The organism is Kribbella sp. NPDC051718, from assembly GCF_040681515.1.
Taxonomy (GTDB): Bacteria; Actinomycetota; Actinomycetes; order Propionibacteriales; family Kribbellaceae; genus Kribbella.
This window is the reverse complement of sequence record NZ_JBFAYZ010000004.1, coordinates 451,099-507,926: the sequence shown is the minus strand read 5'-3', so window position 1 is coordinate 507,926 and position 56,828 is coordinate 451,099. Positions and strand designations below refer to the sequence as shown.

Here is a 56,828-nt window from a genome sequence, read left to right as displayed (position 1 = left end):
GCGGTGCTCACGCTGATCGTGCGGTACTTGTTCGACTTGTCACCGGGCTGGCCGAAGACGGCGACCACGCCCTTGCTGCCCAGACCGCTGGTCGTGTAGCTGGCGACCAGCCGGATCTGCGGGGTGTTGCAGGCGCTGAGCCAGCCGGTGATCGTGTTGTACGCCTTGCCGGCTGCCGCCTCGTCGTTGGAGACCTCGACGTACTGGACCGCGGTCTCCTTGGTCGACGGGTTCTTGAAGCTGCGGATCCAGGTCCGGATCCCGGCCGGGTCGGCGAACCGCTGCGACTGGCAGACGAAGGCCTTGTCCGGGGCGTTGCTGCCGTCGTCGGTGCTCGCGACGGCCCAGGCGCCCGAGGCGGGCGCGAACTGCTTGGCCGCAGTACCGTCGAGCAGCGCCTTGGTGGCGTCGCCGAGCAGACCTGAGTCGCCGCCACCCGAGCTGTCGTCCTTGCTGCCGCTCTTGGCGTCGCCGGGGGAGTCGCTGCCACCGAAGGCGTTCACTGCCGCGATACCGCCGCCGCCGATGACGAGCAGCGCGGCCGCTCCGGCACCGATCAACTGGTTCCGTCGGCGCGTCTGCTGACGGCGTGCCTCCCGGGCGGCGGCACGACTGCCGCCCCGCGAGGCGCGGTGGGAACCGGTCACTAGTTCTTGACCTCCAGACTGATTCCACCCGACGGTACCTGGTGGTCCGTCGTCATCCACCCCGAGTCCAAGCAAATAACAGAGAGCGAGCAGTGCCGAAGTCTTCCATATCCGGCGTGTCAGAACGAGCGGCGTCCAGGCAGCGAGTGACGATGGTGGTAGATGACCGACATGCTGAGCCGTCCGGGCGCCCGTGACGGCGGATCTCACCAGGCGCCCGGGCCCGCCCAGCCCGACGCCACCGCACCGACCAAGCCGGTGATCGTCTCGGCGGTGATCGGAGCAGGTGCTTGCCTGCTCACCGGACTACTGGCCTGCGCTGCCGTCGCAGTGGTCGGCTGGCTGGCCGCGGCCTTCGGTGGAGCGGCAGGTGCGGTCAGGGCCGGTGCCACTGTGTGGTTGGTCGCTCACAAGTCCGGTGCGACTCTCGGTGACGCACGACTCAGCGTTGCTCCGCTAGGGCTGACGCTGTTCCTCGCCTGGTGCCTGTACCGCGGTGGGCGCTTCACTGCCAGGGTCAGCGGGGCAGACGAGACCAAGGACCTCGCGCTGGCATCCGGAGTGCTCGCTGTCACCTACGGGCTGGGTGCGCTCATCATCGCGCTCCTTACCTCCGACGGCACGGTGAAGGTGTCCCCGGCGACAGCGTTCCTCGGTGCCGCCACACTGGCGATCATCGCGGGCACTGCCGGGATACTGGTCGAGTCCGGAGCCGCCAGCGACATAGTCGACGCCACGCCACAGGGCCTGCGCGATGTGATCCCTGCCGCCGCGGCCGCAGTACTGACGATCGTGGCCGTCGCCAGCCTCCTGTACGCCGTACTGCTGGCAGTCCATTTCTCCCGCGTCACCTCGATGCTGGAGTTGCTCGACGCCGGTGTGGTCGGCTCCGTGGTGCTCTTCGCCATCTGCTTGATGCTGCTGCCCAACGTGATCCTGTACGTCGTGGCGTTCCTCGCAGGCCCCGGCTTCCAACTCGGAGTCGGTACCACGATTGCCCCGACTGGGGTGGACGTCGGCAACCTGCCCGCGCTGCCGTTGCTGGCCGCAGTACCGGCTGACGGCGCTACCCCGACGTACCTGCTCGTACTGACGGCTCTGGTGCCGCTACTGGCTGGAGTGATGGCCGGGTTCGTGGTCGCTCGTCGTGGGATGGCAGCGGAGGACTCGGACGTGCTGGGCTGGGATGCGTTCGCTCTGCGCGGCGCGATCGCTGCCCTGCTGGCCGGGATCGCGCTGATGATGCTGATGCTGCTGTCGGGTGGCGCTGCCGGACCGGGCCGGATGTCGCAGGTAGGCGTCTCAGGCGCGATCCCAGCGGCCGGGGTGCTCATCGCAGGGATGGCGATCGGAGCGGCGATCACCGCTGCGGTGGTCACGGCCAGGCGTCCGCAGCCGACCGAGTAGCTCCACCGGATTCTCGTCCGGGCGGGCTCGGACGATATGGTTTGCCGAGTGACAGATCCGGTTGCGCCAACGCCTGAGCCCGCACGCCTCGTCGTGCTCATCTCGGGCTCCGGCTCGAACCTGCAGGCCCTGCTGGACGCCTCCGCGGATCCGGCGTACGGCGCCCAGGTGGTCGCCGTCGGCGCGGACCGGGACGGGATCGCCGGGCTCGAGCGGGCCGAGGCGGCCGGCGTGCCGACCTTCGTGCACAAGGTCAAGGACTACGCCGAGCGGGCCGACTGGGACCGCGCGCTGACGGCTTCCGTCGCCCAGTACAAGCCGGACCTGGTCGTCTCGGCCGGGTTCCTCAAGCTGGTCGGCGACGACTTCCTGGCCGGCTTCGGGGATCGCTACATCAACACCCACAACGCGCTGCTGCCCGCCTTCCCCGGCATCCACGGACCGCGCGACGCGCTCGCGTACGGCGTCAAGGTGGCCGGCGCGACGCTGTTCTTCGTCGACGGCGGGGTGGACACCGGGCCGATCATCAGCCAGGTCGTCGTACCGGTTCTCGATGACGACACCGAAGAAACCCTGACCGAGCGGATCAAGGACGACGAGCGCCGCCAGCTGGTGGAGTGGGTCGGCAAGCTGGTCCGCAACGGCTGGACCATCACCGGACGAAAGGTTCGACTGAAGTGAGCACCGACCGCAGGCCGATCCGCCGGGCGCTGATCAGCGTCTATGACAAGACCGGTCTGGAGGAGCTCGCGAAGGCCTTGTCCGACGCCGGGGTCCAGATCGTGTCGACCGGCTCCACCGCCTCGAAGATCGCGGCGGCCGGCGTACCGGTCACCAAGGTCGAGGACCTGACCGGCTTCCCCGAGTGCCTGGACGGGCGGGTCAAGACGCTGCACCCGAAGGTGCACGCCGGGCTGCTCGCCGACGTCCGCAAACCCGACCACGTCGAGCAGCTGGCCGAGATGCGGGTCGAGCCGTTCGACCTGCTGGTCAGCAACCTGTACCCGTTCAGCGAGACGGTCGCGTCCGGCGCCTCGGTCGACGAGTGCGTCGAGCAGATCGACATCGGCGGGCCGTCGATGGTCCGCGGCGCGGCCAAGAACCACGCGAACGTCGCCGTCGTGACGTCCCCGGAGCAGTACGCCGACGTCTACACCGTGCTGGACGAGGGCGGCTTCTCGCTGGACGAGCGCAAGAAGCTCGCCGCGGCGGCCTTCGCGCATACCGCGGAGTACGACGTGGCCGTCGCCTCCTGGATGGGCAACGTGCTCACCGACAGCAGCGAGGGCTCGGGCTTCCCGGCCTGGATCGGCGCGGCCTGGGACAAGAAGGCCGTCCTGCGCTACGGCGAGAACCCGCACCAGCCGGCCGCGCTCTACACCAACGGCCGGACGGGTCTGGCCTCCGCCGAGCAGCTGCACGGCAAGGAGATGTCGTACAACAACTACGTCGACGCGGACGCGGCCCGGCGGACGGCGTACGACTTCAGCGAGCCGGCCGTCGCGATCATCAAGCACGCGAACCCGTGTGGCATCGCGGTCGGCAAGGACATCGCCGAGGCGCACCGGCGCGCGCACGAGTGCGACCCGGTCTCGGCGTACGGCGGCGTGATCGCCACCAACCGCCCGGTCACGGTCGAGCTGGCCAAGCAGGTCGCGGAGATCTTCACCGAGGTGCTGGTCGCCCCGGCCTTCGAGGACGGCGCGGTCGAGATCCTGCAGGCCAAGAAGAACATCCGGCTGCTGGTCTGCCCGCCGATGAGCTTCGACCAGCCGGTCGAGCTGCGGGCGGTCAGCGGCGGTCTGCTGATGCAGGCGCGGGACGCGTTCCAGGCCGAGGGCGACAGCCCGGCGAAGTGGACGCTGGCAGCCGGCGAGGCCGTCTCCGACGAGGTGCTGGCCGACCTCGAGTTCGCCTGGAAGGCCTGCCGCGCGGTCAAGTCCAACGCGATCCTGCTCGCCTCCGACGGCGCCTCGGTCGGCGTCGGGATGGGCCAGGTCAACCGGGTCGACTCCTGCAAGCTGGCCGTCTCCCGGGCCGGTGAGCGCGCGGCCGGTTCGGTCGCCGCCTCCGACGCGTTCTTCCCGTTCCCGGACGGCCTCGAGGTGCTGCTGGAGGCCGGCGTGAAGGCCGTCGTCCAGCCCGGTGGCTCGATCCGTGACGACCTCGCCATCGAGGCCGCGAACAAGGCCGGCGTCACCATGTACTTCACCGGCACCCGGCACTTCTTCCACTGAGCCGAAATTGCTTTCGTAGAGACATTGCCTAAATAACTCGGCCCGACCTAGGGTGAGGCAACTGTCCCTCCACCCGCCCGTTGGGGAGAAGCATGTCGGTGAAACGTCGGAGTCTCGCGCTGCTCGTGGCAGCCGCGGTCGTGGTCCCTGTGGGCCTGACCGCGGTGCCAGCCGAGGCCCACACTCAGAAGCGCGTTGTCGGTTACTACACCCAGTGGAGCGGTTACGACCGCAACTTCCTGGTCAGTGACCTGGTCAAGAACGGTACGGCCGCCAAACTCACCCACCTCAACTACGCGTTCGGCTTCCTGGACCCGGCCGGCAACTGCGTCAGCAGTGACGCGTGGGCCGACTATCAGCGGCCGTTCACCGCCGAGCAGAGCGTCGACGGCACGGCGGACGTTGCCGGCCAGCCGCTGTCCGGCAACCTGAACCAGCTCAAGCAGCTGAAGAAGAAGTTCCCGAAGCTCCGGATCAGCATCTCGATCGGCGGCTGGACCGGGTCGAAGTACTTCTCGGACGCCGCGCTCACCCCGGCCAGCCGGGCCGCGAGCGTGAAGTCCTGCCTGGACATGTGGCTGAAGGGCAACCTGCCCGGCGCCCCGGCCGGGGCCGCGAAGGGCATCTTCGACGGCGTCGACCTGGACTGGGAATGGCCTGCCAGCGAGGGCAACCCGGGCAACATCGTCCGGCCCGAGGACAAGCAGAACTTCACCGCGCTGGTGCACGAGTACCGCAAGCAGCTCGACCGCGCCTCGTGGCCGTTCAGCGGCCGGTACAACCTGTCCGCGTTCCTGCCGGCCAACCCGGCGATGATCGACCGCGGCTTCGAGGTCCCGAAGATCTTCAAGGACCTCACCTTCGGTACGACCCAGGGCTACGACTACCACGGCACGTGGGAGCCGCTGACCAACCAGCAGTCCGCGATCGACGGCCCGAAGGGCGATCCGACCACGCCGGAGTTCAGCTCGCAGGTCACCATCGACTCGTACCTGACCCGCGGGGCGCGCCGGAACAAGCTCGTGATGGGCGTGCCGTTCTACTCGCACGGCTGGACCGGCGTCACCAACCAGAACAACGGCCTCTTCCAGCCCGCGACCGGCCCGGCGCCGTCGCGGTTCGAGGCCGGCACCGAGGACTACCGCGACCTCAAGGCGAAGCTGGCCGGCTTCACCATCCACCGGGACTCCAAGGCCGGGTTCGCCTGGCTGTTCGACGGTACGACGTTCTGGACCTGGGACGACCCGATCGAGATGAAGCGCAAGGCGCGCTACATCTCCGACCGCAACCTCGGCGGCGCGATGATCTGGTCCCTCGACGGCGACACCTCGAGCGGTGAACTGATCACCGCTCTGCACCGCAACCTTCGCTGACTTGAACGAGGACCGGCCCGACGCTCTCTCGAGCGCCGGGCCGGTCCTCTGTTGGTCCAGGTCAGTTGGATTCGTGCAGGTCGGTGCCGAGGCCGTGGACGGCGGGAATGGAGCCGAGCTTGCCGGCCTGGAAGTCCTCGAAGGCCTGGATGACCTCTTCGCGGGTGTTCATCACGAACGGGCCGGCCATCGCGATCGGCTCGCGGATCGGGCGGCCGCCGAGGATCAGTACGTCCAGGTTCGGCTCCGCGGACGGCTGCGAGAGCGCTGCGGCGGTACGGATCGTGTCGCCGGGGCCGAAGAGCGCGAGCTGGCCCTTGCGGATAGGGCGGTGCTCGGCGCCGACCGTGCCTTGGCCGGCCAGTACGTAGACGAGTGCGTTGTAGTCCGGCTGCCACGGGAGCACCATCTCGGCGCCCGGGCTGACTGTCGCGTGCACCAGTGTGATCGGGGTGTTGGTCGAGCCCGGGCCCTCGTGCCCGTCGACCGAGCCGGCGATCACGCGGATCAGCGCGCCACCGTCGGCGGTCGACAGCAGCGCCGAGTCGCCACCACGGATGTCCTGGTACTTCGGTGCCGCCCACTTCTGCGCCCGGGGCAGGTTCACCCAAAGCTGGATCCCGTGGAAGAGCCCGCCGCTCAGCACCAGGTGCTCCGGCGGCGTCTCGATGTGCAGCAGCCCACTACCGGCCGTCATCCACTGGGTGTCCCCGTTGGAGATGACGCCACCACCACCCTGCGAGTCCTGGTGCTCCATGATCCCGTCGAGCATGTACGTGACGGTCTCGAACCCCCGGTGCGGGTGCCACGGCGTGCCCTTCGGCTCACCCGGCGCGTACTCCACCTCACCCATCTGGTCCATGTGGATGAACGGATCCAAATCCTTCATATCCACACCAGCGAAGGCCCGCCGCACCGGAAACCCCTCACCCTCATACCCACTGGGCGCCGAGGTCACGGACCGCACCTTCCGCTCATTGGCCACCGCCGGATCCGGCTGGTGAACGCGCGGCAGGACGGTGATGTCGCTGACGGTGACGGCAGGCATGTCGCTCTCCTAGGTCGAGGTAGTTAAAGAATAAACTATCCACCTCAACCCCCACAACCCCCACCGCATTCCAGGCGCAACGAAGTGGCGACCTCGAACACCAAGTGGCGACCTTGAACAGGTAATAACGTGTTCAAGGTCGCCGTTTGGTGTTCAAGGTCGCCAGTCCTGGGCTGGGCTGGGCTAGTCGACGGCGACGAGTTCCTTGTCGGCCGGCTTGGTGGTGGGGTGGAGGGACTCGCCTTCTATGTCGACCTTGGGGGTGATTCGGTCGAGCCAGCGGGGGAAGGACCAGGCTCGGTCGCCTAGCAGGGAGAGGACTGCGGGGACGATGGACATCCGGACCACGAAGGCGTCGATGAGGACGCCGATGGTGAGGCCGAAGCCGATGGTTTTGATGATCGGGTCCTCGACCAGGATGAAGCCGGCGAAGACGGCGGCCATGATGAGGGCGGCGGCGGTGACTACCCGGGCGCCGTGGCCTACACCTTGGATGGTTGCCTCGGTGGCGTGTTTGCCGTGCACGAACTCCTCGCGGACCCGGGACACGATGAAGACCTCGTAGTCCATCGCCAGGCCGAACAGGATGCCCATCATGATGATCGGCAGGAAGCTGACCAGTGGTCCGGGGGAGTCGACGCCGAGCAATGACGCGCCCCAGCCCTTCTGGAACACCCCGACGGTGATGCCGAAGGTCGCGCCGATCGTCAGCAGGAAGCCGAGCGTCGCCTTCAGCGGCACCAGGATCGACCGGAACGCCAGCAGCAACAGCAGGAACGACAGCCCGATCACGACGAGCAGGTAGACCGGCAGCGCGTTGGTCAGCTTGTTGGAGACGTCCACCCCGACCGCGGTGTTACCAGTGACCGACACCGTCGTACCACCGGCCTCCAGCGGATGGATCGCGGTCCGGAGATCCTTCACCAGGTCGGCCGTCTGCTCCGACGCCGGCCCGCTCTTCGGGATCACCGTGACCAGCCGCGTCGAGCCGTCCTTGCTGCCCGGCCCAGGCTGTACTGCGATCACGTCGGCCAACCCCTTGGCCTTCCCCATCACCTGGTCGACCGCAGCAGCCGACGTCGCCGCGCTGTCGCTCTTCACCACAACCACCAGCGGCCCGTTCGAGCCCGGCCCGAAGGCCGCCGCCGCCAAGTCATACGCGACCCGCTGGTTCGTACCAGCCGCAGCCGATGCCCCATCCGGCAGCGCCAACCGCATGTCCTGCGTCGGAATCGCCAGTACCCCGAGCCCAATGATGCCCACGGCAACAATCGGGATCCGGAACCGGGTCACCAGCCGCGCCCACCGGAAGCCGAAGCCCTCGACCACCGGAGCGACCGCAACCTTGCGAGTCTTCCGCGGCAGCACCCGCCGACCCATGAAGCCGAGCAAAGCCGGCCCCAGAGTCAAAGCAACCAGTACTGCGGTAAGCACCGTCGCAGCAGCAGCCAACCCCATGGCCGTCAGGAACGGAACCCCCACAACACTCAACCCAGCAAGGGCAATCACCACAGTCGCCCCGGCGAACATCACCGCCGACCCAGCCGTCGCGGTAGCCCTGCCGACGGACTCCTCGATCTCCATCCCCGCCGCCAGCTGCGACCGATGCCGCGAGCTGATGAACAACGCGTAGTCGATCCCGACCGCCAGCCCCAGCATCAACGCCAGGATCGGCGCCGTCGACGAGACGTCCACGAACGAGGTGACGATGAACAACCCCGCCATCCCGGCCAGTACGCCGAGCAGCGCCGTCAGCAACGTCATCCCGGCCGCGACCAGCGAGCCGAACGTGATGACCAGGACCAGCGCCGCGACCGCGACCCCAATCGCCTCGGTCGAGCCGATCGCCGGCGGTCCACCGACGATCTGCCCACCCGGTACGACCTCCAGGTCACCCGAGCTGAGCGACTTCAGGTTGTCGTAGGCCTCGGTGCTCTCCTTGGACAGCTGATCGGCGGCCTTGTCGAACTGGACGCTGATCAAAGCCGTCGTACCGTCCGGGCTGATCGCCTTGCTGGTGAACGGATCGATCGCCGCGATCACCTCAGGCACCTGGGCGGCCTTCGCGACCGTCGCGCCGACCGCCGCCTTCACGGCCGGGTCGGTCAGCTTCTTGCCGTCGGGCGCCTTGACGACCACCGAGGACGAGGCGCCGCTGGCGGCCGGCAGGTCCTTCTGCAGCGCGTCCAGCGCCCGCTGCGACTCGGTCCCGGGGATCGAGAAGGCGTTCGTCGTCCCGCCGCCGAGCGTCAGCGCGCCGACGCCGAGCAGGATCAGGACGAAGGTCCAGATCGCCGCGACGAGCCGCCGCCGCTGGTAGGAGAACCGGCCGAGCCGGTACAGGAGATTGGCCATCAGAATGCGTCCGTTTCGCTGGAGCGTGGTGGGCAGGGGATGGAACCGGGGCGGCGGCCCCGGCACGTGGTGGTCAGGCCGGTGGCCGGAGGAGCCGGCGCAGCGCGGTGTCGCAGAGTTCGTGCAGTTCGGCATCGGTGCGTTCGCCGGGATGGCGGCACTCGCCGAGCAGCCCGTTGATGGCGAACTTCGCGATGTCCAGCTCGAGCTGGTTGCCGGTGCCACCGGCGAGCAATCCGGTCAGTCGGAGCCCCTCGGCGACCAGCTCACTGAATTCGGGCATCTCGCCGAGCGACCCGAAGAGGTCCTGCAGCACGCTGATCAGTCCGCGGAACTCGACCGCCAGCTCCACGAACCGGCCGATAGCCAGCTCCTGCGCCTCGGCGGCCGGCAGTGCCGACGCCTCCGCGACCAGCTTGCTCAGCGCCGTGTGAGACGGCTCGAGTACCGCGACGAGGACGCCCGTCTTGTCGCTGAAGTGGTAGAGCACGGTCGCCTTGGAGCAGCCGGCCGCGGTGGCGATGTCCTGCAGGGAGGTGGCGTTGTAGCCCTTCTCCTGGAACAGGGCCATCGCCTGCTGCAGGATCTCGCGCCGGGTGCGCTCGCGGACCGGGGTGTTCGTTGCCATGCCTCCCATAGTTCCTGACCGCTCGGCCAGTTTTCAACCGATCGGTCAGGATTGTGCTCCAGTTCACGCCGAGAGCGGCAGGCCTGGCAGACTCCGGTGTTGTGACGGCGGAGATTCTGGACGGAAAAGCGACTGCGGCGGCGATCAAGAGCGAGCTGGCGGTCCGGGTGGCCAAACTCGCCGAGCAGGGCGTGGTGCCCGGGCTCGGCACGATCCTGGTCGGCGACGACCCGGGCAGCCGGGCGTACGTGGCCGGCAAGCACCGCGACTGCGCGGCGGTCGGGATCTCCTCGATCCAGGTCGAGCTGCCGGACACCGCGACCCAGGACGAGATCGCGGCGAAGGTGGTCGAGCTCAACGAGAACCCGGAGTGCACCGGCTTCATCGTCCAGCTCCCGCTGCCCAAGCACGTCGACACCAACGAGATCCTCGGCCTGATCGACCCGGCCAAGGACGCCGACGGCCTGCACCCGATGAGCCTCGGCAAGCTCGTCCTCGGCCAGGACGGCCCGCTGCCGTGCACCCCCAAGGGCTGCGTCGAGATCCTCCGTCGGTACGACGTACCGATCGCCGGCGCCCATGTGGTCGTCGTCGGCCGCGGCGTCACGGCCGGCCGGCCGATGGGCCTGCTGTTCACCCGGCGCTCCGAGAACGCGACCGTGACCCAGTGCCACACCGGCACGAAGGACCTGGCCGGCGTCGTACGGACGGCCGACATCGTCATCGCCGCCGCGGGCTCGGCCGGGCTGATCACCGCCGACATGGTCAAGCCGGGCGCCGTCCTGCTGGACGTCGGCACCAGCCGCAACGCCGAGGGCAAGATCGTCGGCGACATCGACGACGCCGCCCGCGAGGTGGCCAGCTGGATCGCGCCGATGCCGGGCGGGATCGGCCCGATGACCCGGGCGATGCTGCTCACCAACGTCGTCGAGGCGGCGGAGGCCGCCCAGACGGCGAGTGCACAGGCAGCCAGCGCCGGGTGATGGCAGCGCAGGCTGAGCGGCGCTCCGAGTGGCCGCTGGTGATGTCCGGACTGGTCGCCATGACCGGTCTGGTCGTCCTCACCTTCTACAACTGGCGCAACGGCGTGCTGATCTTCGCCGGCGGCGTGCTGTTCGCCGCGCTGCTCCGGCTCAGCCTGAGTGACGGCGCGGCCGGGCTGCTCCGGGTCCGCGGCCGGATGTTCGACATCTTCCTGCTGGTCGGCGTCGGCGCCGCGATCGCCATCCTCGGTCTGATCGTCCCCAACTGACGATCTGAGGCATTGGTCTGGCCGATATTGACCCGATCGGGTCAATGTCGGCCGGCCGAGCAACGTTGCATGGGGGGATAGACGTCTCACCCAATGTGTCGTCCTGCACCCGCACTGTGAGGTCACAGGGCGGCACCTGTTGAGGACAACCAATTGGGAGGGACTCATCGTGAGATCGAGATCCAGATCGCGGCGACTCGGGCTGACCGCAGTCGCCTCGCTGGCCGTGCTGAGCTTGGGCGTCACCGCCATCGGGCAAGCACAAGCGAGCACGCCGGAACCGTCCGGTACGACGAAGTCGAAAGCAACAGGCAAGGTGGCCGCACCCGACCGGGTCGTCACCCTGCTCACGGGTGACAAGGTCACGCTGCAAGGCGGCGACCCGGCCAAGGCGTCCATCCAGCCGGGACCTGGGCGGCGTGGCGTGACGTTCCGGGCCACCCGGCAGAAGGACCGGCTGCTGGTGATTCCGTCCGACGTCAGCGCGGCGGTGACGTCGGGCCGGCTCGACAGCCGCCTGTTCGACGTCGCCGGGCTGATCAAGGCCGGGTACGACGACAAGTCGAGCAAGGTGATCCCGCTCGTCGTCACCTATCAGGGCAAGGCGAAACGGTCCGCTCCCGCCGGTGCGACCGTCAGCCGGAACCTGCCGGTGATCAACGGTGCCGCGCTCAAGGTGGACAAGCAGAACGCCGCCGCCTTCCTGAACAGCGCGCAAGAGCGTTCGGCCAGTGGGATCGACAAGATCTGGCTGGACGGCAAACGGCACATCTCGCTGGACCAATCCGTTCCGCAGATCGGCGCCCCCGAGGCCTGGAAGGCCGGCTACACCGGCAAGGGCGTCTCGGTCGCGGTGCTCGACACCGGGATCGACGCGACCCACCCGGACCTGGCCACTCAGGTGGCGGGCGCGAAGAACTTCACCGACGGCCCGGCCGGTGACGACGTCGGCCACGGCACCCACGTCGCCTCGACGATCGCCGGTACCGCGGCCGCGTCGGCCGGCAAGTACAAGGGCGTCGCTCCGGACGCGAAGCTGTACGACGGCAAGGTGTGCCAGCTGGACGGCTGCCCCGACTCCGCGATCCTGGCCGGGATGGAGTGGGCCGCGAACGAGGTGAAGGCGAAGGTCGTCAACATCAGCCTCGGCGGTCAGGACACCCCGGAACTCGACCCGATCGAGGAGGCCGTCAACCGGCTGACCGCGCAGACCGGCACGCTGTTCGTCGTCGCGGCCGGCAACAGCGGCCCGGGCGCCGGATCGATCGAGTCGCCGGGCAGCGCGGACGCCGCGCTCACCGTCGGAGCAGTCGACAAGCAGGACCAGCTCGCGTTCTTCTCCAGCCGCGGACCGCGGACCGGCGACGGCGCGCTCAAGCCGGACGTGACCGCGCCCGGCGTCGACATCGTCGCGGCCAGGGCCAAGGACGGCGTGATCGGCGAACCGGTCGGCGACAAGTACCTGCGGCTGTCCGGTACGTCGATGGCGACCCCGCACACCGTCGGGGCGGCCGCGATCCTGGCCCAGCAGCATCCGACCTGGAAGGCGACCGAGCTCAAGGGCGCGCTGATGGCGTCGGCCAAGGTCGCCGCCGGCCAGTCCGCGTTCGAGCAGGGCGCCGGGCGGATCGACGTGGCGAAGGCGATCAAGCAGTCCGTCATCGCCGAGCCGGGCAGCGTCTCGTTCGGTACGGCGCAGTGGCCGCACACCGATGACACCCCGGTGACCAAGACGATCACCTATCGCAACCTGGGCGACCAGGCCGTGACGCTGGCGCTGTCCGCTTCGCTGGCCGACTCCACCGGCGCCCCGGCTCCTGCCGGCGCACTCAAGCTGAGCGCGTCCTCGGTGACCGTGCCTGCCGGTGGTACCGCGACCGTCCAGGCGACCTCGAACACCAACAACAGCGGGCCGGACGGCCTGTACTCCGGCCGGGTCACCGCGACCTCGGCCGGTGCTTCCGTGGTTTCCCCGGTCGGCGTGAACAAGGAGGTCGAGAGCTACACGCTGACGCTCAACCAGGTCGGTCTCGACGGCAAGCCGACCGCTGACGGCGGCGCGCTGGTCTTCGGCGTCACGACGCCCTGGTTCGACTTCTACGGCGACCCGAGCGGTACGTCGAAGGTCAGGCTGCCCAAGGGCGACTACCTGCTGCAGGGTGACCAGACGGTCCAGCGGCCGGACTCGGACGTCTACGACAGCTACACGGTCGTCCAGCCGCTGCTGAAGTTGACCAGCGACAAGACGGTCGTGTTCGACGCCCGCACGACCAAGCCGGTCGTCACCACGGTTCCGAACAAGGACGCCAAGGTGTTCCTGGCCGACGTCGGCTACGACCGGGCAGGTACCGACGAGACGGGCAGCCTGAGCTCGAGCATCCTGGCCTTCGACTTCGACGGACTGCACACCGCCAACCTGGGCGGGCCGGCCCCGGCCGGTCAGATGGCCTCGCACGTCGTCTCCGACTGGGGGCAGCTGACCGCCGATGGCAGGTTCGCCAACTCGCCGTACCTGTACGGGCTGGTGAACACCAAGCCGGACGTGTTCTTCGACGGGTTCGTGCGCACGGTCCGGGCCAAGGACCTGGCGACGGTGACGCAGTCGATCAACGCCACCGCCGATCGCCAGGCCGAGCGAACGGTCTACGCCCATGCGCCCGGTCTGGGTGGCTCCTGGACGCCGATCGTGCCCTACGACCTGCCGGCCAAGACGAAGCTGTACGTCGATCCCGCGCCGGCCGGCTGGGAGACCGAGGTGTCGGAGATCATGCCGAGCACCGATCCGCAGGACCCGTTCCCGATCACGGTGACCCGGCTGACCTCGCCGATCCACTCGTACAAGGCGGGTAAGTCGTACCGGGAGCGCTTCAACGCTGCGGTCTTCGCGCCGACGCCGTTCTACACGACGCGGACGGGCAACGAGCTGGAGCTGGGGATCTTCTCGAGCACGGACGCCGACGGCAACGTCGGGGTGACCGCCGCGGACAGTCAGGGCAGCAAGCTCTACCGGAACGGGCAACTCGCCGGTGAGTCCGACTGGTTCGGCGATCTCGTGGTCGGCGACCTGCCGGCGGGCAAGGCGGCGTACAAGTACGTCACCTCGCTGGACCGGTCGTCGCTGCTGAAGCAGTCGAGCAAGACCGAGCTGATCTTCACCTTCAACTCGGCCGGGTCCGACAAGCCGCAGGCGATCCCGCTGCGGACGGTGGGCTACATGCCCGCGGTCGACAGCAAGAACACGGTGAAGCGGTCGACGGTCTCCGTGCTGCCGGTTCACCTGACGGCACAGCCCGGAAGTACCAAGCTGCCGGCCGTGAAGAAGCTGGAGCTGAAGGTCTCCGGCGATGACGGCAAGACCTGGAAGTCGGCCGCGGTGGTGCGGACCCGCTCCGGATACCAAGCGATCTTCGTCACGCCCAAGGGTGGCGCGGTGTCGCTGAAGGCCCACCTGGTCGACGCCGCCGGCAACACGACGGACCAGACCACGATCGGGGCCTACCAGTTCCGGTGAAAAACACTACCCAGTGAACTGAGCTGATCACTGCGAGAGACCCCCGGACGCCGCCGGGGGTCTCTTCGTTGTCGGCTGGGCGAACTTTGCATGTTCTTGCAGCCGCAAGGAGCAACTTCCAGCCGGTCGTGCCCCATCTACAAGGCAGAATAACCAACCGGTCTGGACCGTAAGACCGCATAGGGTTGGCGCGGCGCAGGCGACGAAGACGACGGGAACTGAGGCTCAGTGGCAACGGCAGAACACGTCGTGATGATGGTGGCGAACGGCATCGACAACGACAGCAGGGTCCTGAAGGAAGCGATGGCGATCTCCCGTACCGGGGTACGGGTCACGTTGCTGGGGGTTTCTCCGGACGGCGTCTTGTCGATGAAGTGCCTGGACGGCAACACGGTGATGGCCCGGCTGCCGAGCGCCTTCCCGCTCCGCGACGACCGCCGGCGCCGCCGGGCCCGGCGACGCGCTCGCCGGTTGCCCTTGCTGGGTTACAAGTCCGCCGTCGACGCCGCGGCCCGGGAAGCCCGGATCGCGGCGCGGCTGGCCGATCTGAAGGCTGAGTCGGGCGACGCGGTCGGCGCCAAGCGCGCCGGTTCCGCGAGTCCGGTCGGCTTCCGGCTGGGCGTTCTGTCCCGGGTGGTCCGGCAGCGCTGGCTGGGTGCCGCGTCGGTCGGCGTCCGCCTTCGGCGGGACTTCATGCTGAGGCAGAACAACGTGTTCGCGAAGAGCTGGGCCTGGTACGACGGCCGGGTGGCCAAGATGGAACGCCCGGTCTCCTGGCGCGAGGTCGTGCCCGAGGCCTGGGACTACGAGCAGATCTTCGGCCAGGTCCTCGACGAGCTGGCCCCGGACGTGCTGCACGCCCACGACATGCACCTGGTCGGCGTGGCCGCTCGCGCCAAGGCCCGGGCGAAGCTGCGCGGCCGCGACCTCAAGGTCGTCTACGACGCGCACGAGTACGTGCCCGGCCTCGCGCAGTACGGGCACCGCACGCCGCGGTGGATCGCGGCGTGGGCCGATCACGAGACGAAGTACCTCGGCGCGGCCGACCGGGTGATCACGGTCAGCTCCGCGATCGCCCAGCGGCTGAAGGAGGAGAACAACCTCGATCACCTGCCGCAGATCATTCTCAACACCCCGGACATTCCCAGGGAAATCGAGCTGTCGCAGGACATCCGGACCGTGACCGGGCTGCCCGCCGAGACTCCGTTGCTGGTCTACAGCGGTGGCATCACGCCGGTACGAGGGGTCGAGACCGCCGTCAGGGCGATGCCGAACATGCCTGACGTGCACCTCGCTGTGGTGGCCGTGCCGTCGCCGGATCAGCCGGCGGTCGCGGTACTGCGCAAGCTCGCCATCAGGCTCGGTGTCGAGGACCGGATGCACTACCTGTCCCCGGTCGCGCCGCACGAGGTGACCGCGTTCCTCTCGACCGCGGACGCCGGCATCATCCCGATGCTGCGGGCGCCGAACCACGAGATGGCGATGCCGAACAAGCTGTTCGAGTACAGCCTGGGCGGTCTGCCGGTGCTGGTCAGCGACATGGCCAGCATGAAGGGGTTCGTGGCCGAGTTCGGGATCGGCGAGTCCTTCGAGGCCGGCAACCCCGAAGACCTGGCGGAGAAGGCGAAACTGCTGCTCAGCCACACCAACAAATACCGCGAGCGGCTGGCCTCGCCGACGTTCAAGCAGGAAGCCGCGTGGAGTGGCCAGGCCGACAAGCTGCGGGTCCTGTACGGCGAGTTGCTCGGCCGCGAGTTGGCCGTCGAGCCGCCGCCCGCGCCGGGCCGGTCCCGGGTGCTGATCGGGCCGACGAACACGGATGGCCAGGCGTGGGCCTGGGCGCGCGCAGTCGAGCGTCACCTGCCAGGCATCGAGGGCGAGTCGCTGCAGGTGGGCGGCGTGGCCGACGAGTTCGGCGTCGACCGGGTCGCGGGCTCGGCGGAGTACAAGAAGAGCGTCGGCTGGCGGATCGAGCATGCCGACCAGATGCTGGAGAACGGGGTCAGCCACGTCCTGTTCGAGTCCGGCCATGCGCTGCTCGGTCAGACCGCGCTGCAGTGGTTCACCAAGGATCTGGAGTTCCTCGAGTCCTCCGGGATCGCGCACGGCGTCGTCTTCCACTCGGCGGATGTCCGTGACCGCCGGTGGGAGGTCACCCGGGAGCGGCTGGCGGAGTACGAGGGGCCGCGGTTCGTGACGGCGCCCGACCTGGTGGACTCGGTCGAGTACAGCGTCTGGCTGCCGGTCGTCATCGACGCCGTCGACCCGGCGTCGAGCACGCCGGTGCTGGAGCGGGAGACTCCGGTCGTCCTGCACCTCGGGATGGTCGATCCGGTGCTCACCGACCTGCACGACCTCGGGCTGATCGAATACCAGACGATCGAGGACCGGACACGCGCCGAGCTGCTGGCGCTGGCGCGGACCGCGGACATCGTGGTGGAGGACCTGAGGTTCGGCTCGTACGGCGTACTGGCGGCCGAGGCGATGGCTGCCGGGCGGGTGGTGGTCGGGCGGATCTCGCAGCGGGTGCGGGACCGGCTGCCGATGGAGGTACCGATCGTGCAGGCGGATCCGGGCGAGCTGCGCACGGTGGTCGAACGGCTGATCGGGGATCGGGAAGCGGCGCAGAAGACAGCCGCTGCCGGGCCGATCTACATCGGCGAGGTGCACGACGGCCGCCGGTCGGCCGAGGCGCTGGCGACCTTCCTCGGCAAGGCCTGAAGGACAGCGAAAAGCCCCCGGACGCTCGTCCGGGGGCTTCTGCGTTGCGGGTGGTCAGCCGATCAGGCCGAGCGCCTTGACCGCGTCGCGCTCCTCACCGAGCTCCTTGGTGCTGGCGTCGATCTTGCCGCGGGAGAAGTCGTTGATCTCCAGGCCCTGAACGATCTCCCAGTTGCCGTCCTTGGCGGTCACCGGGAACGACGAGATGATGCCCTCGGGCACACCGTACGAGCCGTCGGAGACGACCGCCATCGACAGCCAGGAGCCCTCCTCGGAGCCCTTGACCCAGTCACGCACGTGGTCGATCGTCGCGGCCGCGGCGGAGGCGGCGCTGGACGAACCGCGGGCCTCGATGATCGCGGCGCCGCGCTTCTGCGTGGTCGGCAGGAAGTCGTTCTCGATCCAGTCCTGGTCGTTGATCACCTCGACCGCGCTCTTGCCACCCACCTCGGCGTGGAAGATGTCCGGGTACTGCGTCGAGGAGTGGTTACCCCAGATCGTCAGCTTCTTGATGTCGGTGACCGGGGCGCCGGTCTTCTTGGCGATCTGGGCGATCGCGCGGTTGTGGTCGAGCCGGGTCAGGGCGGAGAACCGCTCGGCCGGGATGTCCGGCGCGTTGGACTTGGCGATCAGCGCGTTGGTGTTGGCAGGGTTGCCGGTGACGGTGATCCGGATGTCGTCGGCGGCGTGCTCGTTCAGCGCCTTGCCCTGGACGGTGAAGATCGCGCCGTTGGCCTCCAGCAGGTCGCCGCGCTCCATCCCCTTGGTGCGGGGACGGGCACCGACCAGCAGGGCCAGGTTCGCGCCGTCGAAGATCTTGTTGGCGTCGTCGCCGATCTCGACCCCGGCCAGCGTCGGGAACGCGCTGTCGTCGAGCTCCATCACCACCCCTTCGAGCGCCTTCAGCGCCGGGGTCACCTCCAGCAGCCGCAGCTCGACCGGCGTGTCCGGCCCGAGCAGCGCCCCGCTCGCGATCCGGAACAGCAAGCTGTATCCGATCTGACCGGCGCCGCCGGTGATGGCGACCTTCACTGGGGTTCTGCTCACGACACGCTCCTCAAAGGATTAAGACGGACTTCCTTCGGACGCTAGCAAGTCCGGCGCCGACAGGCGACGGTGGGTCAGGTGATCCACACCACCCGTACACCTTCAGGACTCCGTACCGCCTTCTGATGAACCGAAGGTGTGCTCAGTCCCTGACTTGTTAGGAGAAAGTTCGATGATTTCGGTGCCCCGCCGGTTCGTCGCCGTCGCCGCCTCGGCTGTTGCCGTCGGCGCGTCGGTTCTCGTTCCCCAGCTGTCCGGCTCGACCCCGCAGACTGCCGGCCAGGAGCAGACCACGCTCGCTCCGGCCGCCCGGCTCGCGGAGGCCAAGAAGCACGACGACTTCGTCATCGTCGGCCACCGGGGCGCCTCCGGCTACCGGCCCGAGCACACGCTGGCGTCGTACGAGCTGGCCGCCCGGATGGGCGCCGACTACATCGAGCCCGACCTGGTAACGACCAAGGACCACGTCCTGGTCACCCGGCACGAGCCGGAGATCGGCGGGACCACGGACGTCGCATCGCACCCGGAGTTCGCCGACCGGAAGAAGACCAAGCTGCTCGACGGCGTGGCGACGACCGGCTGGTTCACCGAGGACTTCACCCTCAAGGAGCTGACGACGCTCCGCGCCAAGGAGCGGATCCCGGCGATCCGGCAGCACAACACGGTCTTCGACGGGCGGTACCAGATCCCGACCTTCCAGGAGGTCATCGACCTGACCAAGCGGCTGTCCCGCGAGCTCGGCCGGCCGATCGGGATCTACCCCGAGACCAAGCACCCCACGTACTTCCGCCAGCAGGGTCTCCCGCTGGAGCCGGAGCTGATCAGGACGCTCAACCGCAACAACCTGAACCGCTCGGACGCCAAGGTCTTCGTCCAGTCCTTCGAGGTGGGCAACCTGAAGGCGCTGGACAAGGAGCTCCGGGTGCCGCTGGTCCAGCTGACCAGCTCGGTCGGCGCGCCGTACGACTTCGTGGTCAGCGGTGACAAGCGGACGTACGCGGACATCGTGTCGGCCAAGGGGCTGCGCGAGGTCGCCACCTACGCCGACGGCGTCGGCCCGTCGAAGGACCAGATCATCCCGCTCGACGCCGCCGGCAAGCTCGGCACGCCGACCGACCTGGTCCGCGACGCGCACCGGGCCGGCCTGGTCGTGCACCCGTACACCTTCCGGGTCGAGAACAACTTCCTGCCGGCCGACTTCGACAGCGACGCCGTGCAGTCCGACTCCGGCAACCTGTTCGGCGAGATCGCGGCGTACCGCAAGGTCGGCATCGACGGCCTGTTCTCCGACAACGCCGACATCGCGGTCGCGGCCGAGGCGGAGTCCCGCTAGTAGCTGCTGGTTAGATGACCGGGTGGAACGAAAGGTAGGCACGGGGACTGCGACGGTCGAGGCGGAGCCGGACGGTACTTTCCTGCTCCGCGTCGACGGGTCGTTGCAGTCCCAGGTCGACCTGGCCGATCCGTCGAACCTCGCGTTCGAGTACGTCCGGCGGATCGGCGATGTGCTCGACCTGGTCGCTGCCCGCAAGCAGCCGATCTCCGTCGTGCACATCGGTGGCGCCGGGCTGACGCTCGCCCGGTACGTCGCCGTCACCCGGCCGCGGTCCCGGCAGATCGTGCTGGAGCCCGACGAGGACCTCACCGAGTTCGTCCGGGAGACGCTCCCGCTGCCGAAGCGGTCCGGGATCAAGGTCCGCGGCGTCACCGGCCGGGCCGGCATCACCGAGCTGTACGAGGACTCGACCGACGTGGTGATCGTGGACGCCTTCGTCCGCGAGGCCGTCCCGGCGAATCTGGTCACCGCCGAGTTCGTCGCTTTGTGTGCCCGGGTCCTGCGCCCGGGTGGTGTGCTGGTGTTCAACCTGATCGACGGCACCGCCGGGCTGGGGTTCGTCCGCCGGGTGGCGGCGACGCTGCTGGCCGGGCTCGGCGACGGTGTGGTGCTGGCCGAGCGCAAGGTCCTGCGGGGCAAGGGCTTCGGGAACGTCGTGCTGGTGGGGTCGCCCCAGCCGGTACCGGAGCTGACGCCGGTCGGGCGGCGGGCGCAACCGCCGTACGAGGTGCTGCCGCTGGCTGAGCTCGCGGGAAAGGCGGCGCCGTTGACGGACGCTGAAGGATTTGCGTCGCCAGCGGCTCCGGCCGGCACGTTCGGCCGCTGAACTGGACAAAACGCTGTCAGCCTGTTGAAAAGCCTGCTGGGGAAGGGCCGGGTGGCAGGTAGCTTAGGCGGGTGTCTGCTGCCAGGGTTGCCGAGCTGAGGTACTACCCCGTGAAGGGTCTCGCCGGGGTGTCCGTCGAGCGCGCCGACGTGCTCGCTACAGGGTTACGGCACGACCGCAACTTCATGCTGGTCGACCCGGCCGACGGCAGTTTCCTGAGTCAGCGCACGACGCCGGCGATGGCGCCGCTGCGGGTCGAGGTACTGGCCGACGGGGATTCGCTCCGGTTGTCGGCTGATGGGGCCGAGGATCTCGTAGTACAGGTCGCGTACGACGGGAAGCGGCGCGACGTGAGTCTGTTCAACAAGTGGTTCGGGGCGGGTGTCGTGCAGGACGCGGCCGCCGAGGAGTGGTTCTCCGAGCAGCTGGAGCGGCCGGTCGGGTTCGTCCGGATCACGCCGGAGCACGAGCGGCCGGGCTGGGGTGTGCACAAGGGGCTGACCGGCTTCGGTGACGCGCATGCGCTGATGATCACGGCGTACTCCTCGCTCGACGGGCTCAACGCGCGGATCATGGAGGCCGGTGGGGAGGCGATCCCGATGAACCGCTTCCGGCCGAACATCGTCATCGCGGGCTGGCCTGAGGCGCATACGGAGGATCGCTTGCTGCGGGCGTCGGCGGGGTCGCTCGAATTCGGCTACTCGGCGCGGGGGATCCGGTGCGCGGTACCGACCGTGGACCAGGCGACCGGGGAGAAGCGGGGGCCGGAGCCGACTCGCACGCTGGCGACGTACCGGCGCCAGCCCGACTACGGCGGCGGCGTGAGCTTCGGCATCAAGGGTGCCGTGCTGACCCCGGGAGTCGTTGCCGTGGGCAATGAGATCTTGGTCCACGAATGGTTGCCGGAAGGTCCCGATCCGGCGCCGTCGTCTCGCTAGCTCCACAACTTCCGGATCGGAGCCTGAGGGTGTCGCTGCGGCGGAACAGGCCGTTCGCGTTCTTCTGGGTCGCGCAGCTGTTGTCCAATGCCGGTACGCAGGTCAGCGAATTCGCGATTCCGTTCATCGCGGTGGTCACCCTGTCGGCCGGCCCAGCCGAGATGGGCGTCCTCACGGCCCTGGAAGCCCTGCCCAGCTTGCTGCTCGCCTTGTTTCTCGGGGTGATCGTGGACCGGATCCGGCGCGGCCGACTGCTGTTTTGGTGCAACATCGGCCAGGGCGTGCTGATCGGCACCATCCCCTTGGCCGCGACCTTCGACGTCCTCACGATGGCGCAGCTCTACGTGGTGACTTTCGCGGTGGGTGGCCTTGCGCTGGCTTACGGCCTCGCCCACACCGCCTACATCCCAGTGCTGGTACCCGACCGCCGGCAGCTGACCGCCGCGAACAGCAGCATCGCGCTGACCGACTCCGTCACCGCAGTAGCCGGCCCAGGCGTCGGCGCCCTACTCGTCCAGGTATTGACCGCTCCCGTAGCGATCGCCGTCGACAGCGCTTCATTTCTCATCGCCGCCATGCTGCAAGCAAGCGGACGAGGGCCCGACCCCTCGCCGAAGGCGGAGAAAACTCAGTTCCTGCCATCCGTCCGAGCCGGCTTCGGAGCCTTCCGTGGACAGCCGGGCATCGTCGCCATCACCGCCGGCAAAGGGAGTTTCGACTTCTTCCAGTGGGGCGTGATCGCCCTCTACGTCCTGTACGCCATCCGCGAGCTGGGACTGTCCCCGGCCGCGATCGGCGTCATCGCAGTGCTGGGTTCGCTCGGCCCGCTGATCGCCGGCGTGATCACGACGCCGGTGAGCCGGCGATTCGGAACCACCTGGACCTCGGTCGTCGCCGCGATCCTGCTCGGCGGCAACCTGCTGACGCCGCTGGCCGGTGGCCCGGACCTGCTGGTGATCGCCACCATCGGCCTGGGACAGTTCTTGCTCGGCCTAGGTGTGGTGTTCCTGATCATCGTCCGCTCGACCATGTTGCAGCGAGAGGTCGAGCCCGAACTGCTCGGCCGCGCGGGTTCGGTGATCCGCTTGGTCGAGTGGGGCGCTGGACCGCTGGGCGGCCTCTTCGGCGGACTGCTCGGTTCCGTGGTCGGCTTGCGGCCGGGCCTGGTAGTGCTGGGAATCGGTACGTTGTCCGCCATCCCCTGGGTGGCCACCTCCGCCGCTCGCGGGCACCTCACGATGCCCGACGAGCGGCAGGGGAGCGACTAGCAGGCGACGCGGGCGCGGCCCGCGACCGCCTTGTAGGCGCAGGTGTCGAAGGTCTTGCCGGCCGGCGTCTGGAAGCGGGCGGTGTCGCCGGTGTTGTTCCAGATGTAGTTGCCCTGGTTCCAGTACAGCTGGACCGCGGTGTTGCGGTTCTTGCCGGTGTGGACGACCGCCGTCGTCCGGCCCTTGAGGACATAGCCGCGCGGGAAGACGAAGGTGTGGTTGGCCACGTCCTTCACCCGGTACCCGCTCAGGTTGATCGCCTTCGTGCTGACGTTGCGGATGCTGAAGTACTCCAGGTTGAGATGCGCGTTGGTCCGGGTGTCCTTGCCGGCCGGGTCGTACTGGATCCCGGTCAGGACCACCGAACTCGCCGCCATCGCGGGCAGCGGTACGGCGAAGCCGACCACGGCGGTGGCGACGGCGGCGGCGATGGGCAGGCTGAAGCGACGTACGAACACGGATTTCCCTCCGGCTGTGGGCCGATTTCCCCCCGGCCCGATGAACAGCTGACTGCCGGTTCCCCCCGGCGCGACGAACCTAGAGGTCACCCTCCGTGTCCGTCAAGAGCTGAGACCACTCAGAGTGACAGTGCTCCTCCGGTGGGCGGGAGTTGCAGGTCTAGGCCGGCGTCGGCGAAGGTCTTGGCCAGTACTTCGGGGCCTTCGGAGAAGTGTGCCCAGCCCTCGGTATGGACGGGGACGATGACGGCCGGGCCCAGCAGACGGGCGGCCTCGACCGCGGCCTCGGCGGTCAGCGTGAGCGGCGCCCCGTCGAGCAGCGCCGTCCGGGCCGCGCCTGCGAACAGTACGGCGACATCGACCGCCCGGGCCGTCACACCGGGAATCGTGCCGGCCGCCAGCCGCTCGGTGATCTCACCGACCAGCTCCACGGACGCGTTGTCGCCCGACACGTAAACCGTCGGTACGCCCTCACCGCTCAGCAAGAAGCCGGTGACGATGCCGGTCACCGACTCGCAACCCTCCGGCCCGTGCCGCGCAGGCAATCCGGTGACAACCAGTACGCCGCCGTCCGGCCGCTCGAGCTCGACAGACTCCCAGTTCTCCAGTCCACGGACGCCGTCGATCCGCTCCGCGGCACCGGGCGTCGACAACACCACCGGGATCGACGCCAGCAACTCCCGCCCGCTCTCGTCCAGGTTGTCCTTGTGCTGGTCGTGGGACAGCAGTACGGCGTCGATCGGGCCGAGCTCGGCGATCCCCACCGCGGGCCCGGTCAGCTTGGTCATCACCCGGCCGGGCAACTGGTACTCACGCGGCTGGTCGAACGCCGGATCGGTCAGCAAGGAGAGCCCGCCAAGGCTGATCAGGGCGGTCGGCCCGCCCACATGTGTGATCTTCATGGCTCCATCCTTCTGCCCGGTGGCATGAGTGACCATTGGCCCGGGGGACATAGTTCCTTAAGATCGGGCCATGCGCTCCGTGGCGGTTCTCGCGTATGACGGGATGAGCCCGTTCCATCTCTCCGTGCCCTGTCTCGTGCTCGGCGACCGGCTCGGCGGCGAGGTCGAGTACGACGTACAGGTCTGTGCCGAGCGCCCCGGCCGGCTCGGCACCAACGCCGGCTTCGACCTGTACGTCGACCGCGGGCTCGAGGTGATGGAGCACGCCGACCTCGTCATCCTGCCGAGCTGGGAGCCCGACCTGGAGCCGTCTGGCCTTCTGGTCGAGGCGATTCGCGCGGCGCATGCCCGAGGGGCGACGGTGGTCGGCCTCTGCATCGGGGCGTTCCTGGTCGCCGCCAGTGGCATTGCGGACGGCCGGGACGTGGTCACCCATTGGCGGTGGGCCGAGCGCCTTGCGGCGCAGTACCCGAAGGTCGACGTGCGTGCGGACGTCCTCTGGTCGGACCTCGGCGACCTGGTCACCTCAGCCGGTACTGCGGCCTCCCTCGACTGTTGCCTCCACCTGGTCCGGACCCACCACGGCGTGGAGCGTGCCGAGCAACTGGCCCGGGTGATCGTGGTCGCTCCGCACCGGAGTGGGTCGCAGGCGCAGTACATCCCGGTACCTGTCCCGCCGGACCCTACGGACGATGTGATCGAGCGGGCGATGGTCTGGGCCCGCATGCGGCTCGACCAGCCGGTCTCACTGGACGAGTGGGCGGCTGCGGTCGCGCTGTCCCGGCGTACGTTCACTCGGCAGTTCCGGGCGCGTACAGGAAGCAGCGGGCAGGCCTGGTTGCTCCAGCAACGACTGGATCGCGCCAGGCTGTTGCTGGAGACAACTGACCAGTCGATCGAGCGGGTCGCGACGGCGAGCGGGTTCGGCAGCAGCGCGGCACTGCGCCACCACTTCCACCAGGTGCTCGGGACGACGCCGCAACGCCATCGGCAGGAGTTCGGCTAGAGCAGCAGGAAGAGGGTGTAGAGCGCCGGGGTGGCGAAGGTGACCAGCAGGATCCAGGCCATCATCTTGTGACCCGGTTTGGCTCGGTCGAGGTTGGCGACGAAGTGCACGACCGCGCCTTCCTCGGTATGCCGGCTCAACCCGACCCGCTTGGCGTCCTCCGGCCGGCGGTCCGGGCGCTCGTCCGCGATCGCGTCCGGCGGGATGCCGTACAACGCAGGCCGGGGCGGATCGAGATCATCGCGCTCGCCGTACATCCCGGCCTCCCGCAGGATCGGTGGAGGCTCAAGCTAACCCCGCTCCCGAGGCCGACTCAAGCACCTCGACCCATCGTCCCACCCACAGACCAGAAACGGCGGCCCGCAATCCGCGAGCCGCCGTCCTGGGTAGTCCGATGGTTACTGAAAGTCGACGACCCACGCGTAGCGCGTCGCGGTGTTGAGACAGACCAGCACCTGCGTCGTGCAGTACTTCGCATCGCCCTGGCCGACCCCGAGTTCGTCGAGCCCGCAGTCGAGCACGGTCCTGGAGTTGGAGCTCATCAGCCGGTCGAAGGCGGCCTTGGCGGTCATGTCCTTGCCGCCGGTGGAAGCACCGGAAGAACCGCCCGACGCCATCTGACCGGTCCTGGCTCGGTCCTCCGCCTCCGCACGAGCACCACCGGTGAGGTTGCTGTTGCGGCGCAACGGCGAGCACCCGCTCTCGACCCGCTGGTTGTCGACCAGCGCGAACAGCTCTTGCTCCTCGGCCGACATGCTGCCGCCGTCAGCCGGTGGTGGCGGGGTGGTCGTGCTCGGGGTGGTCGACGGGGTGTTGGTGGGTGAGTGGGTCGGCGTCGGGTTGTTTGGGTTCCCCGGCGCCTTCGTCGTCGTGCCGCTGGTCGGCCCGTCGGTCGGGCCGCCCGTCGTCGGGCCATCGGTCGGCTGGTCGGTGGGACCGTCCGTCGGTGTGGTGCTCGGTGCGTCGGTCGGCGTCTGGCCCGGAGTCGACGGGGTGTCGCTCGGGGACGGCGTACCGGCGGACGGCGTACCGGTTGGTGTGCCGCTCGGCGTGGTGGCCGTCGGTCGCGCCACGACCGGTTTCGTCGACGCCTTCAGGTAGGTGTCGTCGTCGCGGGTGACGTACGGGACCGACGCGTCGGCCTCGTTGGACTGTGGCTGATGGAGCAGGATCCAGGAGATCGGCGTGATCACCAGGATCACGGTCCCCATCGCTACCGTGATCCGCTTCAGGCGGGACTCCGGCCGGGCGGTCGCCGGCTTGTTGCGTCGTCGCCGCCCAGCGGCTGATCGCTGTGACATTTAAGTGCGTGTTCCCTTCACGGTCGCGCCCCCAAGACGTGCCTCATTCGTCTCACCGTGGCGCAGTGAGGTGCGCCCGATGGCATAGCAAGGACGGATCTACCCGCGCTGATCGGCGGACAACCGGGCATCCGTTGTCGGTTCGCCACAGTGGTTGTGAAGAACACGGTGCCCGGCGGACAGTGCTGAGTACGACAGGTCCTGCGGTCAGTTGCGACCGAAGTCCTGCACCCAGCTCCCGTTGCCCCAATCGGACTTGACCTGCCCCGGGTCGTACCCGATGCCGGTCACGGTGAATTTGCAGTTCAGGATGTTGGCCCGGTGGCCGTCGCTGTTCATCCAGGCGTTGAAGACCTTCTGCGCACTGCTGTAGCCGGCCGCGATGTTCTCGCCCCAGCCCGAGCCGTGGTACCCGGCCTTGGCCATCCGGTCGCCCGGGTCCTCGCCGGCCTTGTTGGTGTGGTCCATGTAGTGGTTGCGGACCATGTCGGAGGCGTGCGAGCCGGCGGCCTCGACGAGCGCGTCGTCGAGCTGCAGCTTGCCGCAGCCCTGACTGCGCCGGGCCTGGTTGGTGAGGTCGAGGACCTCACGCTCGATCGAGCTGGTACCGCCGCCACCCGGCGGTGGTGGCGGCGGGTCGTCCGGCGTCGGCTCGGTCGTGGTGACCGTCTTGGTCGGCGTCTTCGTCGGCTTCGTCACCGTCTTGGTGGGCTTCGACGGCTTCGGCTTCTGGGTCGGCGTACCGCCGTTGCCGTTCTCCGTCATCACCGGTCCGGTCGGCGCGACGGTGACCGTCTCGATGCCGCCGGTCGGGCCGGTGGTGATCACCGTGGTGGGTGCGCCTGGCGTGGCCGGCGTACCGGTGCTCATGGTCGACTCGGCCGAGCCCAGGGCCGGCGTACCGACCGAGACGACGGTCTTGCCGTTCGGCAGGGTCTTGGTCACGGTGACCTTGGGCTTGCCGGCTCCGGCGCTCTCACCCTCGACGGCGGCGGGGCCGGCGTTGTCCTCGGAGACGTTGAGAACCTTGGTGGCGTCGTCGTCGGCGACAGCGGAACCGTCGCGTGCCGACATCAGATAGACCACGGGTCCGATGGCGAGTAGCACGGACAGGGCACTGACGATCGGGCCGATCAGGCCTCTGCGTCGGGGTGCCTTCCTTCTGCTGCGGTGCCGCCCAGGGGTAGGCGAGTCCGTCATGGGTGGGCGAGTCCTCTTCAGTTCGTCGTACTACCGGAAGTTCCGTCGTTCCCCGTGCGTGTTCGTTGCCAGGCCCCCCTGGTTACCGAACAGTGACCTTAACCGACACGCGCGGTCACTGTTACGGGTCCGTGCACCGTCTTAACGAAGCCCTTAGATTCGGGGCGTTCCGGGTCAGCCGCCGAAGTCCTGGACCCAGGACCCGTTGCCCCAATCGGGCTTGACCTGGCCGCTGTCATAGCCGATGCCGATCATCGTGTAGTCGCAGTTCAGGATGTTCTTGCGGTGACCCTCGCTGTGCATCCAGCCGTCCACCACGGCGGCCGCGCTTTTGTAGCCGACGGCAATGTTCTCGGCCATCGCGCCGCCCTTGAAGCCGGCTGCCTTCATCCGGTCGAACGGCGACCGGCCGTCCTGGCTGTTGTGGTCGAAGAAGTGGTGCACGACCATGTCGGTCGCGTGCAGGTCGGCGGCCTTGGTCAGCGCGCTGTTCATCCGCAGCGGACCACAGCCGTTCTTGGCGCGTTCGTTGTTCGTGAGTTGCAGTACCTGCGCCTCCGCGCCACCACTGGGCGCCGGCGGCTTGGTGGTCGGCGGCTTCGTCGACGGCTTCGGCGTCGCGGTGTGGGTCGGCCGCGGGGTCGGCTTCGTCGGCTTGGGGGAGCGGGTGCCCTGCCGGCTCGGCGCGGTGGTCGAGCGGGTCGGCGTCGGGGTCTGCTTCGGGGTCGCGCTCGGCGTCTTCGACGGCGTCCTGGACGGCGTCGCGGATGCCTTGGGCGTCGGCGTGACCACCGGGCTGCTGTCGTCCTCGGTCGGGGAACTGCTCAGCACCGTCAGCGGCTGGTCCTGGCTGGTCGGCTCGGTGGTGTCGCGTGTCACGTACCAACCGGCGCCGGCCAGCAGGCCGAGCACCGCCAACGCTCCCACGATCGGCCCCGCGACACCACGCCGCTGCTTACGGCGGCCGTGCGATCGGGGCGGTTCGGGGTTGCTCTCGTAGAAGGGATCGTTCGGTACCTCGTTCATCGCAGCCAGCAAGCCTCTCGTCGTCGATCCCCGTCGTCCCCAGGCCGTGCGGCACGGACGTTATCGGATCTTGATGTAACACGACGACCCCCGAACGGCCGACAACGCCCGCTTTGACGAACCTTTTACGACGAGCGGCCCGGAACCTTGAACACCAAACGGTGACCTTGAACAGGTAATAACTTGTTCAAGGTCACCGTTTGGTGTTCAAGGTCACCAGATGTGGCTAGGAGCGGGCGATCACGATGTCGGCGATGACCTTCCAGCCGAGGCTGCGGTAGAGGCGGAGGCCGTCGATGGAGGCGATCAGGATGCCGCGTTTGGCGCCCTGGGCGGCCGCGGTCTCCACCAGGGACGCCATCACGGCGCTGCCCAGGCCGCGACGCCGGTGCGCCGGGTCGGTCTCGATCCGGTCGGCGACGGCGTCCTGGCCGACCACCGCCATCCGGCCACTCGAGACGACGCCACCGTGCAGCGTCGCCCGGGTGATGATCAGGTCGTCCTCGAGCTCGGTGTGCAGCGTGTACCGCTCGTTCAGCTTGAGCGCCGGCTGCTCGGACAGCTGGATCGTCATCAGCCAGTCCTGGTCCGGCTGAACCTCCAGTCCGAGGTCCTCGAGCTGCTCGATCCGCGCCTCCCGGTCGTCGGTGGCGAGCGTCACCCAGCCGGCGCCCCGGCCGCTGCCCGCGGCTCTGGCCAGCTCGGCGGCCCGCTCGACCCGCGCGGGTTTGTCGTCGGCGTCCAGTACGACGTACTCCATCGCGCGGTTCTCCTCGCCCGCACGGACGGTCAGGATCCCGTCGTTGTCATCCTCGACTGTGGTCCAGCCCCGCGATACAGACCACCCGGCCTGCCAGCGGCGGACGAGTTCCTCACGATCTCTCACTCGTCGATTCAAGCAGTCAGAACGTTCCACGGCGAGGGGAAGTAGTGTCGTCTGTCACCATCTGGTCGCTGAACGGCGGATTCGTTACCTCTGGGAACGACTTTTCACCGCCGTCCAGCGGCTCATGCCCGGCCGCTGGTCGGTGATCAGCAGGTCGAAGCAGTGCAGGTCGCGGAAGCCACCGTCGCGGTCCGGGCTGGCGCCGCGCTCGCGCCCGGTCCGGGTGAACCCGTTGACCTCGGCAACGCGCTGCGAGGCGGTGTTGCCCTCGGCAGCGAACAGCACCAGCCGGCGCCGCCCGAGCCCGCCGTCGGCGACCGGGGTGAACGCGTGCCCGATCGCTCCCCGGACCGCGGTGCTCATCACGCCCCGGCCGCGCGCGTCGGGGTGCGCCCAGTAGCCGACCTCGCCCATCGTCTTGTCGATCCGGTTCCTCAGGTCGAACACGCTCACATTGCCGAGCAACTCATCGGTGTCCGGGTCGGCGAGCGCCCAGGAGACGCCCTCACCGGACGCCACGTTCTCCAGCCGGCTCTCGATGAACCCCTCGGCATCCTCCAGCTGGTAAGGCTTCGGGAGGCCGACCAGCCACTCCTGGGTCCGCTCGTCGTTGCACGCCTCCACCAGGCGTTTGGCGTCGGTGCTCTCGAACGCCCGCAGCCGCACTCCGGCCAGCTCGATGACCGGTACCCGCCACCAGTTGCCCTGCGGCTCCGGTACGTCGTCGCGCGCGATCGACGCGACCCACTCGTCCCGGCGCACACCGCGCTGGACGCCGCTGCCTGGAATCGTCACCAGATTCCGGAAGCCGGCCTTCCACGCGACCCGCCGGGAGCCCCAGTTGCCGACGTACGCCCGCCAGGTCACCCGCTCCCAGCCCTGGTCGAACGCGTACCGCACGGCCAGCTTCAGGGCGCGCGTCATCACGCCGTTGCCCCGGGCCCACGGCGCGATCGCGAACCCGACCTCGCCGACGTTGCCCTCCTCGGGGCGCAGGTCGATGGTGCCCGCGTAGCGGCCGTCGTACTCGATCGCCCAGGCCCAGCTGTTGCCCTCGCGCCAGCCGGCCGGGACGAACTCGGTCAGGTAGTGCTCGGCGTTCTGCAGCTCGTACGGGACCGGGATGGTCGTCCAGCGCTGCATCTCCGGGTCCTGGCAGACCTCGTACGCCGGCTGGACGTCCGCCACCGTGTGCGCACGCAGCGTCACGACATCGTCGGTCAGGGCGGGCACGTCCTCGGGGAATCGCATAGCTCAGCCTGACAACCCGCGCGCCGGGTGGCAACGGTATTTCACGGAGCGCGACACAAATCAACCCGACACAAATCAACACCTTCCGACTGCGATCGGGCAGTCCAGACCTTAGGCTGTCAGCTGTGAACGTCTCCGAACCGTCTCGCGGCCGGGGTGGCCAGCTGGCCGCCCAGCGGCAGGCCACGATCGTTGCCGAGGTCAACAGCCGGGGCGCGATCACGGTGGCCGAGCTGGTCGACCGCTTCGGCGTGTCCGACATGACGATCCGGCGCGACCTGGACGCCCTCGACTCCAGCGGCCTGCTGCACAAGGTGCACGGCGGCGCGACCTCGGTCGGCCTGCGCAGCGCGCACGAACCCGGCTTCGACGCCAAGCTCACCCAGGAGTCCGCTGCCAAACAGGCGATCGCGATCGAGGCCGCCGCCCGGGTCCAGCCCGACAGCGCGATCGGCATCGGCGCCGGTACGACGACGTACGCCCTGGCCCGTCAGCTGCTCCGGGTCGAGAACCTCACGGTCGTCACCAACTCGGCCCGGATCGCCGACGTCTTCCACGGCAACGCGCGCTCCGACCGCACCGTCGTTCTCATCGGCGGCATCCGTACCCCGTCCGACGCTCTGGTCGGCCCCATCGCCACCGCTGCTCTCCAGTCCCTACACCTGGACCTCCTCTTCCTGGGAGCCCACGGCGTAGACGCCGAACACGGCCTCAGCACCCCCAACCTGATGGAGGCGGAAACCAACCGCTCCTTCATCGCCGCCAGCCGCGAGGTCGTCCTGGTCGCCGACCACACCAAGTGGGGCACCGTAGGCCTGAGCACCTTCGCCACGTGGTCCGACCTGGATCTCGTGGTCACGGACTCCGGGCTACCTCCATCAGCCAAAAAGTCCATGCGAGAAACAGGCTGCGACCTGATCATCGCCAGCTAGCCCAGGAGTAGCAGGCTCGTCGCCTCCGGCGACATCGTGCCCGGCTTGGGTTGGCAACGCAATGCGAACGCATTACATTGGTTTCGTGTTCTTGGAGGTCAAAGACAGCGAGTGGTCTGAAGAGCACATCGCCAGGCACGACGTCACGATGAACGAGATTCGCGAAGCCATCCTCGAACGGCCGTACTACCAACTGCAGGGGAGAGCAGACTCTCTGCTCTGCTACGGCCAGACGTATGCAGGGAGATACCTGCTGGTCGTCGCCGTCGAGGATTCCCCGGGAACCGCATTCGTCGTCACCGCCCGGGACATGACGAAGGCCGAGAAGAAGTCCTTCCAGAGGGAGGCACGCTGAAATGACGAAGAAGAACGAGAGGTTGCCACGCCGGAGAGCTGATCTGGAGGCGTTGGCCGAGCACTACGACACTCATGACACCGGCGCGGAAATGGCCGATGGCGAATGGGTCGATCCGCCGATGGTCACCACCTCGTTGCGGCTCCCCAAGCCGCTGGTCGATGCGCTCAAAGCGGAAGCCGGCCAGCAGCACATTCGCCACACCGCCCTGATGCGCAAGGTCCTGGCCGCCCACGTCGCCGGAGAAGCGGTCGAACATACCGAGATCCTCGACCGCCTGAAGCGGATCGAACGACTCCTCGACGAGGAACGCCGAGCCGGCTGACGGCTCGGCGTTCCTCGTCGATCGATCTGTGTCGGCGCCCTTCGACTTTCAGGAGATGCGGGAGGCTCCGGGGGAGGGAGTGGCGTCCAGTGAGCTGGGTGCGCTGAACCCGTTCTCCTCGAAGGCCTTGTCGATGGCGGCCAGTACGGTGTCCGTCGCGGACGCCTCGACCAGGGCGATGATGCAGCCGCCGAAGCCGCCGCCCGTCATCCGCGCGCCCAAGGCTCCGGCGGCGAGTGCGGTGTCCACCGCCACATCGAGCTCGGGCACGGTGATCTCGAAGTCGTCGCGCAACGAGGCATGCGACGCGGTGAAGAGCGGGCCTACATCGCGCAGCCGGCCCTCGTGCATCAGGGCCACCGCGTCCTCCACCCGCCGGATCTCCGTGACCACGTGCCGAACGCGACGCCGGGTGACCTCGTCGGTCAGTCGCGCCAACGCGTCGTCGAGGTCTTCGTAGGCGATGGAGCGAAGGGCCGGTACGCCGAGCTCAGCCGCGGCCCGCTCGCAGGACTTGCGGCGGGCAGCGTACTCGCCGTCGACATGGCGATGCGGGGCCTTCACGTCGACGACCAGCAGGGCCAGGCCGTCGGCGGGCGGGTCGAAGGGGATCTGAGCCGTCGACATCGCGCGGATGTCGAAGTACAGGGCATGACCGGCTGTGCAGCACATCGACGCCATCTGGTCCATCAGGCCGACCGGCGCACCGACGTACTGGTTCTCGGCGCGCTGAGCCAGCCGCGCGACCTCGGCCGGGTCGACCTCGATCGAGTGCAGTCCCAGCAAGGCAACCGCTGTGGCGCACAGGAGAGCGGCTGACGACGACAGGCCGGCGCCCGTCGGCAGGTCCGACTCGATCAGCAGGTTGGCGCCGCCGATCTCGTACTTGTCCTGCAGCAGCACCCAGGCCGCCCCCGCCGGATAGGCCGCCCAGTCCTTCACCGAGCCGGCAGCCAACGAGTCCAGCGAGAACTCGACCACGTCCTGCTGCCCGGACGACGCCACGGCGATCACGCCGTCCGTACGGGCCGAGGCGGTGATCGTGATCTGGTTCGGCAACGCGATCGGCAGCACCAGGCCGTCGTTGTAGTCGGTGTGCTCACCGATCAGGTTGACCCGTCCGGGCGCGCGCCAGACCCCGTCGGCCTCGACCCCGAAGACCTCCACGAACCTGCTCACGAGCCCACCTTCCGCAGCGTCTCGGCGACGTCCTCGGGCAGCGTGTCCGAGATGAACGCGCCCATCCCCGACTCCGACCCCGCGAGGTACTTGATCTTGTCCTGCGCCCGCCGGATCGACAGCAACTCCAGGTGCAGGTAGCCGAGCTCGCGATCCACCCGCACCGGCGCCGGGTGCCAGGCCGCGATGTAGGGCAGGTCGTCGTCGTACTGTCCGTCGAACCGTCCCAGCACGTCGAGGTACAGCATCGCGAAGTCGTCCCGCTCCTGCGTCGTCAGCTCGGAGATGTCGGCGACCTGGCGATGCGGATACAGGTGTACTTCGACCGGCCACCGAGCCGCCTGGGGGACGAAGGCTGTCCAGTTCCCGTTCTCCGCGACGATCCGGCGGCCGTCCTTGCGCTCGGCGGCCAGGATGTCGGCGAAGAGATTGCTGCCGGCAACTTCCTGGTGCTCACGGGCGCGCGCCATCAGCGTCTTGATCCGCGGCGGCAGGAACGGGTACGCGTAGATCTGGCCGTGCGGGTGGCTCAGCGTGACGCCGATCTCCCGGCCTCGGTTCTCGAACGGGAAGACGTACTCGACGTCGGGCCGCGCGCTGAGCTCCGCCGTCCGGTCGGCCCAGGCCTCGACGACCAGCCGGGCCTGCCCCTGGGACAGCTCGGTGAAGGACTTGGTGTGGTCGCTGGTGAAGCAGACCACCTCACACCGGCCCGGACCGGAGAACGACGGGAACCGGTTCTCGAAGACGGCGACGTTGTAGTCGTGATCGGGGATCTCGGTCGCGTTCCCGGGCCGGCTGGCGTCCAGCGGGCACTGGTCGGCGGGCGGCAGGTACGTCCGGGTGTTGCGGTGGGTGGCGAAGGTGATCGTGTCACCGGTCAGCGGATCGATCCGGAACTCGGCCAGCGGCTTCGGCGCGGGCAGACCGCGGCTGTCCTCGAGCGGCACCCGGACGGGAGCGTCGGCGGGGTCGTAGTAGATCAACTGCCGGCCGTCGGACAGCGTTGTGTCCGTCCGGCGAGCGCCGCGAGGGGTGGTGTTCATAGTGAATCATCATAGATCAACATATTCGAACATGCATCGTGAGACCCGCCACCGCTACTCTTGATCGATGGACGTCGCCCAACGGTCGCGTCCTCTCCTGTCTATCCGGAGAGGGCGCTAGGAACTCCCAAGTCATGAACGACACCCTGCTCAACATCGTCCTGATCTTCGTCTTCGTGCTGATCGGCGGAGTCTTCGCCGCCGCCGAGATGGCGCTCGTCTCGCTGCGGGACAGCCAGCTCAAGTCGATCTCCCAGCGCGGAAAGCGCGGTGAGACGGTCGCCCGGGTGGCCGCGAACCCGAACCGCTTCCTGTCCGCCGTCCAGATCGGCGTGACCCTGATGGGCTTCCTGTCGGCCGCCTTCGGTGGCGCGACGCTGGCCGACAGCCTGTCGCCGCACCTGCAGGAGCTCGGCCTGCCGGAGTCGGTCGCGAACACCGTCGCGCTGATCCTGATCACCATCGCCATCTCGTACGTGTCCATCGTGATCGGCGAGCTGGCGGCCAAGCGACTCGCGCTGCAGCGGGCCGAGACCTTCGCGCTCGGCCTGGCGCCGCTGGTCGACAAGATCGCCTCCGGCGCCCGCCCGGTGATCTGGCTGCTGTCCAGGTCGACCGACCTGGTGGTCCGCGCGCTCGGCGGTGACCCGAACGCGAACCGCGAGGTGATGAGCGACGAGGAGCTGCGCGAGATCGTCTCCGCGCACGAGTCGCTCGGCGAGGAGGAGCGCCGGATCGTCGACGACGTCTTCGAGGCCGGCGGCCGGCAGTTGCGCGAGCTGATGCTGCCGCGGACCGAGGTGGACTTCGTCGACGCGGAGATGCCGGCCTACAAGGCGGTGAAGTTCGCCGCGGAGCGGCCGCACTCGCGGTACCCGGTGATGAACGGCTCGGCCGACGACATCGTCGGGTTCGTGCACGTCCGCGACCTGTTCGACCCCGCGGTGGCGACCCGCTCGGTCCGCGTCGGCGATCTCGCCCGCGAGGTGCTGATGCTGCCGGACACCGCCAAGCTGCTGCCGACCCTGACCGAGATGCGCCGGCGCAGCACGCACCTGGCGATCGTGCTCGACGAGTACGGCGGTACCGCCGGCATCGTCACGCTCGAGGATCTGGTCGAGGAACTGATCGGCGACATCAAGGACGAGTACGACGAGGAGTCGCCGGAGACGACCCGGCTGCGCAGTGGCGACGTCGAGGTGGACGGCCTGCTCAACCTGGACGACTTCGCCGACGAGACCGGCGTCGAGCTGCCGGACGGCCCGTACGAGACGGTGGCCGGTTTCGTCGCCGCCCAGCTCGGACGGGTTCCCTCCGTCGGCGACGAGGGCTCGGTCGACGGCTACAAACTCACCGTCAAGGAGATGGACGGCCGCCGGGTGGCCCGCGTCCGGGTCCACCGCGTCACACCAGCTGATCAACTCGCGCCGGAGTCAGCAACGCCAGCCGACTGAGCACGACCACGCCGCCGACCGAGAAGCCAAGTCCCTGGACGACCAGCATCGGGATGATGCCGACCACGTCTCCGAGCGCTCCCGCGGCGACGATACCCACCAGCACTGCGAGGCCCTCGGTCGCGAACAGCGCCCCGAAGACACGTCCGCGCGAGGCGTCGTCGGTGAGCCGCTGGATCACCGTCATCAACCCGGCGATCATGAACGCCCCGGGCACGCCGACGGCGACCATACAGACGAAGGCAGGCGCCAAACCCTTCCAGAACAAGGGATACAGGAACAGCGCCAGGTCGATCAGCCCGAACGCGACCGCCTCGAACCCCCACAGCTTCGCCGCCGAGAACCGCGACCCGACTGCCGCCGCGATCAGCCCGCCCGCGATCCCGCCGACCGCCTGCGACGAGGTGATCAGCCCGTACGCCGTACCGTCCCCGCCCAGCTCCGCCGAGACGAACGGCGCGAACAAGGTGCTCATCACGCCCTCCCCGACCCCGGTCACCAGCCCGAAGACGAACACCAACCGCAGCGCCGGTCCACTCAGGCAGATCCGGATTCCCTCGACCCATTCACCCTTGATCCCTCGTACTGCGACCCGCACCCCGCCGACTCGCTCGACCTTCACCCGCTCCGGCCGATGCCGCACGCCGAGCAGGAAAGCCATCGCGATCAGATAGGTCGCCGCATCGACCAGGGCGAGCAAGGGGAGTCCACCGGCCGCCGCGAGCACCCCGGCGCCGACCAGCCGCGAGATGTCATTGGCCTGGCTGTTCAGCGAGTTGGCGGTGACCAGCTGCGGAGCGTCGACCAGCGCCGGGATCAGCGACTGCTCGGCCGGCCGGAAAAATTGCTGAAGGCAACTTTGCGCGAGGATCACCAGGTAGATCACCCAGAGCGTGTCGCCGTCCCGGACCAGCAACAACGGCAGCAGGACCAGCGCATGCAGGAGATTCGTGATGACCATGGTGCGGCGCCGGTCCCACCGATCGACGAACACACCGGCCAGCGAGCCGAGCAGTACCAATGGCAGGAACGACGCCAGCAACAGCCCGCCGGAAGCGAGTGTCGAGCCGGTCAACGCATAGACATGGAACGCGAGCCCGATCCGCAGGATCCAGTCACCGGTCAGCGACACCAGCCCGGCACCGAGCACGAGCCGGTAGTCCCGTCGCCGCGCGAGCACTTCCCACAGATTCTTCATTCGTCCTCCGGGTACACGACGACGATCCGGGTGATCTCCACCAACCGGCTCCCCGGCGGCCGGGTCGACTTGTCGTCGATCGGCCGCTCGTTCACGTAACGCATCACCAACGCCTGCACCTGCTCCTCGAGCTCCACGAACTCGTCTTGAGTCAGGTAGATCCCGGTTCGGCCGATCCCCGCGTTCTGGCGCCAGCCCGGCTCTTCGTCCGCTCGCCGCTTCTGCCACCCCGCGAGCTCGTCCAGCGCACGCTCGGCCATCAACTGCTCCAGTACTTCCGCCGCAGCCGCCGCCTCCGGCGAAAGATCAGCATCAGCCCAGGTCTGCGACGTCGACACCGCTCGCCACGGCCGTTCCCGGTTGTCCTTGCCCTGAGCCGGCTCCACGAAGTCGTACTTCGCCAGCTGCCGCAGGTGGTGCGAGGCCAACGCCTGACTGATCCCCAGCCGTCGCGCCGCATCCGCAGCAGTCAGCGGACCCTCCCGGCCCAGCAACGACAGCAGGTCAAGCCGCACCGGATGAGCCATCGCCCGAATCGCCAGCGGGTCATCCAGCAACCGCCGCCGACGAGGATCCTCCGAAGATTCCAAAGACATGCTTGGAATATGCGCCAGCCGTCAGCCTGATGTCAAGCCCTTGCTTGGAATAGCTGGAACTCAGCCGGCCGGCTTGCCGGTGTGCTGCGGTTTGGCGGTCTTCGTCGGCTTGGTCGGCTTCGGCTTCTTGGTCCTCGTCGGCTCCGTCGACTGCGCCGGTGGCCCCTGAGTCGATGGCGCCACCGAGGAGACGGCTGAGGTCGCATCGACCGAGGTCTTGGCCGTCAGGGCTGGTTCGCCTGCTCGGGCGGTCGTCTTCGGAGCCGCGGCCGGAGGGCGCGTCGAGGGTCGGGCGATCGGGACACCCGAGGTCGGGCTGCCGGGAGTGGGCGGGCCGGCCGCCGGTACCGAGGGCTGGTGCTCCGGCGGCTTGGCGTCCGTATCGATCAGGATTCCGACAGTGGAGGCGGCGGCGACCGCCAGCACGGCTCCAGCCGCGGCGAGCAGAGTGCGGGACGGCCGGCGGCGTACCGGCAAGGCCGGCTCCACGGAGGTCAGTGCAAGAGCCGGCGGCTCCACACCCGCGGCCACCTGTCCGGCTGTCGGACGCTGGGCGGGATCCTTGTTCATCATCCAGAACAGCAAGGCCTCGGGCTCACCCGCGCAATGCGGGCGCAGTTCGCTCGGCGGGGTCGGCGTGACCTGCACGTGCTGGTACATGATCGACGCGGCATCCTCCGCCTGGAAAGGCGGATGGCCGGTCAGCAACTGGTAGAGCACGCAGCCGAGCGCATACACGTCCGAAGCGGCGCCGGCCGGCTTCCCGATCGCCCGTTCGGGAGCGAGGTAGTGGCTGGTACCGACGACCTGCCCGGCGGCGGTCAAGGTCGTGGTGGTGTCGCCGAGGATCCGGACGATGCCGAAGTCGGCGACCTTGACCACTCCGTCGTCGGTGACCAGCAGGTTGCCGGGCTTGATGTCGCGATGCACCAGGCCGTGCTGGTGAATGGCGGCGAGCCCGGCCGCCGCCTGCCGCACGATCTCCACGGCCCAGTCCGGCTCGAGCGGACCCCGCCAGTTCAGCTCCACGCTGAGGGTGTGTCCCTCGACCAGTTCCATCGCGAGGAAGAAGCCGTCCTCGTGCGGCCCGAAGTCATAGGTGGCGACCACGTACGGATCGCAGATCATCGCCGCGGCCCGGGCCTCGCGCCGGAACCGGGCCTGGGCCTGGGGCCCCTCCCTCGTCGGAAGCAGCAGCTTGACGGCGACGTCACGGCCCAGCAGTTCGTCCTTGGCGCGGTAGACGGCACCCATCCCGCCGCGGCCCACCGGATCTCCGAGCCGGTAGCGCCCGGCTACCAGCTCGCCGAGCTTTCCAGGTGTCATCGTCATCCGGGCCTCGTACCCATCCCGACCGTTTGTGAAGCGGTTACGGCAGGTTATGCAGCCAATTCAGTCCGGAGTCGGCGTGCTCGACGATGGTGAAGTGGCTGTCGGCCGGGAAGCTGCGAAGCTCGGCGGTCGGGCAATGGGCGGCGAGCCAGCGGCCGTGGGAGCTGGGGATGATGCCGTCCCGGTCGCCATGGAGGAGCAGCATCGGGGCAGTGATCGTCGTCGGGTCGCAGCCCCAAGGGGTTACGTAGGAGACGTCGTCGTCGATCAGCCCGTACGGTCCGGCGGTGAGCCCGCCTCCGGCGACCTTGCCCAGCCAGCCCCACGGACCCTCGAAGAGCGCATGGTCCTGAGCGGTGAACTCAGGGTCGTACTCGACACCCGAAGCCTCCCAGGCCTCCTTCACCTGGCGTCCCCCGAGCGCGGCTCGCAACGAGGCCACCCCCGACGCCACCATCCCGTCGAACCAGTCCAGCCCGTCCACGCCGTACGGCGCGATGGCGGCGAGCGTGACCGCTGCCCGCACCCGCTCACCCAGTACCGCTGCAATACCCAACGCGTAGGACCCGCCACCGGAGTACCCGACGACCGCGAACCGGTCGATCCCGAGCGCATCGGCGACCTGCTCCACGTCACCCGCGACCGATGCCATCGTCCGGCCGGGAGCGACCGTCGATCCGCCGTACCCGGGCCGGTCGAACGAGATCCACCGCAGCCCGAGCCGCTCCGACGCCGCGAACAACGGCTCCGGCGGCGCGCCCAGGTTGGGTGTGCCGTGGTTCCAGAAGACCGGCACCTCGCCCCGCCCGGTGTCGTAGACGTGCAGGGTCCGGCCGTCGCTCAGCTGGAGATCGGTCTCATTCATGGCTTTCACCTTAGGGGCGAAATGTCGAGAAGGTGGATGGGCCTCCGACCTGTGCTGCGAGGATCCACTCGACCGAAGGGAACACAGTCATGAAGTACATGCTGCTCATCCACAGCAACCCGGTGACCTGGGGACATCCGTCCTTCCTGCACACCGAGGAGGGCAAGAAGCTGCCCAAGGCCGCCCGCGAGGCGCTGGCCGCTCAGCTCGACCAGTTGCTCGACGAGTTGCACGAGCGCGGCGAGCTGATCACGGCCTCACCACTGGCCGCGCCGCGGGAGACCAAGGTGGTCCGGGTCCGCGAAGGCGTCCGCGCCACCACCGACGGCCCGTACTCCGAGGCGAAGGAGCAACTCGCCGGCGTCTTCATCATCGACGTCGCCACGCCCGAACGCGCCGAGGACGTTGCGGCCCGGATCCCTGAGGCACAGCAGTACGCGATCGAGCTCCGCCCGATCTCCATGTAATGCAGTACGGCCCGGTGACGGAGAGCCACCGGGCCGTAGTACTGGGTGTTCTGTACTAACTGACGAGTCGGGCGTGGTTGTCCTGGGTCGCCAGGGCCGGGTCGAGGACGCCGAGCGCCAGCCAGGTCGCGCCGCCGACGCCGTCGTGCGCGGTCAGTACCTCGCCGTCGAAGTGGTCGTGAATGCTTTGCCGTAGCAGCCGCCCGACCGGAGACGTTTCACCCGCGACACTGCCGGCCAGCACCAGCGGGCCGTTGTCCGACGTTGTCCACAGCCGGCTGACCGTTTCTATGAGCAGTTCGGCTGCGCGTTTCACCAAGGCGTGGGCGGTCTTGTCGTTCTGCTCGTACGCCGCCACGACCGGCCGGGCCAGCTCGGCCAGCAACACCGGTGGACGGGCGTTCACCGTGCGAATCAGGTCGTCACGGAGCAGATCGTAGCCCTCACGCTCCGCGCTGGTGGTCGGATCGCGGTCCGGCAGCACGGCCTCGACGACCGCCTCGCCGAGCACGCCGAGCGGCTCGCCCAGATCGATCGCGCGCAGCACACTGCGCATTGCCTCCCGGCCGAGCCAGAAGCCCGAGCCGTCGTCGCCGAGCAGCCAGCCATGACCGCCGGCGGTCCGGACCAGTTCGTGGTCGCGGACCAGGCCGGTGTTGCTGCCGGTGCCCGCGATCAGCACGGTGCCGTCCGGCTCCGGCGTACCGGAGGCGAAGGCGACCTCGAGATCGCCGATGAACCGCGGGATCACCGTCAGCCCGGCGCCGGCCCAGGCCGCGTCGAACTGCGCCTTCACGTCCGGCCGGCCGAGCGCCGAGCCGCCGGCGGTACCGATCACGGCGGCCTTGACGGTGGCCGGGTCGACGCCCTCCAGGGCGGCGTGAACGGCCTGGCCGAAGTTGGCCGCGGCGGTCGCCGGGTGGCTGGTCGGATTTCCGCCGGCCGCGGCCCCACGGCCGATTACGTTGCCCTCATGGTCCGCGATCACGATCCGGGTGGAGGTGCCGCCGAGGTCGCCGCCCAGGACCAGTGTGGATGCTGGCATCAAGACCACTGATTCCTTTGGTTGCGCGAGTGGGCGTTCGACCGACATAAGCAATGCTCCAAACTGCTCGAAAGAGTCTAGTCGTGAACAACAACAGACAAGGTCACGCAACGGTCCCGATCTGGGAGGAAGAGTGAGATGAGCCTTGACTTTAGCTGCCAGGTGAGAAAAGTTCTGTCCAGCAAACCGCAAACTTGCGCACTTGTCGGCATCAGGTGTGTCGCGGCGATCAATTTAGTCGAGGGGTGGAGCCGCTGATGGCCAGCACGGCAGACGGCAGCAGGCATGCCGCCAACGGTATTGAGGGTGGTTTGAGCGCGCAGGCCTTTGTTCACGCGCTCACTCCGATCATGGCCGCCGTGACCACGCAGATCGACGGCCCGATCCAGCAGGCGGCCGATCTGTTCACCACCTCGCTGCGCGCGAACGGCGTCATCCAGGCCTTCGGCTCGGGTCACTCCGAAGCGCTCGCGATGGAGATCGCCGGCCGCGCCGGCGGCCTGATCGCGACCAACCGGATCGCCCTGCGCGATCTGGTCCTGCTCGGTGGCGAACCGCCGGAGCTGCTCCGCAGCGCCGAGCTGGAGCGCGACCCGCAGTACTCCCGGAAGCTCTACGAACTGTCCGCGGCCCGGCCGGGTGACGTGTTCGTGATCGCTTCCAACTCCGGCGTGAACGGCTCGATCGTCGAGCTCGCCTCGGTGGTGAAGGAGCAGGGCCACCCCCTGATCGCGATCACCTCGCTGCAGCACACCAGTGGGGTCGACTCGCGGCACCCGTCGGGCAAGAAGTTGATCGACTTCGCCGACGTGGTGCTCGACAACCACGCCCCGTACGGCGACTCCGTACTCGATCTGCCCGATGGAGGCAAGGTTTGCGCCGTGTCTTCCATCACCGCGGCCCTGATTGCGCAGATGCTGGTCGCGGAGGTTCTGCGCCGGCTGACCGAGGCCGGCGAGAAGCCTCCGGTCTACCTGTCCGCGAACATCCCGGGCGGCGACGACCACAACCACGCCCTTGAAGCACAGTACGCCGGCCGGATCCGTCGTACTGCTTGAAACACTCTCGGAAGGCGGGACCAATGACCACTCCCAACAACCTGTCGCGGCGGCTGTTCCTGCAGCGCGCGGCGGTCGGCACCCTGCTGGCCACCGGCGGCAGCACGCTCCTGGCAGCCTGCGCCGGTAGCGGCAGCGACGACAGCGGTTCAAGCGGTGGCGGCGCGGACAAAACCGCGGACAACCCGTTCGGTATGGCCGACAAGGCCACTGTCGACGCGGTCATCTTCAACGGCGGTTACGGCTTCGACTACGTGACGTTCGCGGCCGACATCGCGCAGAAGAAGTTCGCCGGCTCGACCTTCAAGGTCGCGCCGTCCACCCAGATCGCCCAGCAGTTGCAGCCGCGCTTCGTCGGTGGCAACCCGCCGGACCTGATCGACAACTCCGGCGCCAACCAGATCGGCTTCAACACGATCCTGGACCAGCTGGCGACGCTGGACGACGTCTTCGAGGCCAACAACTACGAGGGCACGAAGATCGCCGACACGCTGTACCCCGGCGCGAAGATCCCCGGCACCTTCGACGGCAAGTTCGTCGCGATGAACTACGTGCTCACCCTGTACGGCCTGTGGTACTCCGAGGCGCTGTTCAAGGAGAACGGCTGGGAGCCGCCGAAGACCTACGACGCGCTGCTCGACCTCGGCGCCAAGGCGAAGGCCAAGGGCAAGTACCTGTTCGTCTGGGGCAAGGAAGCCGCCACCTACTACCACACGATGGCCGTCGACGGCGCCATCAAGGAGGGTGGCGACGAGGTCCGGCTGGCGCTGGAGAACCTGAAGGAGAACTGCTGGTCGATGCCACAGTTCCAGGGCATCTTCAAGGCCATGGAGACGATGGTCAAGAACGGATACTTCGTGCCCGGTGGCGCCGGTACCCAGTTCACCGCCGCGCAGGCGAAGTGGAGCAACGACCAGCAGGCCATCCTCTACCCCTCGGGCTCGTGGATCGAGAACGAGATGAAGAAGGCCACCAAGTCCGGGTTCCAGATGAAGGGCATCCCGGAGCCGACGCTGACCGACAGCCCGAAGCTGCCCTACGAGTCGCTGCGCAGCGCGGCCGGCGAGCCGTTCATCATCCCGGCCAAGGGCAAGAACGTTGCCGGCGGCAAGGAGCTGCTGCGGGCCATGCTGTCCAAGGAGGCGGCGACCAACTTCGCCAAGACCCGGCTCGCGCCGACCATCGTCAAGGGCCTGGTGCCCGCTGACGGCTTCGGTTCGACCGCCCTGCAGTCGCAGACCGCGATGCTGGATGCCGCCGGTACCAACATCTTCGACTACCAGGTCTTCGGTCTGTACGGCATGAACACCGACCAGCTCGTGGTCTGGAACTCGTTCCTGTCGGGTCAGACCGACGCGGCGGGCCTGACCAAGGGTCTGCAGCAGATCACCGACAAGGTGAGGAACGACAGTTCCGTCAAGAAGATCCCGGTCACGAAGTGACCGTGACGCCAAATGTTGTGCCGGACGGCGGGCCTCAGCGGCCCGCCGTCCGGCGGCGCCGTCGGCCGCTGACCTTCGACCGGGTCAGCTTCATGGTCGTGTTCCTCGGCCTGCCGCTGGCGGTCTTCGTCGTTTTCGTGGTGTCGCCGTTCGTGCAGGCGCTGTGGTACTCGCTGACCGACTGGTCGGGCTTCAGCTCGAAGATGAACTTCGTCGGCTTCGACAACTACGTCAAGCTGTTCCACGACGACATCTTCCTGAAGGCCGTCCGCAACAACGTCGAGCTGGCGATCGTGGTGCCGATCGTGACGATCGTGCTGGCGCTGACCCTGGCCACCCTGGTGACCATCGGCGGCTCGGGCACCGGGACCGTCCGCGGACTGAAGAACTCCGGCTTCTACCGGATCGTCTCCTTCTTCCCGTACGTGATCCCGGCGATCGTGATCGGCCTGATCTGGGCCCAGGTGTTCACCCCGACCTCGGGCATCCTGGACGCGGTGCTGAACAAGATCGGGCTGAGTGGGTTCGAGAACTACGCCTGGCTCGGTGACGCCCGGACCGCGATGCCGGCCTCGATGTTCGTGATGATCTGGGGCTTCGTCGGCTTCTACATGGTGCTGTTCATCGCCGCCATCCGGGGGATCGACCCCGAGGTGTTCGAGGCAGCCCGGCTCGACGGCGCCGGCCGGTTCCGGACCGCAGTCTTCCTGACGCTGCCGCTGATCCGCGACAACGTGCAGACGGCCTACATCTATCTCGGCATCGGCGCCCTCGACGCCTTCGTCTACATGCAGGCGCTGAACCCCGGCGGTGGTCCGCAGAACTCGACCCTCGTGATGCCCCAGCAACTGTTCACCACGGCCTTCGCCAAGGGGCAGTTCGGTTACTCGACGGCGATGGGCGTGATCCTGGCCGCCGTGACGATGCTGTTCGCGCTCTTGGTCTTCACGGTGAACACCCTGACCGGCGGACGTGAACGGAAGGTACGCCGATGACGACAACCACCGCCGACCGGCCGGTCGCGGCCACGGCCCGTGCGCCGCAGAAGCGGGCCCGGGAGGGCAGGGGCGTTGCCACCACCGCGCACATCGCGCTGATCGTGTGGTCGCTGCTGGTGATCCTGCCGCTGGTGTGGACGTTGCTGTCCTCGTTCAAGACGACGCAGGAGGTGCTCGGCAACCCACTGGCGCTGCCGAGCAAGGTGCGGTTCGGCAACTACGCCACCGCCTGGACGACAGCCGGCATCGGCCGCTACTTCACCAACACGGTGATCGTCGTGGTCTCGGCACTGGTCCTGGTGATGATCCTGGGCGCCATGTGCGCCTACGTGCTGGCCAGGTTCACGTTCCGTGGCAACCGGCTGATCTACTACTCGATGCTGGCCGGCCTGACGTTCCCGGTCTTCCTGGCGATCGTGCCGCTGTTCTTCGTGCTGAAGAACCTGTCGCTGCTGAACACCCTGCCAGGGTTGATCATCACCTACGTCGCGTTCGCGCTGCCGTTCACCGTCTTCTTCCTGCACAGCTTCTTCAAGGCGCTGCCGGGTGAGATCTACGAGGCGGCCCAGATCGACGGCGCCGGAGAGTGGCGCACCTTCTTCTCGGTGATGTTGCCGATGGCCCGCCCCGGCATGGCATCGGTCGCGATCTTCAACTTCCTGGGCCTCTGGAACCAGTTCCTGCTCCCAGTAGCCCTCAACACCGACTCGAAGAACTACGTCCTCTCCCAGGGCATGGCCTCCTTCGCCTCCCAAGCCGGCTACGCAGTCGACTTCGGCGCCCTGTTCGCAGCCGTAGTGATCACAGTCGCCCCGGTGCTGGTCGTCTACATCATCTTCCAGCGCCAACTCCAGGTCTCCGTCACCGCCGGAGGCGTGAAGTAGGCAATAAGTTAGGTTAGGGGAACCTCATAAGACTGTGAGGTTCCCCGATGCGCTCCATCCTCCGGCCGCTCGCGCTGCTGGTCGCACTTCCCTTGTTCGCACTCACCGCCTGCGGTGGGGGTGACGACAAGGGAGCGACCGACCAGCCGCAAGCGGCCGGTGGTGTGTTTCCGGTGTCTATCAAGAACAAGTTCGGGACTGCCGAGATCAAGGCGGCGCCGAAGCGGGTTGTTGTGGTGGGGCTGGTGGAGCAGGATGCGCTGCTTGCGTTGGGGGTGACGCCGGTGGCTACGTCCGAGTGGTTCGGGGACAAGCCGGGGGCGTTGTTCCCGTGGGCCAAGGCGAAGCTCGGTGACGGGGCCGCGCCGCAGGTGCTGAGTGACAAAGACGGGATCCAGTTCGAGAAGGTCGCGGCGCTCCAGCCGGATCTGATCATCGGCCTGTACTCCGGGATCACCGCCGACGACTACAAGAAGCTCACCGCCGTCGCCCCGACCGTGGCTCAGCTGTCCGGCGCGCCCGACTACGGCGTCGGCTGGCAGGACATCACCAGGACCCTCGCTCGCGGCTCCTGACCGACCTCGGCTTCAGCCTTCCGGCCGACCTCGACAAACTTCTCGGCGGCAAGTTCGGCGCCAACATCAGTACCGAGAAAGCCGCCCTGCTGGACCAGCAGGCGATCGTCTGGTTCCCGGAGAAGGGCGGCACCGCCAAACTGCTCGCAGACCCGGTCTGCAAGGCCCTCGACGTCGCCAAACAGGGCCGAGGGGTCTACATCGAAGAGGACTACGGCAACGACCTCTACGGCGCCACCAGCTTCGTCTCGATCCTGAGCCTCCCCACCGTCCTCGGCCAACTGGTCCCCAAGCTCGCCAAGGCCGTCGACGGCAACCCGGCGACCACATAATTTCGAGGTTATGACGAAGTGAAACCCGCCCGGGTGTGGGAGAGAGCCTGGGCGCTGGCAGAATCGGGATCATGTCAGCAGCCGTCCCTGGGGACACCCCTGTGCAGGCCGCCGGATCCGAGCGACGCCCGCGCGTGCTCTCCGGTATCCAGCCGACCGCGGATTCCTTCCACTTCGGCAACTACCTGGGCGCGGTCCGCCAGTGGGTGGCGCTGCAGGAGGACCACGACGCGTTCTACTGCGTCGTCGACCTGCACGCGATCACGGTCGAGTACGACCCGAAGATCCTGCGCGAGCGCACCCGCCGCTCGGCGGCCCAGCTGCTGGCCGCCGGCATCGACCCGGAGCGGTCGACCCTGTTCGTCCAGTCGCACGTGCCCGAGCACGCCCAGCTGGGCTGGGTGCTCGGCTGCATCACCGGTTTCGGCGAGGCCAGCCGGATGACGCAGTTCAAGGACAAGTCCGCCAAGGGCGGCGCGGACCGGGCCACCGTCGGGCTGTTCACCTACCCGATCCTGCAGGCCGCGGACATCCTGATCTACCAGGCCGACCGGGTTCCGGTCGGCGAGGACCAGCGCCAGCACCTGGAGCTGACCCGCGACCTGGCGCAGCGCTTCAACCACCGGTTCGGCAAGACCTTCCGGCTGCCCGAGCCGTACATCGTCAAGGAGACCGCGAAGATCTCCGACCTGCAGGAGCCGGCCGCGAAGATGAGCAAGTCGGCGTCCTCGCCGGCCGGCATCATCGAGCTGCTCGACGACCCCAAGGTGAGCGCGAAGAAGATCCGGTCCGCCGTCACCGACTCCGGCCGCGACGTCGTCTTCGACCCGGAGAACAAGGCCGGTGTGGCGAACCTGCTGACCATCTACTCCGCGCTCAGCGGCAAGAAGATCAGCGAGCTCGAGGACGAGTACGCCGGCCGCGGCTACGGCGACTTCAAGAAGGACCTGGCCGAGCAGGTGGTCGAGTTCGTCACCCCGTTCCGGGAGAAGACGCTGGCCTACCTGGACGACAAGCCTCAGCTGGACGCGATCCTGGCCGCCGGGGCGGAGCGCGCCCGCGCGGTCACCGAGCCGACCCTGCAGCGCGTCTACGACCGGCTCGGCTTCGTCCCCGGCCCCGCGTTGGGCCGGTAGGCCCGCGATGGCGACAATCGGCGTGGCAATTCCGATCGCCGAGCCCTATGGCACCGAGCTGCAGAAGTACCGGGCCGAGTTCGGCGACCCGATGGCGGCCTCGATCCCGACCCACGTCACGTTGATGCCGCCGACCGAGGTGGCCGACGAGGACCTGGCCGTGGTCGACGAGCACCTGCTGGCGGTGGCGGCGCGGTTCCCAAGCTTCCGGATCCGGCTGCGCGGTACGGCGACCTTCCGGCCGATCTCGCCGGTGGTGTTCGTCCCGCTGGCCGAGGGGATCTCGTCCTGCGAGGTACTGCAGTCGCAGGTGCGTTCCGGCCCGCTGGAGGTCGAGCTGCGGTTCCCGTACCACCCGCACGTCACGGTCGCCCACGATCTGGACAAGGACGCGCTGGACCGGGCGTACGACGCGCTCTCGGAGTACGACGTGGCCTTCGACGTCGCGGCCTTCAGCCGATACGAGCACGGCGCCGACGGCGTGTGGCGGCCGCAGCGGTCGTTCCCGCTGGCAGGGTAGGACTTCTTACCAGGGGTACAGGAGTCGCATGGGGATCAAGCAACGGGCCAAGGCAGTCTGGGCACGGTTCAGCCGGACGCAGTTGTGGCGGGCCTGGAAGCGGTACGGCGATCGGCGCGGCAACCGGTTGGCGGGGGCAACGAGTTTCTTCGGGTTCCTGTCGATGTTCCCGCTGATCGTGCTGGCCGCCGCGGTGACCGGGAAGTTCCTGAGCCAGAGCGCGGTCGGCGACCTCAAGGACGCGATCCGGACGAACCTGCCCGGGATCGGCGACCAGATCGACCTGGACGCGCTGATCCGGAACGCCGGCACCATCGGGCTGATCTCCGGGGCCACGCTGCTGGTCACCGGGCTCGGCTGGATCGACTCGTTGCGCGCCTCGATCCGGTCGATGCACGAGCTGGACGACCAGCCCGGCAACGCGATCACGCTGAAGGGCGAGGACCTGGTGGCGCTGATCGGCCTCGGGCTGATCGGCCTGATCGCCACCGGCGCGTCGTCGGTCCTCACCGGCCTGTCGGAGCGGCTCGTCGGCTGGATGGGCGCCGACGGGACCTGGTTCGCCAGTTGGGGCCTGGAGCTGTTCAGCGACGTGGTCGGGGTCGCGGCCGGTGCGGTGCTGTTCCTGTACCTGGAGACCGCCCTGCCGCGGATCCTGCTGCCGCGCAAGGTCGGGCTGATCGCGGCACTGGCCGGTGGCGTCGTCTTCTTCCTGGCGCAGAAGCTGGGCAGCAGCTACGTCCAGCACGTGATCGGCAACAACGCGGCGTACGGGACGCTGGCTCTGCCGTTGGCGCTGCTGGTGTGGATCTACCTGATGACCCGGGTGATCATGCTGATCGCTGCCTGGACCAAGGAAGCCACCCTGGACGCCCGCCCGCACACCGTCGAGGCCGAAGAGTTGGTCCCCGATGAGATCCCAGCCGCCGACGCCGGCCTCCTGCCAGGCCCGCCGGGCAAGAAGTACAAGGTAGTCCCCATCCCAGCCCGCAAGGCCGACACAGTCGCAGTAGCCGCCGGCGCCGTCCTAGGCGTAACCGCCACAGCCATAGCCGTCCAACTAGCCAGGGCAACCCGCAGCCTCAAGCGCTAGTGGCTCCTGCGACGGGCTTTGGCTGCGGCTTTTGCTCGGGCTCGGAGGGCCTTGGGGCGGCGGAGGAAGAGGGGGAGTAGCAGGATGGGTGGGGCGGCCCAGGCCCAGGTGGGGACCTTGTAGGCGACCGAGTGGACTATGGCGGTCGAGACCCGGGCAGAGCGGATGCGGAGGGGCGGCAGGGCCGAGGCCTTCTTGGAGGTGTTGGGGCCCTCGCCCTGGGTGGTACTGGCCGTCTTCGGCGGCGCGGCGGCGACCGGCTTGACCAGGGTGCCGACCGGGGACAACGCGGAGTACGACTTGAAGGCCCAGTCCAGCAGGTTGCTGGCGTCCTGGGTGATGCCGTGCGGCGCATTCATCATCGTGACGACCAGCGTGTGCCCGTCGCGCCGGGCCGCGCCGACGAACGTGTTGCGCGCCAGGGTCGTGTAGCCGGTCTTCACGCCCAGCGCGCCGTCGTAGTTGAACAGCAGTTTGTTCTGGTTGGCGACCTGGTAGCTGCCGCCGTTCTTCGCCAGCGGGAAGTTCGTGTACTTCGTCGACGCGTACTTCGCGAAGTCCGGCCGACCCAACCCCGCCTGAGCGAAAAGCGCCAAATCATACGCACTCGAATACTGCCCATCCGCGTCCAGCCCGGTCGGATCGGTCACGTGCGTGTCCAGCGCCCCGATCTCGGCGGCCTTCTGGTTCATCCGCTGAATGGTCCCCGGCACGCCACCCTCGTCGTGACAGACCAGCGCGTGGACCGCGTCGTTGCCGGACGCCAGGAACATCCCCTGGAACAGCAGGTCCACGGAGTACCGCAGCCCGGGATAGACCCCGACCTTGCTCCCGATGATGGCCGCGTCCGCGTCGCTGCCGATCACCTGGTCGCTCTTGTTGAGCCGCGGCAGCAGTACCAGCGCGGTGAGCGTCTTGAGCGTGCTGGCCGGCCGCAGCTTGGCGTGCGGCGCCTTGGCCGCCAGTACGTCGCCGGTGTCCACGTCGGCGACCACGTACGCCGACGCCTGCACGGCCGGCGGCGTCGCCCCATCGGCGACAACCGTCGGCTCCGCAGTCAGCTGGTCGCCGCCGACCGGGGTGTTGAGGCCCTGGCCGGCGGCGGTCGCAGCAAGAGGACCGGCCACCGCGAGCGCCGTGGAGGCGACCGCGGTGACGCAGACCGTCAGGAGGACACGCATCGGCGGCACTCTAGACGCCCGATGGGGCAAGAGTCACGCGCGGTATGCGGTCCACGCGTTGGAGATGCGGGTCGACTGGCCCGGGGTGAACTGGTTGTAGCAGGAGTCGTACGAGTAGTCCATGTAGTTGTGGATCGGGTCCAGACCGGGCAGCGAGCAGGAGTCGCGGCCGGTCGGGCAGCCGGAGCTGGAGCTGCTCTGGGCCGGCGTGTCCGAGACCGAGTCGTTCGTGCTCGTGCAGCCGCCCTGGAAGGTGTGGTAAAGCCCGAACCAGTGGCCGGCCTCGTGCGATGCGGTCTTGCCGAGGTTGAAGTTGGTCGACGAGCCACCCGGCAGCGAGCTGTACTGCACCCGGATGCCGTCGATCGACGGGTTGCTCGCGTAGTCCCAGGGGAAGGTCGCGATCCCGAGGTAGGAGAAGTCCAGCAGCCAGATGTTGAGCGCGTTCTTGCCGCCCTTGCGGGTCTGCGCCCGGTACGTCGTGCTCTGGCCGTCCGTGTGCCAGGTGCTGTTGTTGTACCGGTCGGTCCCGGCCAGGTAGAACGTGAATCCGGTGTTGGCGGCCGACGACGACTCGCCGCCGGCGAAGTCCTGGTTCAGCTCGGCGATCTGCTGGTTGATCTGGGTGGCGGTGACGTCACCGGCGCCGCTGCTGCTGCGCATGACGTGGATGTAGACCGGCACACTGGCACCGGCGAGCTTGCCGGCCTTCGGCGCGAGTCCACGCGCCTGCTTGGCGGCGACCAGTTGTGCGGTCTTCGCGTCGATCGCCTTCTGCTCGGCCGCTGACATCTCGCGGGTGTCGGCACCGAAGCCACCACGCGCGGACGGCCCTTCGGCCGGGGTGAAACAGGGGTTGCTCAACTGGTCCGCCGGCAGCTTCGCGGTGGCCTGGCCACCGAGCGGGCTGAAGGCGAGTGCGGTACCGGCCAGCATCACGGCCAGTACGCGGGGGCGGGTGATGAGAGATCGCATAGAAGCGCTCCTCGGATCATTGGCCGCGGGGCGGGCGGCCGGATCAGCCGATTTTGAGCGTCATCCCGCAAACTGAGAAGCCGTTCCCTGTCAGATAGGTGCCACGGCAGTACTGCGCCGATTGACTTCTGTCCGCGACCTTGCGTCAATGGACTGACAGCAGACCAATAGAACCTCTTCGGGAGTGACCGTGAGCTCTAGGACCGGCAGGCTGACCGTGCAGGAACTCCGGGACCAGGTCGGGGCGGGGCGGATCGATACCGTGCTGGTCGCGATCACCGACATGCAGGGGCGGTTGCAGGGGAAGCGGTGTGGCGGGCGGTACTTCGTCGAGGAGGTGCTCGCGCACGGCACCGAGGGCTGCAACTATCTGCTGGCCGTCGACGTCGACATGAACACGGTCGACGGCTACGAGATGTCGTCGTGGGAGCGCGGGTACGGCGACCTGCTGATGGCGCCGGATCTCGACACGCTGCGGGTGCTGCCCTGGCTGGAGAGCACCGCGCTGGTGCTGTGCGACGTCCAATGGCTCGACAAGACCCCGATGCCCGCGTCGCCCCGGCAGATCCTCAAGAAGCAGCTCGACCGGCTCGCTGAGCGCGGGCTGAAGGCATACGTCGGTACCGAGCTGGAGTTCATCGTCTTCAACGACACCTTCGAGCAGGCCTGGACCAAGACCTACAAGGACCTCGACCCGGCCAACCAGTACAACGTCGACTACTCCCTGCTCGGCACCGCCCGGATCGAGCCGCTGCTGCGCGACATCCGCAACTCGATGGAAGGCGCCGGCCTGTACGTCGAATCCGCCAAGGGTGAGTGCAACCTCGGCCAGCACGAGATCGCCTTCCGGTACGACGAGGCGCTGGCGACCTGCGACAACCACTCGATCTACAAGAGCGGCGCCAAGGAGATCGCGGCCAAACACGGCAAGAGCCTGACCTTCATGGCGAAGTTCGACGAGCGCGAGGGCAACTCCTGCCACATCCACCTGAGCTTCCGCAGCGACGACGGTACGGCGGTCCTCGCGGGCGACAACGAGTACGGCTTCTCCGACCTGATGGAGCAGTTCATCGCCGGCCAGCTGGCCTGCCTGGAGGAGTTCACCTACCTGCTCGCGCCGAACATCAACTCGTACAAGCGGTTCGTGGCGGGCAGTTTCGCGCCGACGGCCGTTGCCTGGGGCATCGACAATCGCACCTGCTCGCTGCGGGTGGTCGGCCACGGCGAGTCCCTCCGGGTCGAGAACCGGCTGCCAGGTGGCGATGTGAACCCGTACCTCGCCGTCGCCGCCCTGATCGCGGCCGGTCTGCACGGCATCGAGAACGAGCTCGAGATGGAGCCGATGCTCGAAGGCAACGCCTACACCTCCGACAAGCCGCACGTCCCGACGACGCTGCGCGAGGCGGCCGCGCTCTTCGGCGGCTCGAAGATCGCCCGCGAAGCCTTCGGCGACGAGGTCGTCGACCACTACCTGAACGCGGCCCGGGTCGAGCTGGATGCCTACGACGCGGCGGTGACCGACTGGGAGCGGATCCGTGGCTTCGAACGACTCTGACCGCCCACGCATCGGCATCACCACCTACCTCGAGCCGATCATCTGGGGAGTCTGGCACCGCGACGCCGCCCTGCTGCCGCGCGTCTACCTCGACTCGGTGGTCGCGGCCGGCGGCGTACCCGTGCTGCTCCCACCTGTCGGTACGGACCCGTCGATCCTCGACATGCTCGACGGCCTGATCATCGCGGGCGGCTGCGACGTCGATCCCGCCTCGTACGCCGCTGAGCCACACCCCGAGACCGTCGACACCCGGCCAGGTCGCGACGAGCACGAGGCCATCCTGATCAGGGCGGCACTCGACGCGGACCTGCCGCTGCTCGCGATCTGCCGGGGACTGCAGATGCTCAACGTGACGCTCGGCGGCACCCTGCAGCAGCATCTGCCCGACGCCGTGGCTCATGACGAGCACCGGCCGTCGCCGGCGATCTTCGGCCGTACCGAAGTCAAGATCGAGCCGGACACCAAGGTGGGCAGCGTTTTCGGCGAGCACGCGACCGTGCACTGCTACCACCACCAGGCACTCGATCGGGTCGCCGACGGCCTCCGGGTCACCGCGTGGGCCGGTGACGGCACCGTCGAGGCGGCCGAGGTCGACGGCAAGGACTTCGCCGTCGGTGTCCAGTGGCATCCCGAGGAGAACCCCGAAGATCTGCGGTTGATCGCCGCACTTGTTGCTGAAGGCAAGAAAAGGAGTACGCGCCGGTGACGCACGACGTGATCAACCCCGCGACCGAGAAGGTCGTCCGGAGCATCGAGCTCGCCTCGGTCGAGGACGCCGACGCCGCGATCGCCCGGGCCGCCGAGGCGTTCACGACCTGGCGCACGGTCGCCCCCGCCGATCGAGGCCGGCTGCTGCGCAGGTTCGCCGACGCGATCGATGCGGATCTGGAGAACCTCGCTGCCTTGGAGGTCGAGAACGCGGGGCACACGATCAGCAACGCCCGCTGGGAAGCCGGCAACGTGCGGGACGTCCTCAACTACTACTCGGCCGCACCCGAGCGGCTGTTCGGCAAGCAGATTCCTGTTGCCGGGGGCATCGATATCACGTTTCACGAGCCGCTCGGCGTGGTCGGGATCATCGTGCCGTGGAACTTCCCGATGCCGATCGCGGGCTGGGGCTTCGCGCCCGCGCTGGCGGCGGGCAACACCGTCGTTCTCAAGCCGGCCGAGCTGACTCCCTTGACGGCCATGCGCATCGGTGAGCTGGCGCTGGAGGCAGGGCTGCCGCCGGGTGTGCTGGAGATCGTGCCCGGTGCCGGAACGGTCGTCGGGCAGCGGTTCGTCTCGCATCCAGCCGTTCGGAAGGTCGTCTTCACCGGCTCGACCGGCGTCGGCAAGCAGATCATGGCGGGCTGTGCCGAGCAGGTGAAGCGGGTGACGCTCGAGCTGGGTGGCAAGTCGGCCAACATCGTCTTCGCAGACTCGGATCTGGCCAAGGCGGCCGCGCAGGCGCCGTACGGCGTGTTCGACAACGCCGGGCAGGACTGCTGCGCGCGGTCGCGGATCCTGGTCGAGCGGACGGCGTACGAGCGGTTCATGGAGCTCTTCGAGCCTGCCGTGCAAGGCGTCAAGGTCGGCGATCCCAGCGACCCCGGGACCGAGATGGGCCCGCTCATCTCGGCCCAGCAGCTCCAACGAGTCGCCGGCTACGTCCCCGACGACGCGCAGGTTGCTTTCCGGGGCAGCGCGCCGAGCGGCCCCGGCTACTGGTTCCCGCCGACCGTGCTCTCGCCGGTGAGCCCCAGCGATCGGGTCGCGCGCGAGGAGATCTTCGGGCCGGTCGTCGCGGTGATCCCGTTCGACGACGAGGCCGACGCGATCCGGATCGCCAACGACTCGGAGTACGGGTTGTCCGGATCGATCTGGACCCGGGATGTCGGCCGGGCCCTGCGCGTCGGCCGCGGGGTCGAGGCGGGCAACCTGTCGGTCAACTCGCACTCGTCGGTGCGCTACTCCACGCCCTTCGGCGGCTACAAGCAATCCGGGCTCGGTCGTGAGCTCGGGCCGGACGCGCTGGACGCGTTCACCGAGACCAAGAACATCTTCATCTCCACGGAGGACTGAATGGACGTCAAGGCAAACCGCCTGGAAGGCCGCGTCGCGGTCGTCACCGGGGGCGCCAGCGGGATCGGCCTGGCAGCGGTACGGCGCCTTGCGGCCGAAGGCGCCAAGGTAGTCGTCGCCGACATCGACCCTGCAGCAGGCAAGGCGACCGCGGACGAGGTCGGCGGGCTGTTCGTCCAGGTCGACGTGACCGACGACGCGCAGGTGGAGAACCTGTTCAAGCAGGCCTTCGACACCTACGGCAGCGTCGACATCGCGTTCAACAACGCCGGTATCTCACCGCCCGAGGACGGCTCGATCCTGGAGACCGGCCTGGAGGCGTGGCGCAAGGTGCAGGAGGTCAACCTGACCTCGGTGTACCTGTGCTGCAAACACGTCATCCCCTACATGCAGCGCCAGGGCAAGGGCTCCATCATCAACACCGCCTCGTTCGTCGCGGTGATGGGCGCCGCCACCTCGCAGATCTCGTACTCCGCTTCGAAGGGCGGCGTGCTCGCGATGAGCCGCGAACTGGGCGTCGAGTTCGCCCGCGAGGGCATCCGGGTCAACGCGCTGTGCCCCGGCCCGGTCAACACGCCGCTGCTGAAGGAACTGTTCGCCAAGGACGAGGAGCGGGCCAACCGTCGCCTGGTGCACGTACCGATGGGCCGGTTCGGTGAGCCGGAGGAGATCGCCGCCGCGGTCGCCTTCCTGGCCAGCGACGACTCGTCCTTCATCACCGCCAACACTTTCCTGGTCGACGGAGGCATCTCGGGCGCGTACGTCACTCCCCTCTAACCTGGGGCAACACGAAACGGGGAGTAGGTGGCTGCGGTGGCGACTGCGGACGAGGCGGTGTTCCGGCCGGTACGGGCCGGCAACCCGTTCGAGGAGACGGTCGAACGGTTGCTGCAGGCAATCAAACTCGGCGTGGTCGGCCCCGGGGAGCGGCTGCCCGCCGAGCGCGATCTGGCGGCCCGGCTGAACGTCAGCCGGGAGACCCTGCGCGAGGCGATCAAGGCGCTCACCGACTCCGGCTACGTCGAGTCCCGCCGCGGCCGGTACGGCGGTACCTTCGTCAACGAACGCCTGCCCAAGCCACGTCGCCCCAGCGTCAGGCAGCTCACCCGCGAGCAGGGCGCGGACGTCGACGACGCCCTGGTACTCCGCTCCGCCCTGGAGACCGGAGCAGCCGAAGCTGCTGCCTCCCGCGAGCTGGCCGAGGCGGAGATCGACCATCTCCGCAGCTGCCTGGCGGAGACATCCGCGGCCAAGCTGGCCGACTACCGGCGGATGGATTCGCGTCTGCACCTGGCGATCGCGGAGGTCAGTGGCTCGCCGTCGCTGACCTCCGCGACGGCCGACGTACGGATGCGGCTGAACGAGCTGCTCGACGCGATTCCCTTGCTGACGGTCAATCTGGAGCACTCCAACCACCAGCACGAGGCGATCGTCGCCGCGATCCTGGCCGGTGATCCGGCCGCCGCCCGGCAGGCGATGCAGGAGCATCTGTCCGGTACCGCGGCACTGTTGCGCGGCTTCCTGACTTAATTCAGAACAGCCTCACCTGATTCCTTGACAGCGGGTGTGGCACATGTCTCAATGGTCCGCAAAGGTC

53 protein-coding genes (1 of these 53 running past the window's edge) are annotated in these 56,828 nt (G+C 68.3%); 31 read left to right on the top strand and 22 right to left on the bottom strand.

Annotated features, from left to right (window positions below; translation table 11 throughout):
* A protein-coding gene (locus tag AB0M15_RS17960) for a hypothetical protein (protein WP_363819602.1) crosses the window boundary here: on the bottom strand, positions 1-647 show its beginning. Its footprint begins 700 nt before the window's first position; 647 of the gene's 1,347 nt are visible here — the first part of the coding sequence; it begins with the start codon at positions 645-647; the stop codon falls past the left edge of the window.
* Positions 648-809: 162 nt separating this feature from the next.
* Here AB0M15_RS17960 and AB0M15_RS17955 point away from each other — a divergent pair, with 162 nt between their 5' ends.
* From AB0M15_RS17955 to AB0M15_RS17940, 4 genes are all read left to right on the top strand, one after another.
* Positions 810-2,054 (top strand): DUF6350 family protein, encoded by a 1,245-nt coding sequence (locus AB0M15_RS17955; RefSeq protein WP_363819599.1) that lies wholly within the window; start codon positions 810-812, stop codon positions 2,052-2,054.
* 48 nt (positions 2,055-2,102) lie between these two features.
* Positions 2,103-2,735 (top strand): phosphoribosylglycinamide formyltransferase, encoded by a 633-nt coding sequence (gene purN, locus AB0M15_RS17950; protein WP_363819597.1) that lies wholly within the window; start codon positions 2,103-2,105, stop codon positions 2,733-2,735.
* Positions 2,732-4,291, top strand: coding sequence for a bifunctional phosphoribosylaminoimidazolecarboxamide formyltransferase/IMP cyclohydrolase (purH, locus tag AB0M15_RS17945; RefSeq protein WP_363819595.1), 1,560 nt, complete (start codon positions 2,732-2,734; stop codon positions 4,289-4,291). Before purN ends, purH begins: the two co-directional genes overlap by 4 nt.
* Before the next feature lie 92 nt (positions 4,292-4,383).
* Entirely contained in the window at positions 4,384-5,664 is a 1,281-nt protein-coding gene (locus tag AB0M15_RS17940) for a glycoside hydrolase family 18 protein (RefSeq protein WP_363819593.1), read from the top strand.
* A gap of 61 nt (positions 5,665-5,725) precedes the next feature.
* Here the strand turns inward: AB0M15_RS17940 and AB0M15_RS17935 are convergent, their stop codons facing one another.
* The 3 genes from AB0M15_RS17935 to AB0M15_RS17925 all read right to left on the bottom strand — a co-directional run bounded on the left by AB0M15_RS17935 (position 5,726) and on the right by AB0M15_RS17925 (position 9,695).
* Positions 5,726-6,712 carry a pirin family protein gene (locus AB0M15_RS17935; RefSeq protein WP_363819591.1) on the bottom strand — a complete coding sequence of 329 codons (987 nt, stop codon included), beginning with the start codon at positions 6,710-6,712 and terminating at the stop codon, positions 5,726-5,728.
* Between the two features lie 183 nt (positions 6,713-6,895).
* Positions 6,896-9,067 carry an MMPL family transporter gene (locus tag AB0M15_RS17930; RefSeq protein ID WP_363819589.1) on the bottom strand — a complete coding sequence of 724 codons (2,172 nt, stop codon included), beginning with the start codon at positions 9,065-9,067 and terminating at the stop codon, positions 6,896-6,898.
* Positions 9,068-9,140: 73 nt separating this feature from the next.
* Positions 9,141-9,695 (bottom strand): TetR/AcrR family transcriptional regulator, encoded by a 555-nt coding sequence (locus tag AB0M15_RS17925; RefSeq protein WP_363819587.1) that lies wholly within the window; start codon positions 9,693-9,695, stop codon positions 9,141-9,143.
* Positions 9,696-9,796: 101 nt separating this feature from the next.
* Here AB0M15_RS17925 and AB0M15_RS17920 point away from each other — a divergent pair, with 101 nt between their 5' ends.
* The 4 genes from AB0M15_RS17920 to AB0M15_RS17905 all read left to right on the top strand — a co-directional run bounded on the left by AB0M15_RS17920 (position 9,797) and on the right by AB0M15_RS17905 (position 17,179).
* A complete protein-coding gene (locus AB0M15_RS17920) occupies positions 9,797-10,678 on the top strand; it encodes a bifunctional methylenetetrahydrofolate dehydrogenase/methenyltetrahydrofolate cyclohydrolase (RefSeq protein WP_363819584.1) in 882 nt (293 codons plus the stop codon).
* Positions 10,678-10,947, top strand: a complete 270-nt coding sequence (locus AB0M15_RS17915) for a DUF3017 domain-containing protein (RefSeq protein WP_363819582.1) — start codon at positions 10,678-10,680, stop codon at positions 10,945-10,947. Before AB0M15_RS17920 ends, AB0M15_RS17915 begins: the two co-directional genes overlap by 1 nt.
* 169 nt (positions 10,948-11,116) lie before the next feature.
* Positions 11,117-14,458, top strand: a complete 3,342-nt coding sequence (locus AB0M15_RS17910) for a S8 family serine peptidase (RefSeq protein ID WP_363819579.1) — start codon at positions 11,117-11,119, stop codon at positions 14,456-14,458.
* Positions 14,459-14,686: 228 nt separating this feature from the next.
* Positions 14,687-17,179 carry a glycosyltransferase gene (locus AB0M15_RS17905; protein ID WP_363819576.1) on the top strand — a complete coding sequence of 831 codons (2,493 nt, stop codon included), beginning with the start codon at positions 14,687-14,689 and terminating at the stop codon, positions 17,177-17,179.
* A gap of 54 nt (positions 17,180-17,233) precedes the next feature.
* Here the strand turns inward: AB0M15_RS17905 and AB0M15_RS17900 are convergent, their stop codons facing one another.
* Entirely contained in the window at positions 17,234-18,226 is a 993-nt protein-coding gene (locus tag AB0M15_RS17900; protein ID WP_363819574.1) for a malate dehydrogenase, read from the bottom strand.
* Positions 18,227-18,398: 172 nt separating this feature from the next.
* Here AB0M15_RS17900 and AB0M15_RS17895 point away from each other — a divergent pair, with 172 nt between their 5' ends.
* The 4 genes from AB0M15_RS17895 to AB0M15_RS17880 all read left to right on the top strand — a co-directional run bounded on the left by AB0M15_RS17895 (position 18,399) and on the right by AB0M15_RS17880 (position 22,594).
* Positions 18,399-19,559, top strand: a complete 1,161-nt coding sequence (locus AB0M15_RS17895) for a glycerophosphodiester phosphodiesterase (protein ID WP_363819571.1) — start codon at positions 18,399-18,401, stop codon at positions 19,557-19,559.
* A 22-nt stretch (positions 19,560-19,581) separates the two neighbouring features.
* Entirely contained in the window at positions 19,582-20,388 is an 807-nt protein-coding gene (locus AB0M15_RS17890; RefSeq protein ID WP_363819569.1) for a fused MFS/spermidine synthase, read from the top strand.
* 71 nt (positions 20,389-20,459) lie between these two features.
* Entirely contained in the window at positions 20,460-21,326 is an 867-nt protein-coding gene (locus AB0M15_RS17885) for an MOSC N-terminal beta barrel domain-containing protein (RefSeq protein ID WP_363819567.1), read from the top strand.
* Positions 21,327-21,355: 29 nt separating this feature from the next.
* On the top strand, positions 21,356-22,594 hold the full coding sequence (locus tag AB0M15_RS17880) for an MFS transporter (RefSeq protein WP_363819564.1): 1,239 nt from the start codon (positions 21,356-21,358) through the stop codon (positions 22,592-22,594).
* Here the strand turns inward: AB0M15_RS17880 and AB0M15_RS17875 are convergent.
* Positions 22,591-23,052 (bottom strand): lamin tail domain-containing protein, encoded by a 462-nt coding sequence (locus AB0M15_RS17875; protein WP_363819561.1) that lies wholly within the window; start codon positions 23,050-23,052, stop codon positions 22,591-22,593. The two genes, AB0M15_RS17880 and AB0M15_RS17875, sit on opposite strands and share 4 nt — an antisense overlap.
* A gap of 119 nt (positions 23,053-23,171) precedes the next feature.
* Complete coding sequence (locus AB0M15_RS17870; protein ID WP_363819558.1) at positions 23,172-23,954, bottom strand: MBL fold metallo-hydrolase; 783 nt, start codon at positions 23,952-23,954, stop codon at positions 23,172-23,174.
* Between the two features lie 70 nt (positions 23,955-24,024).
* On the opposite strand from AB0M15_RS17870, the gene AB0M15_RS17865 reads away from it, so the two are divergent.
* Complete coding sequence (locus tag AB0M15_RS17865; RefSeq protein ID WP_363819555.1) at positions 24,025-24,960, top strand: helix-turn-helix domain-containing protein; 936 nt, start codon at positions 24,025-24,027, stop codon at positions 24,958-24,960.
* Here the strand turns inward: AB0M15_RS17865 and AB0M15_RS17860 are convergent.
* From AB0M15_RS17860 to AB0M15_RS17835, 6 genes are all read right to left on the bottom strand, one after another.
* Complete coding sequence (locus AB0M15_RS17860) at positions 24,957-25,217, bottom strand: hypothetical protein (RefSeq protein ID WP_363819552.1); 261 nt, start codon at positions 25,215-25,217, stop codon at positions 24,957-24,959. The two genes, AB0M15_RS17865 and AB0M15_RS17860, sit on opposite strands and share 4 nt — an antisense overlap.
* A 141-nt stretch (positions 25,218-25,358) precedes the next feature.
* Positions 25,359-26,261, bottom strand: coding sequence for a hypothetical protein (locus AB0M15_RS17855; RefSeq protein WP_363819550.1), 903 nt, complete (start codon positions 26,259-26,261; stop codon positions 25,359-25,361).
* Positions 26,262-26,468: 207 nt separating this feature from the next.
* The gene (locus tag AB0M15_RS17850; RefSeq protein ID WP_363819548.1) at positions 26,469-27,461 is read right to left on the bottom strand and encodes a CAP domain-containing protein; all 993 of its coding nucleotides are present in this window, start codon (positions 27,459-27,461) and stop codon (positions 26,469-26,471) included.
* 174 nt (positions 27,462-27,635) lie between these two features.
* Positions 27,636-28,487 carry a CAP domain-containing protein gene (locus AB0M15_RS17845; protein WP_363819546.1) on the bottom strand — a complete coding sequence of 284 codons (852 nt, stop codon included), beginning with the start codon at positions 28,485-28,487 and terminating at the stop codon, positions 27,636-27,638.
* 226 nt (positions 28,488-28,713) lie between these two features.
* Entirely contained in the window at positions 28,714-29,373 is a 660-nt protein-coding gene (locus AB0M15_RS17840; protein ID WP_363819544.1) for a GNAT family N-acetyltransferase, read from the bottom strand.
* A gap of 84 nt (positions 29,374-29,457) precedes the next feature.
* Positions 29,458-30,624 (bottom strand): GNAT family N-acetyltransferase, encoded by a 1,167-nt coding sequence (locus tag AB0M15_RS17835; RefSeq protein WP_363819541.1) that lies wholly within the window; start codon positions 30,622-30,624, stop codon positions 29,458-29,460.
* A gap of 125 nt (positions 30,625-30,749) precedes the next feature.
* On the opposite strand from AB0M15_RS17835, the gene AB0M15_RS17830 reads away from it, so the two are divergent.
* The 3 genes from AB0M15_RS17830 to AB0M15_RS17820 all read left to right on the top strand — a co-directional run bounded on the left by AB0M15_RS17830 (position 30,750) and on the right by AB0M15_RS17820 (position 32,236).
* Positions 30,750-31,556, top strand: a complete 807-nt coding sequence (locus AB0M15_RS17830) for a DeoR/GlpR family DNA-binding transcription regulator (RefSeq protein WP_363819538.1) — start codon at positions 30,750-30,752, stop codon at positions 31,554-31,556.
* 85 nt (positions 31,557-31,641) lie between these two features.
* The gene (locus AB0M15_RS17825) at positions 31,642-31,911 is read left to right on the top strand and encodes a hypothetical protein (RefSeq protein WP_363819536.1); all 270 of its coding nucleotides are present in this window, start codon (positions 31,642-31,644) and stop codon (positions 31,909-31,911) included.
* Between the two features lies 1 nt (position 31,912).
* A complete protein-coding gene (locus AB0M15_RS17820) occupies positions 31,913-32,236 on the top strand; it encodes a hypothetical protein (protein WP_363819533.1) in 324 nt (107 codons plus the stop codon).
* A 48-nt stretch (positions 32,237-32,284) separates the two neighbouring features.
* On the opposite strand, the gene galK is transcribed toward AB0M15_RS17820, so the two are convergent.
* Both galK and galT read right to left on the bottom strand, forming a co-directional pair.
* Positions 32,285-33,415, bottom strand: coding sequence for a galactokinase (galK, locus tag AB0M15_RS17815; RefSeq protein WP_363819530.1), 1,131 nt, complete (start codon positions 33,413-33,415; stop codon positions 32,285-32,287).
* A complete protein-coding gene (gene galT / locus AB0M15_RS17810) occupies positions 33,412-34,461 on the bottom strand; it encodes a galactose-1-phosphate uridylyltransferase (RefSeq protein WP_363819528.1) in 1,050 nt (349 codons plus the stop codon). The genes galK and galT overlap by 4 nt, the downstream gene beginning before the upstream one ends.
* 134 nt (positions 34,462-34,595) lie before the next feature.
* Here galT and AB0M15_RS17805 point away from each other — a divergent pair, with 134 nt between their 5' ends.
* Positions 34,596-35,915: a hemolysin family protein gene (locus AB0M15_RS17805; RefSeq protein WP_363819525.1), complete on the top strand. Its 1,320-nt coding sequence runs from the start codon at positions 34,596-34,598 to the stop codon at positions 35,913-35,915.
* On the opposite strand, the gene AB0M15_RS17800 is transcribed toward AB0M15_RS17805, so the two are convergent.
* The 4 genes from AB0M15_RS17800 to AB0M15_RS17785 are packed head-to-tail and all read right to left on the bottom strand — an operon-like array spanning position 35,866 to position 39,906.
* The gene (locus AB0M15_RS17800) at positions 35,866-37,113 is read right to left on the bottom strand and encodes an MFS transporter (RefSeq protein WP_363819522.1); all 1,248 of its coding nucleotides are present in this window, start codon (positions 37,111-37,113) and stop codon (positions 35,866-35,868) included. The genes AB0M15_RS17805 and AB0M15_RS17800 overlap by 50 nt on opposite strands.
* The gene (locus AB0M15_RS17795; protein WP_363819520.1) at positions 37,110-37,709 is read right to left on the bottom strand and encodes a helix-turn-helix domain-containing protein; all 600 of its coding nucleotides are present in this window, start codon (positions 37,707-37,709) and stop codon (positions 37,110-37,112) included. Before AB0M15_RS17795 ends, AB0M15_RS17800 begins: the two co-directional genes overlap by 4 nt.
* A gap of 60 nt (positions 37,710-37,769) precedes the next feature.
* The gene (locus tag AB0M15_RS17790; protein ID WP_363819518.1) at positions 37,770-39,041 is read right to left on the bottom strand and encodes a protein kinase; all 1,272 of its coding nucleotides are present in this window, start codon (positions 39,039-39,041) and stop codon (positions 37,770-37,772) included.
* A gap of 37 nt (positions 39,042-39,078) precedes the next feature.
* Complete coding sequence (locus AB0M15_RS17785; RefSeq protein ID WP_363819516.1) at positions 39,079-39,906, bottom strand: alpha/beta hydrolase; 828 nt, start codon at positions 39,904-39,906, stop codon at positions 39,079-39,081.
* Between the two features lie 89 nt (positions 39,907-39,995).
* On the opposite strand from AB0M15_RS17785, the gene AB0M15_RS17780 reads away from it, so the two are divergent.
* On the top strand, positions 39,996-40,373 hold the full coding sequence (locus AB0M15_RS17780) for a YciI family protein (RefSeq protein ID WP_363819513.1): 378 nt from the start codon (positions 39,996-39,998) through the stop codon (positions 40,371-40,373).
* Positions 40,374-40,428: 55 nt separating this feature from the next.
* On the opposite strand, the gene AB0M15_RS17775 is transcribed toward AB0M15_RS17780, so the two are convergent.
* Entirely contained in the window at positions 40,429-41,418 is a 990-nt protein-coding gene (locus AB0M15_RS17775; protein WP_363819511.1) for a BadF/BadG/BcrA/BcrD ATPase family protein, read from the bottom strand.
* 257 nt (positions 41,419-41,675) lie between these two features.
* Between AB0M15_RS17775 and AB0M15_RS17770 the strand changes: the two genes are divergently transcribed.
* The 8 genes from AB0M15_RS17770 (at position 41,676) to AB0M15_RS17735 (ending at position 49,456) form a co-directional block, all read left to right on the top strand.
* Complete coding sequence (locus AB0M15_RS17770) at positions 41,676-42,476, top strand: SIS domain-containing protein (protein WP_363819508.1); 801 nt, start codon at positions 41,676-41,678, stop codon at positions 42,474-42,476.
* 23 nt (positions 42,477-42,499) lie between these two features.
* Positions 42,500-43,918, top strand: coding sequence for an N-acetylglucosamine/diacetylchitobiose ABC transporter substrate-binding protein (gene ngcE / locus AB0M15_RS17765; protein WP_363819505.1), 1,419 nt, complete (start codon positions 42,500-42,502; stop codon positions 43,916-43,918).
* A 2-nt stretch (positions 43,919-43,920) separates the two neighbouring features.
* Entirely contained in the window at positions 43,921-44,913 is a 993-nt protein-coding gene (locus AB0M15_RS17760; protein WP_363819503.1) for a sugar ABC transporter permease, read from the top strand.
* Entirely contained in the window at positions 44,910-45,800 is an 891-nt protein-coding gene (locus AB0M15_RS17755; RefSeq protein ID WP_363819500.1) for a carbohydrate ABC transporter permease, read from the top strand. Before AB0M15_RS17760 ends, AB0M15_RS17755 begins: the two co-directional genes overlap by 4 nt.
* 47 nt (positions 45,801-45,847) lie before the next feature.
* Positions 45,848-46,375, top strand: a complete 528-nt coding sequence (locus AB0M15_RS17750; protein ID WP_363819497.1) for an ABC transporter substrate-binding protein — start codon at positions 45,848-45,850, stop codon at positions 46,373-46,375.
* Positions 46,376-46,778: 403 nt separating this feature from the next.
* Complete coding sequence (trpS, locus tag AB0M15_RS17745) at positions 46,779-47,843, top strand: tryptophan--tRNA ligase (protein ID WP_363819495.1); 1,065 nt, start codon at positions 46,779-46,781, stop codon at positions 47,841-47,843.
* Between the two features lie 22 nt (positions 47,844-47,865).
* Positions 47,866-48,363, top strand: coding sequence for a 2'-5' RNA ligase family protein (locus AB0M15_RS17740; protein WP_363819492.1), 498 nt, complete (start codon positions 47,866-47,868; stop codon positions 48,361-48,363).
* Positions 48,364-48,391: 28 nt separating this feature from the next.
* Positions 48,392-49,456: a YihY/virulence factor BrkB family protein gene (locus AB0M15_RS17735; RefSeq protein ID WP_363819490.1), complete on the top strand. Its 1,065-nt coding sequence runs from the start codon at positions 48,392-48,394 to the stop codon at positions 49,454-49,456.
* Here the strand turns inward: AB0M15_RS17735 and AB0M15_RS17730 are convergent.
* On the bottom strand, positions 49,453-50,637 hold the full coding sequence (locus tag AB0M15_RS17730; protein WP_363819488.1) for a D-alanyl-D-alanine carboxypeptidase: 1,185 nt from the start codon (positions 50,635-50,637) through the stop codon (positions 49,453-49,455). The genes AB0M15_RS17735 and AB0M15_RS17730 overlap by 4 nt on opposite strands.
* 33 nt (positions 50,638-50,670) lie before the next feature.
* Positions 50,671-51,612, bottom strand: coding sequence for a zinc metalloprotease (locus AB0M15_RS17725; RefSeq protein ID WP_363819486.1), 942 nt, complete (start codon positions 51,610-51,612; stop codon positions 50,671-50,673).
* Between the two features lie 190 nt (positions 51,613-51,802).
* On the opposite strand from AB0M15_RS17725, the gene AB0M15_RS17720 reads away from it, so the two are divergent.
* The 5 genes from AB0M15_RS17720 to AB0M15_RS17700 are packed head-to-tail and all read left to right on the top strand — an operon-like array spanning position 51,803 to position 56,761.
* Entirely contained in the window at positions 51,803-53,167 is a 1,365-nt protein-coding gene (locus tag AB0M15_RS17720) for a glutamine synthetase family protein (protein ID WP_363819483.1), read from the top strand.
* Positions 53,148-53,873 carry a gamma-glutamyl-gamma-aminobutyrate hydrolase family protein gene (locus AB0M15_RS17715; protein WP_363819480.1) on the top strand — a complete coding sequence of 242 codons (726 nt, stop codon included), beginning with the start codon at positions 53,148-53,150 and terminating at the stop codon, positions 53,871-53,873. Before AB0M15_RS17720 ends, AB0M15_RS17715 begins: the two co-directional genes overlap by 20 nt.
* The gene (locus AB0M15_RS17710) at positions 53,870-55,231 is read left to right on the top strand and encodes an aldehyde dehydrogenase family protein (protein ID WP_363819478.1); all 1,362 of its coding nucleotides are present in this window, start codon (positions 53,870-53,872) and stop codon (positions 55,229-55,231) included. The genes AB0M15_RS17715 and AB0M15_RS17710 overlap by 4 nt, the downstream gene beginning before the upstream one ends.
* Positions 55,232-56,008 (top strand): 3-oxoacyl-ACP reductase, encoded by a 777-nt coding sequence (locus AB0M15_RS17705; RefSeq protein ID WP_363819475.1) that lies wholly within the window; start codon positions 55,232-55,234, stop codon positions 56,006-56,008.
* Between the two features lie 36 nt (positions 56,009-56,044).
* A complete protein-coding gene (locus AB0M15_RS17700; RefSeq protein ID WP_363819472.1) occupies positions 56,045-56,761 on the top strand; it encodes an FCD domain-containing protein in 717 nt (238 codons plus the stop codon).
* The last annotated feature ends 67 nt before the right edge of the window (positions 56,762-56,828 follow it).

Excerpts from the sequence above, each read along its gene's own strand:
- AB0M15_RS17865 (WP_363819555.1), top strand. The coding sequence starts at position 24,025 with ATGCGCTCCGTGGCGGTTCTCGCGTATGACGGGATGAGCCCGTTCCAT.
- AB0M15_RS17750 (WP_363819497.1), top strand. The coding sequence starts at position 45,848 with ATGCGCTCCATCCTCCGGCCGCTCGCGCTGCTGGTCGCACTTCCCTTG.
- AB0M15_RS17870 (WP_363819558.1), bottom strand. The coding sequence starts at position 23,954 with ATGAAGATCACACATGTGGGCGGGCCGACCGCCCTGATCAGCCTTGGC.
- AB0M15_RS17915 (WP_363819582.1), top strand. The coding sequence starts at position 10,678 with ATGGCAGCGCAGGCTGAGCGGCGCTCCGAGTGGCCGCTGGTGATGTCC.
- AB0M15_RS17955 (WP_363819599.1), top strand. The coding sequence starts at position 810 with ATGACCGACATGCTGAGCCGTCCGGGCGCCCGTGACGGCGGATCTCAC.
- trpS (WP_363819495.1), top strand. The coding sequence starts at position 46,779 with ATGTCAGCAGCCGTCCCTGGGGACACCCCTGTGCAGGCCGCCGGATCC.
- AB0M15_RS17790 (WP_363819518.1), bottom strand. The coding sequence starts at position 39,041 with ATGACGATGACACCTGGAAAGCTCGGCGAGCTGGTAGCCGGGCGCTAC.
- AB0M15_RS17800 (WP_363819522.1), bottom strand. The coding sequence starts at position 37,113 with ATGAAGAATCTGTGGGAAGTGCTCGCGCGGCGACGGGACTACCGGCTC.
- AB0M15_RS17785 (WP_363819516.1), bottom strand. The coding sequence starts at position 39,906 with ATGAATGAGACCGATCTCCAGCTGAGCGACGGCCGGACCCTGCACGTC.
- AB0M15_RS17845 (WP_363819546.1), bottom strand. The coding sequence starts at position 28,487 with ATGAACGAGGTACCGAACGATCCCTTCTACGAGAGCAACCCCGAACCG.
- AB0M15_RS17860 (WP_363819552.1), bottom strand. The coding sequence starts at position 25,217 with ATGTACGGCGAGCGCGATGATCTCGATCCGCCCCGGCCTGCGTTGTAC.
- AB0M15_RS17935 (WP_363819591.1), bottom strand. The coding sequence starts at position 6,712 with ATGCCTGCCGTCACCGTCAGCGACATCACCGTCCTGCCGCGCGTTCAC.
- AB0M15_RS17725 (WP_363819486.1), bottom strand. The coding sequence starts at position 51,612 with ATGCGATCTCTCATCACCCGCCCCCGCGTACTGGCCGTGATGCTGGCC.
- AB0M15_RS17820 (WP_363819533.1), top strand. The coding sequence starts at position 31,913 with ATGACGAAGAAGAACGAGAGGTTGCCACGCCGGAGAGCTGATCTGGAG.
- galT (WP_363819528.1), bottom strand. The coding sequence starts at position 34,461 with ATGAACACCACCCCTCGCGGCGCTCGCCGGACGGACACAACGCTGTCC.
- AB0M15_RS17805 (WP_363819525.1), top strand. The coding sequence starts at position 34,596 with ATGAACGACACCCTGCTCAACATCGTCCTGATCTTCGTCTTCGTGCTG.
- AB0M15_RS17850 (WP_363819548.1), bottom strand. The coding sequence starts at position 27,461 with ATGACGGACTCGCCTACCCCTGGGCGGCACCGCAGCAGAAGGAAGGCA.
- AB0M15_RS17770 (WP_363819508.1), top strand. The coding sequence starts at position 41,676 with ATGGCCAGCACGGCAGACGGCAGCAGGCATGCCGCCAACGGTATTGAG.
- AB0M15_RS17940 (WP_363819593.1), top strand. The coding sequence starts at position 4,384 with ATGTCGGTGAAACGTCGGAGTCTCGCGCTGCTCGTGGCAGCCGCGGTC.
- AB0M15_RS17855 (WP_363819550.1), bottom strand. The coding sequence starts at position 26,261 with ATGTCACAGCGATCAGCCGCTGGGCGGCGACGACGCAACAAGCCGGCG.
- AB0M15_RS17730 (WP_363819488.1), bottom strand. The coding sequence starts at position 50,637 with ATGCGTGTCCTCCTGACGGTCTGCGTCACCGCGGTCGCCTCCACGGCG.
- AB0M15_RS17930 (WP_363819589.1), bottom strand. The coding sequence starts at position 9,067 with ATGGCCAATCTCCTGTACCGGCTCGGCCGGTTCTCCTACCAGCGGCGG.
- AB0M15_RS17735 (WP_363819490.1), top strand. The coding sequence starts at position 48,392 with ATGGGGATCAAGCAACGGGCCAAGGCAGTCTGGGCACGGTTCAGCCGG.
- AB0M15_RS17705 (WP_363819475.1), top strand. The coding sequence starts at position 55,232 with ATGGACGTCAAGGCAAACCGCCTGGAAGGCCGCGTCGCGGTCGTCACC.
- AB0M15_RS17775 (WP_363819511.1), bottom strand. The coding sequence starts at position 41,418 with ATGCCAGCATCCACACTGGTCCTGGGCGGCGACCTCGGCGGCACCTCC.
- AB0M15_RS17780 (WP_363819513.1), top strand. The coding sequence starts at position 39,996 with ATGAAGTACATGCTGCTCATCCACAGCAACCCGGTGACCTGGGGACAT.
- ngcE (WP_363819505.1), top strand. The coding sequence starts at position 42,500 with ATGACCACTCCCAACAACCTGTCGCGGCGGCTGTTCCTGCAGCGCGCG.
- AB0M15_RS17835 (WP_363819541.1), bottom strand. The coding sequence starts at position 30,624 with ATGCGATTCCCCGAGGACGTGCCCGCCCTGACCGACGATGTCGTGACG.
- AB0M15_RS17755 (WP_363819500.1), top strand. The coding sequence starts at position 44,910 with ATGACGACAACCACCGCCGACCGGCCGGTCGCGGCCACGGCCCGTGCG.
- AB0M15_RS17925 (WP_363819587.1), bottom strand. The coding sequence starts at position 9,695 with ATGGCAACGAACACCCCGGTCCGCGAGCGCACCCGGCGCGAGATCCTG.
- AB0M15_RS17895 (WP_363819571.1), top strand. The coding sequence starts at position 18,399 with ATGATTTCGGTGCCCCGCCGGTTCGTCGCCGTCGCCGCCTCGGCTGTT.
- AB0M15_RS17795 (WP_363819520.1), bottom strand. The coding sequence starts at position 37,709 with ATGTCTTTGGAATCTTCGGAGGATCCTCGTCGGCGGCGGTTGCTGGAT.